Source organism: Pseudoalteromonas sp. TB64, from assembly GCF_000498095.1.
Classification (GTDB): Bacteria; Pseudomonadota; Gammaproteobacteria; order Enterobacterales; family Alteromonadaceae; genus Pseudoalteromonas.
In genome coordinates this window covers 1-42,872 of the sequence record NZ_AUTQ01000129.1, presented here as the reverse complement: position 1 = coordinate 42,872, position 42,872 = coordinate 1, and the positions used below count along the sequence as shown (strand labels likewise).

Below are 42,872 nucleotides of genomic sequence, written 5' to 3'. Positions count from 1 at the left end.
TCCATGCCGAACTCAGTAGTGAAACGAAACAGCGCCGATGATAGTGTAGCATTTGCTATGTGAAAGTAGGACATTACCAGGCTTCAAATTAAAGAAACCCGTTACAGCAATGTGACGGGTTTTTTGCTGTCTGGGATTTACTAAATAGCCAAAGCCCATACCAAGCCTCGACCGATGATAGTGTCGCATTTGCTATGTGACTTTCTACCGCTGTGGGCACCACGACATTCCCAGGCTTCAAATCATAGAAAGCCCGAATCTAACGATTCGGGCTTTTTTACGTCTGCAGAAAAGTGGGATGTGAGTTAATAATAAACAACTCGCACCATTTAACCATCAAATCTTCACATCAAACATCTTTATTAAATGCATTAGAAATACCTAGTTATAAATATTAGAGAACTTAAGTTATTAAATTTTCTTTTTATACCCTCGTAAGTTAATAGTAATTAAATGCGCGATTATTACTCATTAAATATTATCTTATAAAACGTATATTTTGTTACAAAATGTAATTCATTGACTATAATAGTTACATCAAATTGATAACTTTGTTTCATACATTTACGTTTTAAGTTTCTATTTAATAAATAATGCCAATAGGGCAATAAAATAATCAAATTTCAAGCAAGCTGTTCAATTAACCTTATTAGTATTGATCTTAACAAAGGATCCATTTTTTCTGATGCGACATAAAATACTTTATCTTTTATTCATTTCAATTATGTTTAGCCATTCAAGCGCCTTTTCCAATGATTTTGAGTTTTCTGGTTACGCTAGGGTTATAGGTGGGTACTTAGATGAGAAAGATGTTGAATATAAAGGATACGAGGACAGTATTAAGTTCTCCCCCTCTAGTTTAATTGGTCTACAAGGTGAGTATCAATTTAATAATAACTGGTCTGCAACAGCTCAAGTTTTACTAAGAAGCGATAACACAACCGCGTCTGATAACTCAGGGTTGGAGTGGTTATATTTAACATATACACCTACAGATAATATTCAAATTAAATTAGGCAAATTGCGTACTCCTTTTTTTACTCTAAGCGATTTTTCAGATGTTGGCTTTGCATATCCGTGGATTAATCCCCCTCAACAAGTTTACGATACTTATCTTTTTAAAACCTTTAACGGTATAGATGCAGTTTATAAATTTGGAGCAGAGAGTCTTGATGTCACATTAGAGGGGTATTATGGCGAAGAGTCGGGTGAGATTGGTATCGGTACATTAAAAACGGGTTTTGAAGTTGATAACCTTTTGGGCTTTATTGGTAAAATTAACATCGAAAATTTAGAGTTTAGGGTTTCTCGCTATAACGGCAATATTAAACTTGATATTGAAGAAATAAAGCAGTTAGAAAACGTTTTGAATGACCTCAATTTTACAAGAAGCGCTAACTCTGTTCAAACGCAAGGTAGAGCGCATGCAGAGCAGTTTGGTATAGTTTATGATAATTTAGATTATTTTTTTAGAGGTGAATGGGTTCGTATAAAAACAGATCTAGGAATAGTACCTATTATTCAGAGCTATTATTTAACCGCCGGTGTTAACTATGCTCCTTTTACTTATCATTTAACGTTTGCTGATAGTGACGTTGATATTCGCTCACCTGAAAATGAAATTCCACTAGGTATTGATGCTGACTTAGATAGATTAGCTTATGGATACAATAGTATTTTTGAAGACTCGACACCAGATTCCCTCAAAACATGGACTATTGGTGTGCGTTGGGATGTGTTACCAAACCTTGCATTAAAAGCTGAGTTTTCGGCACTTGAAGGTAATAATGTAAAAGACTCTTTTTTTGTAACTCCCGAAAATTCTAATTTTGATAAAAAAGCTAGCTTGTATCTTATCGGTTTGGATTGGGTGTTTTAATTATGTGCTTTAAATTAACTCATATTATTAAAAAAATGGTAATACACCTTTTATTTATTGCGACGTTTATCGTTTTTACACCTCCTGTCTATGCGCAGAATGAAAAAATCTTAGATATTGTGATTGTTGTTAATACGCTAGATAAAAACTTATCTTTAAGTAAACAACAAATCCGTCATATTTATATGGGAGGCGCTATCAGTAGACAATTTAAAGCTGTTAACTTACCCGCTGGTAATCCTCTTAGGGTTAATTTTAATACCCGGATGGTGGGTCTTACAGAGTCTAGAATACAGGCGTATTGGGCACAAATGCGCTTTACTGGTCGAAGTAAACCTCCGATTGAATTTGAATCTGCAAAAGAGATAATAGAGTATCTCCTAAAAGAGGAAGATTCCGTTGCCTATCTACCTGTGGATACAGCTATACCTGATGGACTAACTATTATCTCATTTAATTAAAAGGTAAGTTACGTTATGTGTATCGCTCGTAAGCTTTGTGTTTTTATTTATTATGACCATGTGGGTTTTGTATCGCTTTTAGTTAGCTCTTTAAATCGTGTTTTTGCCTTTATAATTGCTTGCGGTAACTGGGATATACACACTGGCTTAGCAAAGTAATATCCCTGCATTTCATGGCTACCATGTGATATTAAATAATTAGCTTGGTCTGCGGTCTCAATTCCTTCACTACACACTCTTAAATCAAGGCGCTGACCTAAATCAAGTATTGCTTGTAGTACAGCGGCATCTTTTCCTGAGCTTGCGTATTGATTAACAAACATCCGATCAATTTTTAAGGTGTCAATTTCAATTTTAGTAAGGTAGCTTAAAGAAGAATAACCAGTACCAAAATCATCCAATGCAATTGATCCCCCCATTTGTTTTATCTGATTAAAGAATTCGTTAGCGCTTTCAAAGTTTTCCAAATAGCTAGATTCAGTTATTTCAAATTGAATATTTGCTATATTGATCTCGTGACTAAGTAGTTTACTTTTTACTACATGTATAAAATTGTGATCTTTTAGATCGTGGCTAGAGAGATTCATTGAAACTAAAATATCATCGCTTATGAGTTTTTTTAGTATTTGCATGTCTTTAAAAACTTGTGTGATAACCCATTGAGTAATTGCTTTAATTTTTCCTGCTTGCTCTGCTATGGGTATAAACTCACCAGGCGAAACAAACCCCAATACTTCACTTTGCCATCTTATTAGGGCTTCTAAGCCTTTAACGTCTCCCTCGTTGGATATTTTTAATTGATAAAATACTTCAAATTCATTGTGTGCTATTGCATGGCTTATTAAGTTGGCTACCTGAACTTTGCGTTTATTGTCTTCGAGCATTTTGTGATGAAAAACGGTGTATGAACCTTTACCTTTATCTTTAGAGGCGTACATTGCGATATCGGCGTTGCTAATTAGTGTATTTATATTAAATTGCGCTTCTTTAGCACTGGCAATACCCATACTAATACCAGTGGATATATCCCATTCATGAATTGAAAATGGTTCTTGCATACCTCTAATTATATTCTCGGCAATATTAATAACGATAGATTGCTTGTCAATGCTAGGTAACATTATTAAAAATTCATCCCCTCCTAGGCGTGCAATTATGTCGTTATTGCGCAAGTAGCTACTTACTTTGTTTGAGACTGCTTGTAGAAGCATATCTCCAGCTTCGTGACCAAGAGTATCGTTAACACCTTTAAAGCTATCAACATCAAAGAAAATGACAGCAATATCTTGGTTTCTTTCTTTACTACGAGTTAACTCACTCTTGAGTAGCATCATAAAAAACATGCGGTTAGGTAGCCCAGTTAATATGTCGTAATTAGCTAGGCGCTCCATTGATTGGGTTTGCTCTAAAAGCTGTATAGTATTTTTTTTATTTTTTTGAATTTGAGAATTAATTGTTTGTAGCAACGTATTTATATCATTACCAAGCTGAGACACCTCATCATTACCTGAAACGCAATATTGGAGATTATAGTTAGTCGATTTTTCAACCCGTCTAGTGAAGTTTGATAGCTTTAGTAATGGACTCAATAAATGCTGATATATCCAGAATGAAATAATAATTGTTAGCACAATAATTAAAACAACAAAGGGGACCGCGCTATAAAATAGGCTTAGTTTGCTTTCATCTAATGGCTTTTTAAAATCTTGTACTATTAGCAAGTACCCGATAGGAAATTGTTCTTCTCCAATTGCTTTTAAAGCAACAAGACCTTCGTTAGTTGAGGTCACACCGAAAGGCAACTCTTTTACTTTTACATCAATGAGCTCAGGTTTGAAATTTTCAAGAGTTAAGTAGTTAGGGTGTACATAAGGTTGAATTAATTCCCAATTTGCATCAAACACATTCACAAATTTAATGTATTCATATCGCTCAAAACTTAAAAGTTCGGTAGTAATAGAGAATAAATCAATTTGATCAGACATTATTCTTAACAAGTTATCCGAAATATTAGCAGACATAGCATCAAGATTTTGCTGGACAGATTGCCTATATAAATTTTCGTGTTCATTAATTGCCAGGAAAAAAACTAAATTGGCACTCAGTATAATTAAAACCGTTGTTATTATAATAAATTTATATCGAATACTATGAAGCATCAAATTTAACCCTTAACCGAAATTTTATTTTTTAGTTTGTATTTATGTTTTCAAGAACTCACGAATTACACAATAATTACTTACTTTGTTGTTGTAGCATGAAATATACGATAAAGATTACTTTTAAATTTATATAGTAAATATAGCTGCTTATTTGATTTAAGTTGATTTACTTTGTTGTAATTTGATTCTTGGTTTAATAAGTGACCTGTGTAAAACTACCGTAGTTAATTTTGTAAATCAGGTGACATGAATGTCGAATATAAAAGCTTGGAAACTTATAAGCCTGTTTTGTTTGTTCGCAGTGCTTATGGGTTGCCAATCTAAAGAAGAGCAACTGCAGCAAACAATTCAAGAGTCTATTAAAAAAGCAGATACTGAGCTGTCAGAGCTTGGTGCCGCCCTTGAAAATGGAAGTGTACGTAATGCGGTATTACTAAGAGAATACGGTGAGCTTCTTAAGAAACAACAACCACAACTCACAAAAGTTGTGGATGTACTTACCCTTGATGCCACGCGTCAAGGTGCACTTTATAGTGGCTTAACACAGCGACTTAAAGATATTAAAGGAACTTACTTAATTCCTCCTTACGAAGATACGCTACATAGTATTGATTTATTACGTGAAGCGACTAAACCAACGTTGTTTTCAGATGCGTTAACCGATCCTATTAATATGTTAGCTGATATGTCGAAGGGCTCTTTAGCCAGAGTTGGCGCTATTAGCCAACAAGCAGAAGGCGCTGGTGTTGGTAATCAAATGGTAGGTAACCCTAATTACGGTAATTGGCAAACAAATAGTAGCGGTATTAGCTTTTGGCAATGGTACGGTATGTACCGTATTTTAGGTGATGTATTTGACCGTGTTGAATATGGAAGCTGGAGTAAGCGTCGAAAGTATAGTTACTACAATGACTACGGACGTTCGCGTTATTCAAGCCCTAAACAAATTAAAACTCAAAGTGCGTTAGAAACACGCACACGCCAAACATACCAACGCCAAGGCAAGCAGTTCACAAGCCCTTACGCGAGTAAAAAAACAGGTGCTACAGGCTTAAGCCGTAGTAGCTACACACCGCCTAAAACCAGCAGTTACTCCCGTTCTAGTAGTTACAGTAATAACTCTGGCTCGGTACGTAATAGCAGTAGCAGAACCTCTCGTGGCGTGAGCCGTGGTAAGTAAAAGAATAAAGTTGGAGTTAGAATAATATGTACGAATTTAATGGAATAACTATGTGGTCACTGCAAGCGCTGGCGATTGATTTTGCAATTATAGTGCTGTTATTTGTGAGCCTTAAATATATTAAAGGTTGGGTTTCAAATTTACATGCAAATGACGAGATAACAGAGCGTGATAACTTTGCTTTTGGTATTAGCTTTGCAGCGGGCTTAGCTGCGCTTGCGATTGTACTAACAGGTGTTAGCAGTGGTGCTTTTGCTGTATCTCTTCAGCAAGAAGCCTTGCAAGTGTTAGGCTATGGAGCATTAGCTATTGTGCTTATTAAGCTTGGTCACTTTTTTCAAGATAAAGTGGCGCTTCGTAAAGTAAGCTTACATGATGAAATTGTTAAAGGTAATGTTACAGCTGCTATTATTGATTTTGGGCATGTAGTGAGTGTTGCAATAGTTATTCGTTCAGCTCTTTTATGGGTTGCTACAGATGGTTGGCATGGTTTACCGATTGTAATTGCAGCCTTTATTATTGGCAGTGTTGTATTGTTGCTTGTTAGCCAATATAGAGTGCAGTTATTTAAACGCACAAATAAAAATGGCGACTGCCTACAGCAAGCAATTGTTGATGGGAATTTAGCGGTAGGTATACGTTATGCCGGATTTTTAGTTGGTAGCGCATTAGCCATTACTGCTGCGACAGGTATTGCTCCTTATGCTGCTGATAATATAAATGCAAGTTTACTCTACTGGGCTATTAGCGCTGTTGTGAGTTTAGTGACATTTATTATTTTGCACTTAGTAACTATTAAAGTAATTTTATCTGGCTGCGATATTTCAGATGAAGTTAATCGTCAAAAAAATGTAGGTGTGGCGACTATTTCTGCAGCAGTATCATTTGCTGTGGGTATCACTATGGCAACCTTACTAGGCGCATAATCAGTGTCATCAACTAATACTCCCCCAAGTAAGTCTCGCTTACTTGGGCACGATATATTACTTATTACTGTTATGGCTGTGCTTGCTGGGTGCGGTCTTATTTATGAATACCTACTTTCTCATTATGCAGGGCGCGTACTTGGCTCAGTAGAGAGTGCTATATACGCCATGATTGGTACTATGATTGTAGCAATGGGCCTCGGCGCTTTTTTAGCGCGATGGTTTAAAGATGCATTTACTGCTTTTGCCTGGCTAGAAAGTATTATTGCTTTGGTTGGTATGGGCTGTATTTTGGCGATAGCCAGTGTAATAGCGGTTAGTTATTCTCTTCCTCATTTATTTTCAAGTATTTTTAACTTACCCCCAGACGTTATTCTCAATGGTTACGTATTTCAAAAGCTACAAGAGTGGTCACGTTTTCTTCCTTATGTTTTTGGTTTAATACTGGGCTTATTTATTGGTATGGAAATACCGCTAATAGCGCGTATTCGTCAGCACGTTTATGGACGGTTTTTAGAAAACAACGCAGGTACTATTTATGGTGCTGATTATATTGGTGCCGGCATTGGTGCTGCTATTTGGGTAAGTATCATGCTCTCAATGCCTATAATGCAAGCTGCGGCGTGGACGGCATTATTTAATATACTCGCTGGGCTCGCGTTTTTATGGCGCTACCACACCCATGTGCGCTTTGCGAAGGCACTTTTAGTTTGTCATATAGTGTTGCTGGTATTATTTGGGTTTATTTTGGTGTTTGGTAGTAGCTGGATGAATAATTTAAGTAACGTTTTATACAAAGATAAAGTTATTTACTCGCAAGCAACTAAATACCAACACGTTGTTTTAACAGAAAGACTAAGTAAAAACCAAGCTCAGCCAATCACCGACTTATATTTAAATGGTCGTTTGCAGTTTTCAAGTATTGATGAGCAAATATACCACTCTATGTTGGTTTATCCTGCAATGCTTGCTTCTAATCGTCACGACCGCGTATTAATCATTGGTGGTGGTGACGGGCTGGCACTAAGAGATGTTTTAAAGTGGTCTGTAAATGAAGTGACTCTTATTGATCTTGATGGACAGTTACTTAATTTATTTGGTCATAAAGATGGTGACTTTACTCCACCAAGCGACATTAATAAGCGCTTACTTACTCTTAATAACGAGTCGATGAAAGACCCACGTGCAAATATAATAGTGGGTGATGCATTTTTAGAAGTTGAAAAACTGCTCGATCAAAGTAAGCAATTTGACACTATTTTAATTGATTTACCGGATCCTAATCATCCTGATCTAAATAAAATGTACAGTGACTATTTTTATAACCACGTACGTCAGTTATTAGCACCTGATGGGGCAATGGCGGTGCAATCAACCTCGCCTTATCATGCTAAAAAAGCGTTTTTGAGTATTGCTAAAACGGTTAAAGCTGCTGGGTTTGAATATGTTGAGCAGTATCAGCAAAACATACCTTCTTTTGGGCAATGGGGCTGGACTATAGCAACTAAAATGGGACAGTCGGCTAGTGGCCGGATTAATGACGTAACAGTTATGCCTGTTCCATCAAGGTGGATTAGTAAAAAATATTTATTAGCGAGTTTTGCATTTCCAAATAATTATTTTGAACAAGTTAAAGATATTGAAGTCAATAGGTTAGGTTCTGGTCAGCTATATGATTATTACCGAACTGCATGGGAAATAGAAAGCGAATTGTATAAAAACTAACAAAACACGGTTGACATAATATGTCGGACGTGAGAATCTTAACTCAGACATAATATGTCAAACGACAAAAGGCAGAGATATGGAATTAAATGAACTTTCAATAAAATTAGCCTCTTTTGAAACTGAAGGTGCTAACTTTGAGTCTTTCTTGATTGCCAATCCTGGCGAGCAAGATGTTTTACAAGTTATTGTTGATGGAAATGATGAACTTCCAATTTTTGTTACGCGAACACAAGAGCAATTGTTATGTATTAGCTACTTGTTTGATGAAGATGAAGTTAAAAGCGAACTATGCAATGAGTTAAACGAAACACTACTTCGTTTAAACGTGCCAATTCCACTGAGTGCATTTGCAAAAATCGATAATAAATATGCGATTTTTGGTGCTCTGTCGGTAAATTCATCATTAGATGACATTACCCACGAACTAGTAACATTAGCCGATAACGCTATAGATGCACTAGAAGCCGTGACCTTGTATTTAAACGATTAGTATACTAATCCAGGTAAGTTTTTGGAGTTAAGATTATGAGTATTTTAAAAAAATTATTTACAGCAATACGTGGTGGTGCTCGTGAAGCCGGCGAAGCAATTGTAGATGCTAATGGTATCCGTATTTTTGAGCAAGAAATTGCAGATGCACAAAATGCATTACACCGTGCAAAGAAAAGCCTTACAGAAGTAATGGCGAAAGAAATGCAAACTAAGCGTAAAATTAGCGCTGTAGATGCATCTATTGCAGAGCATGAAGCATATGCAGGTCAAGCGCTTGAAAAAGGTAACGAAGCGTTAGCACTAGAAATTGCAGAAAAAATTGGTGATTTTGAAACTGAAAAAGCAGAGAACGAACAAGTGTTATCTGGTTTTAGTAACCATATTGTAGCGCTTAAGCAGCAAGTTAAAGATGCTGAAAAGTCGATTAAAGAAAACCAACGTCAACTTACAATGGTTAAAACGACTGAAAGCGTACAGCAAGCAACTATGGCAGTTAACAGCACGCTTAATACAAACAGCTCGTCTATGACGTCTGCTCGTCAATCACTTGAGCGTATTAAACAGCGCCAACAAGATCGTCAAGATCAACTAGGTGCAGCAAAGCAGCTTGAATCAGATGTTAATGGCGATGATTTAAAAGCAAAAATGGCAGAAGCAGGCATTGGCGATACAAGCCCAAAAAGTGCCGATATTTTAGCTCGCATTAAAGCAAAGCAAAATAGCTAATACTTGCGTCCATATTTTAAAAAGGTAACCGAGCTTATGCTTTGTTACCTTTTTTGCTTAAAGGCAGTTTTCTATGTTTAATTTTTTCAAATCTAAAAAAGCACCAGAGCGTCAGCTTAACCATGTAAGCGAGCTTAAAAAAGGTGACATGTTTACCGTTATTGATTCGTTTGCTTATCCTGCGTGGTTAAAGGGCGAAACGTTACGAGTTACTGATATTCAAACCTATCAATATCAGCATAGTAGTGATACTGAGTTTGTGCTTGAGACAAACAGCGGACAAGTTGTATTTTTACAAATAGAACAAGGTGACGGCGAAGCATGGGCTAATTTTTCTATTAAAATTCAGCGTAATGAAGTTGAAGAAATTTTTGGTCTTGATGAGTTTGCACGTATTTTTGATGAAGAGTCATTAACACATATAACAGTGCAAAATACGCCAGAGCGCTTTACGCAGTTTTTAGCTAAAAGCTATAAACAAAGCGAATCACCTTACGTATGTTACTTCCATAATAAAGATTACCGCAGCCAAACTTTACCTCGTTATGAGCAAGAGGGTGGAGAGCCATGCGAAATGATTTGCTTAGTATCAGATGATGAAGGCTATGGTTTGAATATTGAAATTTGGGACGGTGGTGAAACTGAAGTATCACTAACATTAACACGCCCAATTACCGACATTGTAGACCTATTTCCTGGAGATGCTAAGTGAGTGACGCTAAAGAAAAATGGTTACGCCAAGAACAAGCCGTACGCGCAACACAAATGGCATTTGATTTAAGCAGTGAAGTTCAAAAGTTGATAAAAAAACAAGCAATCGATCAAGAGCTTACTCCATCTGATATGATCCGAAAAATACTCAACTTAGACGTAAAATCAAAAAAAACGCGACAGCGTTTATCGTTTAACTTAAATGATGATGAAATAGCGCAACTTGCGAGTCGTTTTGAGGTACACAGTGATGATAAGCGAGCGGTAAAGCAGCAAGTAGCTGAGCTTTTAATTGCCTATACTAAACAATCTAAGTAATTGAAATTATAATAATATGAATATAATTTTAATTGCCTATTTATTTATTTTTGCTTTGTTTGGTACTGCGGCAAGTTACTTTGTACGTTTTATTTATGCGTACTGGATGCTCAATAAAATGCCGATGAAACACATCATTAAAGCGGGTATTTGCGTAGTGATGGTAGTTTTAATTTCAGCGTTAATTCCGTATTTAGATTAACGCTGAAATAATAACCGAAATAGTCTATTTTATATCAAACGATTGGCATTGTTGATTAATGCACAGCGACTGTATTTCTAAAACAGGTAAGCAATCGGTTAAGCCTTGGGCTTTATTTTGAGCATTTTCTTGTTTTGTTATTTGTTGTGCAACGTTATCTGCTTTTTCTTGTGAAGTATTAAGCGTTGAATAAACAGCATATTTGCTTGGTCCACCACACGAACGAGCACCTACTTCAAGTACCTTGCATTGAAAGCTAGCAGTACAGCTATTATCACTAACAATCTTATTAAGCTCGTTATTTAAACTCGCTAGGTTATTTTCATGCCCATTACTTGATGTTGTACTAACGCAGCCACTCAGTAATAAAATACTGGTAGCAACACTAATCATTGATAGTTTTACTGCTGATGGCAAACAACTCATAACGTTATCCTTAAAATGCACTTACCGCTGAACTTTCAAGTTTAACACATTTATTTTCAACACACTGCGTGCTTGGTGTAGTTAAATGCTGACAAGTACTCATCATATCTTTTTGTGCATTGTAGTTACTTTCAAATGCAGTAATTTTCTTGCTGAGATTTGTTACTTCTTCTTCGGCGACTGTTTTCGTTGAATATACAATATAGCTACTTGGTCCGCCACATGCGCGGCTACCTACAGGACTAACCTTACACTGCGCTGTAGTATCACATTGCGTATCGGCAACTAGGGTATTTAATTTATTTTTTGCTGCTTTAATATTATCAATAGATACGTTTTTTAAATTAATTTTTGGCGAGTTTTCAGCTTCTGCATCACTTGGTATTTTTATATCTTCTGATGACTTTTGCAGTACTGGTTTTGGTGCTTCAGTTTTGGTAGTGATCACGGCTTCTTCTGTTTCAGTTGGTGTTTTATCTAAACACGCAGACAAAAAAAGTGGTAATAGTATTGCCAATAATGGGGTGCGCATAATGAGCCTTGATAGTGATGAAATATTCATCACTATCATACACGGTGCATTTTTTACGGCAATAAAAACTATATTATCAAGTAATTAAAGCCGCTAAAAATACCGTTTGTTAAAGCCCACCTTGCGTAAGCTTGGTTGGGTTAAGTAGTTTTTCGAGTTCACTGCGTGGTAAATCGGTTTCTTGTTCGGCTACATCAATAATAGGACGAGCTTCTTTATAGGCTTGCTTTGCTATTTTTGCCGCTTTTTCATAACCGATCACCGGATTAAGTGCGGTAACTAAAATTGGATTTTTAGCGAGCGCCTTATCAATATTTGGCTGGTTTACTTTAAAGCTGGCAATAGCTTTATCGCCTAACGCTTGTGCACTATTGGCAAGTAATTCTATGCTTTGTAAAATATTATAAGCAATGACTGGCAGCATTACGTTTAGCTCAAAATTCCCAGCCTGTCCGGCTACGGTAATAGTGGCGTCNGTTACCAATAACTTGAGCGCTTACCATGGCAGCCGCTTCTGGTATTACGGGATTTACCTTACCAGGCATAATAGATGAGCCTGGTTGCAATGCTTCAAGCTCTATTTCACCTAAGCCTGCAAGTGGTCCTGAGTTCATCCAACGTAAATCGTTCGCTATTTTCATTTGTGCTACAGCAAGTACTTTTAATTGCCCAGAAAGTGCAACAATAGCGTCTTGTGAGCCTATGTTATAAAAAAAGTTACTACTAGGCGTAAATCTAATACCTACATTAGCGCTAAGGTTTTCTGTAAACTTTGCTGCAAATTTAGGATCGGCATTAATACCAGTGCCAACGGCTGTGCCACCTTGTGCAAGTTCGCAAACACGCTCTAAACTATGTCGAATTCCCGCTGCTGCATGATTAACTTGTGATTGCCATGCGCTTAGAGTTTGATCAAACGTTACAGGCATTGCATCCATTAAATGAGTTCGACCAGTTTTAACAATATGGCCTACTTCAGCTTTTTTCAGCTCTAAGCTTTGCGATAAATTTTCTAGTGAAGGAAGTAGCTCATATACCACGTTTATCGCACTACTTAATGCAATTGCGGTAGGTACTACATCATTAGAGCTTTGCCCCATGTTTACATCATCATTAGGGTGAATGCTTTCACTGCCTATACGACTAGCAAGCGTTGCAATAACTTCATTGGCATTCATATTTGAGCTTGTGCCCGAACCGGTTTGAAAAATATCAACGGGAAAATGCTCAACATGCTCGCCATCAATAATTGTTTGGCAAGCTTGTTCAATTGCATCGGCTTTAGTTTTACTTAAATGCCCAAGCTCACAGTTACTTTGTGCAGCGGCTTGTTTTATATAAGCAAGTGCAGTTATAAATTGCTTTGGCATAGAAAGACCACTAATTGCAAAGTTATTAACCGCACGCTGTGTTTGTGCCTGATAGAGTGCATCTGCAGGTACTTGTAGTTCGCCCATGCTGTCTGATTCTGTTCTAAATTGGCTCATAAGTGTGCTCCTTAAAAAGGGTTGAATTCGTGACTAAGAATACGAGCTTCGCGCTCAAGTATTAAAAATTGTGCAATATTGTTATGAACTTTATAAAAACGTTTTAATGCCATGAGTGGTTTATATAGCTGGTCTAAGCATTGTTTACGAATAGCATTATGTATAAGAGGGTCGCACATTTTATTCATAATTTCATGGTGTGTGCGTCTAAGATAAAACTCTTGAAGCAAAGGGTTATTTTGTCGCTCAAAATTTTTGGCTACGTTAAGTGCGGTTTCTATGTAATCGGCAACCAGCATTGGAGCGTGTAAGCCGGGTCTTAAGCAATGGCAAGATAGTTCTTGATGGTAACGATGCAGTGCATGATCTGAGGACATAAAAAAACCGACTCAAGTTAACGATAATAGTTATCATTACATTTAATCGGTTTCAGTGTAAACAGTTATTATAAAAATTATTTGCGGTATTAATTTGAATTTTAATTATAGCCAAGAATAAATATCTGGTCTGTTTCATGTTTAGTCATCGCCTTTTGATTATGTTTAGGGTGCGAAAGTAAATCAATTACTGTAGCTCTCATATCAACGGCGTAACTATGATCGTCGGTGGTTTTTTCTGTTATGGCAACGGCTGCATCTACAGCGGTATAAGGGGGTATATGCATAATTTTATCCTCTGGCTCTTTAATATAAGTTAAACCCTTTATTGGGCTAGTTATGTAAAAGCATATTACATACCAACCATAATGAACTTATTTAACTTCATGATAGTTAGGATGTTTAATAATTATCTATTTTTTCAACACGACAAAATAAGTTAAATTTGCTTTACTGTTGTGCATTAATCCACAATTTTGGTGCACCGTAATGACAAAGCCATTTTCACAAGCCTGTGAAAACAATAAAACCCCTATTTTAGAGCAATTAAAAGACGTTTTAAAAAACACTAAAACAGTACTCGAAGTAGGTTCAGGAACCGGTCAGCACAGTGTGTTTTTTGCAGATAAATTAGCTCATTTACAATGGTATACAAGTGATCGAGCTGTAAATCACGAAGGCATTAATTTATGGCATAGCGAGGTTAATTTAACTAATTTACATGCTCCGCTTGAGCTTGATTTAAATAATGAGTGGCCAATAGATAAAGTTGACGCTATTTATACTGCAAACACATTTCATATAGTTAGTTGGCAATTAGTTGAACGTTTTTTTGACGGCGTTAAGCGCCATTTAAATAGTGAAGGTAAACTTTGTATTTATGGACCATTTAAATATCAAAGTAAATTTACTAGCCCGAGTAATGATGACTTCAATACGTTTTTAACAGATCGAGATCCGTTAAGTGGAATAAGAGATTTTGAAGCAGTAGAACAACTAGCAAAGCAAGCAGGGCTTTCGCTTATTAGCGATACAGCCATGCCTGCAAACAATCAGTTACTCGTTTTTAAACGGCAGTAATGAAGTACATTGCGCTTTATATATATCAATATGATGGCGTTCACGTTTTAAATAGTCACTTATTGCATTACTAAAGTCGCTATCAACAATATGGTGAGCTGAGTAGGTAAGTACGGGTTCAAATCCGCGCGCTATTTTATGCTCACCCTGTGCCCCAGAATGAAAGCAGCTGAGCTTGTGTTTTATAGCAAACTCAATACCTTGGTAATAGCACAATTCAAAGTGAAGCGAATCTACTTCTTCGCTTGCTCCCCAGTAACGTCCGTAAAGCGTATTTTCGCCTACTAAACTAAGTGTTGCAGCAATCACGTTGTCGTCTTTTTTTGCTAACATAATAACGAGGTTATTCGCCATTAATGCATGTAAAAGCGTAAAAAACTCCATGTTTAAATAGCCTAAATGACCAGAGCGCTTTAAATAGGTGCGCTGATAAAACTCACAAAATAACTGCATTATCTCTGGCGTAATTTGTGTGCCTTGCAGCCATTCAATATCAATATTTTGTTGCGCTATTTTAGCTCGCTCTTTTTTAAGTGACTTACGTTTACGCGAGCTAAGCATTTGCAAAAAGTCGTCAAAGGTTTCAAAGCCTTTGTTAAACCACTGAAACTGCACACCGACTCTTAACATGGCGTGCTGCTCAGTTAATGATGTGGCTTGAGTTTGGTCGCAAAAGTTTACATGCCAACCAGACCAACCTTGCTGGGCACTGTGTACGCTAAGTTGTTCTGTAATGTATTGGTACACAGCGTTAGGGTTAGCGTGTTCAATAGCAATACGCTTGCCTTCAATAGGGCTAAACGGAATGCCTGATAGCCACTTGGGATAATACTCTAAACCATGCTTTTCGAACGCTTCAGCCCATGCCCAGTCAAATACGTACTCGCCGTATGAATGACTTTTTAAATACCCGGGTGCAAGTGCAACGAGCGTATCACCTTCAAAAATAGCTAAGTGGTGTGGCTGCCAACCGCTTTGCTGTGTTACACATTGGCTTTGCTCAAGGGCATATAAAAATGCATGTTGAGTAAATGGCTCATCGCCGAATAAGCGTTGCCACTGCGCCTGATCAATTTCATTAATACTGCTAAACCATTGGTGCGAAAACGTTCCCATAACTACTTACCTTGTACGTGTTCTACGTTTTTAATAAACGTACTAATTTGCATTTTAAGCTCGGTAAAATGAGGATTATAAGTTAAGCGTTGTAAAGCTGGGTATTGCTTTAAGTTAGCGCTTGTACGCTCTCCTAGCTGTGGGTTTTTAGTTGTTTTACATGTTTTATACAGCGGCTCGNGCTGCCGCAATTACGATAGGATGCGTTAATTCCGTAATGTGGATTTTGTGGTGAGTTAACAACCGCTATATGCGACATACCATGAATTTTTTTACACTGTTGTGTAGTGCATTGCGGATTGCTTACTGTGTAGTCACTCGTAAAGCCCGTTGGTAAAATATCGCTGCTTCCATAAAGTACTAAAGTATCGAGCGGCTTATATTTGATTGAATTACCTTTGTGTAATGCACTCAATAATTTTAGCGTGGCACGCGTATCTATCGTGGTATCAATATCGCTAAGTACACTAAAAATAGGCAATTTAAGTGCAGGGCGTTTACTCAAACTATCAATACTAGCAAGTGACATTGCATCGTACGAAGCGGTAGCTGCATTTAACGGAAATGATTCATACTTAGCAAAGTCTACATCAGCATCTTTATCTATCCAATTAACAAACGGAATAGCATCAATCCATTTTGCCATCCAACCTTGCTTATTATGTGGTTCAGAGCCAGGTGAATAAAGCATAAGTGCTTTAACTTTAGATGAAAGAGGTTGTTTGGTTACGTAATCAATAAGTAACGCTGCACCGGTAGAGTAACCTGCGAGTATCACCTCATCAAAGTCTTGTACTGAGCGTTCAACTGCGTATTTTATTGCCTGTTGCCATTGGCTGATTTTTACGTTTAATAAAGCGCTTGCCGCGCTTCCGTGTCCAGGTAATAAAATAGTTCGTACAGTATAACCTTGTTGATAATACACTTGTGCTAAATCGTGATATGTAAACGGTGTATCGGTTAACCCGTGAATTAATAGCGCGACCTTATTACTGTTTGGGTATGTTAGTTCAAAAGGAGCAATAATATCTGCAATAGTAGGGTCTAATTTACGCTTTCCTTGTGCTATTAATTGTTGGTATGTTTTTGTAATTACAGGGCATGGTATATTTGCACGTGGATTAGCTTTATTAATATGCTGGTAGGCGTAACTTAAATAATCATCGAATGGTAAAGCAGCGTGGTAATTAAAAGGTTGGTGGCTGTGCTCATTTTCAAAACGTAATAAACCTTGTTGCTTACTTTTCGTTATAAATTTAAAGTCGCTCGCTTGTTCTATACAGTTTTGAGCGACAGCAATATGAGAGAAAAAACTTAAAACCACACCCCAAAATACACTTAAAACTAAACCGCTATTGTTCATTTACTTCTACATATTGTACTAAACATTCAGTTAGCTTAATGAGTTCAAGCGGTTTTGCAAGATGTTGATTAAATCCAACTGCTTGAGCGTGTGCTTTATCCTCTGGCATAACATCGGCGGTTAAAGCAATAATAGGGAGTTCTTGCTCTGTTTTAAATTGCCTAATAAGTGCAGTGGCTCTATAGCCATCCATAATAGGCATTTGGCAATCCATGAGTACTAAATCAAAATGTTGATTTTTAGCAATATCAACAGCAAGTTCACCATTTTCTACTACGTACGGCACAATACCTAACGAACCAAGCATTGCTTTAATCACCATTTGGTTTACTGGGTTATCTTCTGCTACCAAAATATTTAAAGATGCAATATTAGTATTTTCAAAGGTAACAAGAGGTTGTTCTTGTGGTTCAATTGTTTCTAATTGTATTGAGAATGAAAAAGTAGATCCTTTATCTAATTCACTTTGAACTGTTAATTTTGCACCCATAAGTTGGCTTAGTTCTTTTGCTATTGTTAAGCCTAGCCCGGTGCCCCCAAACTGTCTTGAAGTAGAGTTATCGGCTTGAGTAAATGCATTAAACAGTTTTTGATGTTGGTTTGCTTTAATTCCAATGCCTGTATCAGAAACAGCAATAGCAAGCTGAACTTTATTAGCCGAGACAAATTCAGCCTCTATATTTATTGTAACACCGCCTTTGCTCGTAAATTTAATGGCGTTACTACATAGATTAAGAAGTATTTGTTCTATTCGCATAGGGTCGCCAATAAACCAAGTATCTACGGGGAGTTTATTATTAATTTTCCAATCAATGTTTTTATTATTAGCGCTGTGTTCAAACATATTATCAATACGCTGTACAAGTGCATTTAAATCAAATGGAATGGACTCAAGAACTAAGCGTTGCGATTCTATTTTTGAAATATCGAGAATGTCGTTTATTAAGCTTAATAGGCTTTTAGATGAAGAGTTTATTTTGTCTAAATAACCAATTAATGTGCTGGCGCTATCCTCTTTGCGAGCAAGCGAAGAAAAACCAATAACAGCATTAAGTGGGGTCCGTATTTCATGACTCATATTGGCTAAAAATTGACTTTTAGCTTGATTGGCTAAATCAGACTGTTTTTTAGCTTTTACTAGAGAATGCGTACGCTCAGATACTTGGCGAGTAAGTGCAATTTGCTGCTGATTAAATAAGAGTAATACAATTAAAATTAATGAACATACAGCGACTTGTAATATGAGTAATAACAACGCAAGTTGATTATTATGCTGTGCTAAAAAGCTTTCTATTAAAGTTAGTTTTACAATCCACTTTTGCCCTGCAAAGTCGATTGTAAATGACATTAAACTGCTTCCTTTTGCTTGTTCGATATTTCCTGAGTAGTTACTATAAAATGGCGGTTTATCTATGTCCTCATAAATACCAATAGAAAACATATCAGACTGCTCTTTAGAAATTGCTTGTTCAATAATACTACGTACTAAAAATACACCAGTGGCATAGCCTTTAATCGTTTCTTTATTGTCTTGAGCATAAACAGGTGCAAATAATAAATAAGCCGGTTTTGGTTGTTTGGTTTGTATAAGCTGAATTATTTTAGTCCCTACAGGCATATATTTAATTGAAGGGTTGAGTAGTGAGGATTTTCTATCAGGGTTAGAAAATACATTAAAACCAATTGCTTTTTGGTTTCCGTTAAAGGGGGCTATGTATTTTACGATAACAAGTGGATCATCTTCTTCAAGTGGTTCCCCTACAATATCAATATCTAAATGATAAATGTTTGACATTTCTTGAGTGAACGCTTGGCGCTGATCTTGTGGTATTTTTACATTCCACGATAGAGCTTTAATAAATGATTCTTGTGTAAGTAATTGGTTGGCGTAAGAATAAAAATCTTGTTGGCTTAATATAGAAGACGACTGCATTTGGCTTGCTAAACTTTGCACCGCAATAATACTGCTATTGGTGTGTCTATAAAGACTGTTTTCTATGACGTGAACTTCGCGTTCAGCAATTTTAATTGTATTTCTACGGTTTTCTTGATCATATAGCTGAGTTGTAACCGCTACCGATACAAATAGAATAGAACATACTGCTATTGTGGGAAGTACAGAAACACTATGTTGATAAGATTTTTGTGGTAACAAAGAAAGTAAAAATGGAGTGGCAATTAATACTCCTAATGTATCGCCTAACCACCAGTAAACTACATTTTCCCAATGGTTATCTATGCTATAAACAGAGTTAAATTGACTCAGTGCAAATACACCAAAATTAGCTGAAATTAAACTAACTAAAATGGCGATAACCACAATAAAGTAAATAATATTCTTTCGCTTTTTAAAGCGTAGTGGGTGCCCTAACCAAAACTTTAAGAGCGCAGCACCTAGCATTGCTTGCATTACAACACCAAAGGCAATATACATTGCCTCATTAAATGAGTTACCTACAAGCACCATTTCATGAGCTGAGCTATCAAAAATATTTAAATTAAATGCGATTGCTGCTACAAACAAAGGCGGAATAAATCGCCACCACCATATATAACAACCAACTAAAGCAATACCTGCGGGTAGCCAAATGGGAATAATTTGCGAGTTAAAAGCGAGTTTAGTAAGTGTAATACCGACTAAAAAATAAGCCAAAGCAAAAAGTATGTAAAAAATAGCAGAATGATATTTTGAATTAAAATATTTCATATAAGTCCCAAGCAATTTTTATTCTTATTTTTAATAGCTATCAGTATAGCTAACAGTGAGTTGTTTGCGGTATTTTTTATAATGGTAACTGTTTTTTGCTAAATGACTGCTTTAATACTATCGTCGACTCTATATTAGCAATATAACTTAAGCTACCTAATTGATGTTTTACGAACCTCTCGTAGCTTTCGAGATCGTGGGCTACTATTTTTAGTAAATAATCGTAACTTCCAGATATTACACAGCACTCTAATACGTGGCAGAGTTTTTCTACGTGTTGCTCAAACTGATCTGCTGCACTTACTGAGTTTTGGCTTAACCGCACAAATGCATACACTAATACATTAAGATTAAGCGCCTTAGGGTTTATGGCTGCGTGGTAGCCGGTAATAACGTCTTCCTGCTCGAGTTTTTTAATACGTCTTAGGCAAGGCGTATCAGATAAATTAATACTATTAGCTAAGTCAGAAACCGACATGCGAGCTTGGCTTTGAAGTGCTATGAGTAATTGCTGATCTTTTTTATCTAACATGATTGTCGGCTTTTATTAATTATTTTTATATTTGTAGTGATTATTGCTAAGTATGCTGGTTTTTACTAACTTTTTTGGCGTTTTACCCTCATTGAACTCTGTTAGCATTTAGCTATAAAAATAATAGAGTACAACAATGAGCACACATACCGTTATTTTCGATCAATGGATACGAACAGAATTTGTTACTTTAAATAGTGAGCTGGAACGGCTTTATTGGCAGCAAAGCGATAAAGCAAATGTAGAAGGAATTGGTGAAGCCTTAAAGCAACAATTAGAAAAAGAAGGCAACGCATTAATTAGTAATTTATTAGCCGAAGGAAACACAGATCAAGGCTTTGATAGTGCCTTTGACTTACTCGGTAACGTAGGATTGTTTATGGCTGCATGTAGGCGTCATGAAATTACCGAACCAAGCAGAGAAACCACTTCACCGCTAATAGAAGCCTCTGCGCTTGCTATGCATATTGGTGCATCTATTGGTGTAACACCTCGTTTTGCTACCGCACACTTAACTACTCATAACAAAGCACTTAACGGTATTTATAAGCGTTTTACTAATTTACCCGATGAAAAGCTATTTATTGATTATAACACTCAAGGTATTTTGGCCTATAAACGGGCAAGTGACGCTTTACTAAAAATATTGCCGCTCGGTATCTCACACCCCTTGTGTGGTGAATTATTAAAAGTAGCCAAACAAGCGCTTATAGATGTAATTGAATCAAATAACACACTTTATTCTGAGCTCGATACAGATCGCTTTTTTAACTGCGTTCGCCCTTATTATAAACCGTATCGTGTAGGCAAAGAGGTTTACAGAGGCGCAAATGCAGGTGATTTTGCAGGCATTAACGTGATTGATATGCTGCTAGGGCTTTGTAGCGCAAATGAGCCAAGTTACTCGCAAATGCTGGTGGATAAATTTTTATATATGATGCCAGAGGATCAACAAATACTACGAGAAGCCATGCGTATGCAAAGCTTTATGGATAACTTTTTACAAGCCGAGCAATATAAAAATACAGATTGGTTTAAAAACCACGCAAAGTTATTTATACAAGTGTGCAAATTACATGGCGACACCGCAGTCGGTCATCATAATCAACTGGTTGAAAAGTTTATTGCTCAGCCCTCAAAAAATATGCAACAGCAGCATATGAGCAAGGTAACAGCAAGCGGTCCGCCGCTTCATGTGTTGCTTGATTCGCTCGAAAAATTAAGAGATAGGCGAGCCAGCGCAAAACGCGACGATATAAAAACACGTTTTGATGATCTAAATACACTTAAAGAATGGGTTAAATAGCATGCTTAAAAATGATTTTTGTATGGCTGATGGCTGTTATTTATTAAATCACTCGGTTGGGCGTCCACTTAAAAATACACAGCAATATTTAGCCCAGCATTACTTCTTGCCGTGGGAGAGTTCAAATAAAGAGCCATGGCAACAATGGCTGCCCGCAGTTGAGCAGTTTACTACCGCACTTGGTAAGTTATTTAATGTGTCTAGTTCGCAGTTTTGTCCTCAAGTTAATTTATCAAGTGGCTTAACAAAGTTGCTTATGTCGTATCCTCGATTACAGCAAAAAAATTGTAAAGTGCTAATGGCGCAAAGTGATTTTCCGAGCATGGGTTTTGCAATGCAAAAAGCATTACCAGAGTGCGCACAAATCATGTTTATACCTGAGCACGAAAACTTAACTGATATTAGTGTTTGGCAGCGCTATATAACTTGCGATATCGACTTGGTTTTTATAAGCCATGTATATTCAAATACAGGCGTACAGTCGCCTGTATACGATATTGTAGCTATGAGCAAATTAACCAATAGCTTATCAATAATTGATGTTGCTCAATCAGCTGGTGTTATACCGCTCGATTTAAGCGTACTCGATGCTGACTTTATGGTTGGCTCAAGCGTTAAATGGTTATGTGGAGGTCCAGGAGCCGCTTATTTATGGATTAACGAGAATCAAATAGAGTGCTGTGAACCTAAAGATGTGGGTTGGTTTTCACATCAAAATCCATTTGAGTTTGATATTAATCACTTTGCATATAACGCCAGTGCGCTTAAGTTTTGGGGGGGCACTCCTTCTGTAGCGCCTTACATTATTGCAGCGAATAGCATTGCTTACTTTGCCGCATTGGGAATCAATAAAGTCAGAGCGCATAATTTCGAGATGATCACGCTTATTCACCAGCACTTGAGTGAGTTTGTAGTATCACCTACTTTAAACGATGAATGCAGTGGAACAGTTATTTTAAACTTTAATAGGCAACAGAATGCTGTGCTACAAGCGCTTAATAAAGCTGAAGTTAGTGTTGATGCTCGCAAATATGGAATACGAGTATCGCCTCATGTGTATAACACCACTGACGAAATACACATGTTTATTTTAACTATAAAGCAGGCGCTTAAGGCTGTTTAAGTTGTAACTTTTGTTGTGTAAGCGACTCAATTTGCTGTTGTGCTTGTTTAATTGCAGGCTCATATGATTGTTTTAAAGATGCCGTTTTCATAGCAATAGCATCAGCAATAGAAGATGCCCCCAAGCGATTTGCTTTATCTTGAGTCATATAATTTATTTGCTGCTTTTTTTCTGCATATTCTTTTTGATGTTCTTTGATAGAAAGTTGCAGCCTTTTAATATCACGATCTATTTGTTGAATTTTTAAATAACTATCTACAGAAGTGTCTGGGGCTTTATTGCTTTGCAGCTTACTACTATACGCTTTTGTTACATTAATCGTTTTAAGTGTAATAATTTCAGCATCTTTAGCGCAGGGGGTTTGGCTAAATGTAGGTATATCTTTAATAATACACTTATAAATAGTTGTGTCTTCAGCTTTACTGATAAACGGTGCTGTTAAACAAAGTGAGAGTAATAAAAGTCGAATCATGGTTAAACCTAGTTTGGCTTAAAGTTAAGCTAATAATGCACTAAGTTATTGTTTTTCACAATTTGTTTGATTTTATATTTTAGGTACTAAAGCATTAAATATGAAGAGTTATGATTTCATTAAATTTATGATTAAAAGCTGGTGATAGAGCTATTTAATACCAATTGAATTAAACGTAAATTACCTTAGTGATAATTGGTAAATTATAGAGGCTCACTTACCGAATATCATTTATATGATTGACTGTAGTGCGAAGTGAAATTTGGGCATAAAAAAACCACAATTAAGTGGTTTAAATTTAGTATGGTGGAGAGGGAGGGATAGACTTGCTTACATCCATGTAATCAATCGCTGCGCGACGCTTGCAGCGACCTAAAATGTTCCGGACATTTTATCGAACCCTGTCGAGGGTCCTCACCCTCCCAATTTCGTATCGGTGTTGAAATTTGGGCATAAAAAAACCACAATTAAGTGGTTTAAATTTAGTATGGTGGAGAGGGAGGGATTCGAACCCTCGATAGAGCTACAAACTCTATACTCCCTTAGCAGGGGAGCTCCTTCGGCCACTCGGACACCTCTCCAACGCATAACCGTTTGTATTGGTAGTAGTAAAAAAGCCACCAATTAAAATATGGTGGAGAGATAGGGATTTGAACCCTAGATGGGCTATAAACCCATGCCGGTTTTCAAGACCGGTGCATTCGACCACTCTGCCATCTCTCCGTGACGCAGAATAATACTTAGGTGATACCGCTGTGTAAATAGCAAAATGACTGTTTGCCTAAAATTTATACATAAATGAGGTTTTTTTTGTAAATAATGAAGAATTTAGGCAATTTTTAATAAAATAAATAGGTTGCAGCAAACTTGAGGGAGCTAAATAAGAGACTTTATTTAGTGGTTGGGTGTTTGCTGCACCGTAAAAATAATCATGGTTGAGTGATTATTTATATTGAGCTGGGCTGCTAAGTGCTAGTTTTTTGCCAAAACGGTTAAGTTTAGCTAACATTTTTGCTTTACGGTTAGTTGGTTTAACGCCAACGTGAGTTGCTGCTGTTTGATTTAAAGTATTAATTGGATTCATTATCTTGCTCCTGGTTGTGTCTGTTGAAAACGCGTGCATTTTGCACGTTAGTTGATTAAAAATAAAACGATAAAAGTTATAGGTGAAGCATTAGTTATTTTAATGTGAGGTATGTTTATTAATGCGTTGTTAAGTTTGGTTTTTTGATTTGTTTGCATACTTATTAAAAGCAAAAAAATTAAGTTATTAGTGTTAATAGTGGTTTTAAGAGGTTTTTTATTTATTCTTTATTAAAGTTTTATGTTTTTTGAATAAATATTCAGATTAAATAAATTTATTTAAAGTGTATTTTTAAGTTTTTTGGTAATGCGTAAAGGTGATCGAATTTGTCGTTATTAATAATTATTAAGCCAAACGCTAAAAAGCGAGCTGAAAAATTACTTGAGTGGCTCAAAAATGCGTGTGAAAAACGTGATTTATCGTATTCTATATTTGAAACAACAGGTGAGTTTGCTAATGACCTAGCAAAAATTAAAGTAATGTTAAGTCAATTTAGTAAAGCAGTGACATTAGGCGGTGACGGTACTTTGCATTTAACGGTAAATGCTCTAATGGGGAGTACTTGTACTCTAGCATTATTACCATGTGGTACAGGTAACGATTTTTCGAGAGGGTTTAGTTGTAACATAGCTGACTGGCAGCATGCTGTATTTAATAACCCTACAGAAGTTGATATTGGCCAAATTAATGAGCGATACTTTATTAACATTGCAGGTGTTGGCTTTGATGCTCATGTTGTAAATACATTGAATAATAAAACAAGAGGTTTTGCGTTTAGCTATAGCTGGACCAGCTTTAAAGAATTATTTTATTATAAACCTAAACAACTCAATGGTGTCTTTACTCAAGGCGCAGAACAATACCCTAATTTAATGACGGTGTTTGCTAATCATAAGCACTTTGGTGGCGGCTTAAAAATTGCGCCTAATGCATCGCTTACTGATGGGATGGTTGATTGTTATCAAGTGCGATCTGGTCGTGTTTTATGTAATGTAATAAGTTTTATTAAATTGTTTTTTAACCGTCATCAACACATAAAAAATCTGACTTATAGTCACTTAAGCAGCGCGGTTATAAATACGAATGGATTATTAATTGAAGCAGATGGTGAGCTGGTCGGTAAAACACCAGCGGTTGTAAGCGTGCATGCGCAAGCTTTACTTTTTCATATACCAATAAAAAAAGCGTCTACTGTAAAGTAGACGCTTTTGCGTTAGTTGCGTTAATAACGCCTCTAACTGGGGGCGGAGCCACTTTTAGCAATTGCTCTGTTAGCTAAAAAGGCATTAATTTTTTTAGTTGGAGTAAGCACAATAGCGTTACCCAATAATACTAAGCTAAATCCGGTAAAAGTATTCGCATGCCATTCAAAATTTTCAAAAAAGCTACTAAGTGTTACTGCAACCAGCGGAAATAATACAATCACGTAGCTGGCTTTTTCTGGGCCGATATTTTTTAGTAGCGCAAAATAACAGCCAAAAGCGATTACGGTGCCAAATACCGATAAATAAAGTAATGATAACCAGTAGCTAGTTGGAGCGCTTAAACTAAATTGCACGTCGTTTATTAATACATATAACGCTAAGCCAATAGCGCTATATAACATGCCCCATGCATTGCCTTGCAATACACCAATTTGTTTACGAGAATTGCGAACGCTTACCATGTTTCCTAATGAAGCCACAAAGGTGCCGCCAAGGGCAAGTAGTAACCCGACCAATGCACCATTACTTAAGTCGAATTGTTGTAACTGTGGCCAGAACAGACATGTAATACCTAATACCGCGAGTACTGCGCCTGTATAAATTCGTTTTGAAATAGGTTTACCAAAGAACAACCGAGTGTTGACGATATTCATAACAAGTAGCATCGAAAAGGCAATTGAGGCCATTGCTGAGGTTAGGTAATTTTGTGCCCAGTAAAGCATGAGGTAATTTAAGCCAAAGTTACAAATAGCTAATAAAATAAAAAAACCATGATCAGTTAAATTAAAGCGCATATCGGGTTTTTTGTAAGCCACATATAACCACATTAAAAGTGCTGCAATCGCAAAGCGGTAAAATAATGATAGCTCAACAGCAATATCGCCTAATTGAAACCCGATAGCTAGCCACGTTGACCCCCAAATTAAAACAGTTGTAATGTATAGCGCCGCACTTTTCATGGTTGATCTCCAAAACCCGATTTAATGGTTATTCTAAGACCTATCTGTATACTTACCATATACAGAAAAGTAAAAATGTAACCTATACAGATTTGGTGTGTAATGATCAGACAAAAAAATAGCCAAGGGCATGAGTTTTTATATCAACAAGTTATTCAGTTGATAAGAGATATGAGCGCCCAACAAGTTTTACTCCCGGGTGAAAAACTGCCATCACTGCGTAAAATGGCTGATAATTTAAAGGTAAGTATTCCAACCGTAAAACAAGCTTACCAGTCACTTGAAGATCAAGGCTTAATAGAGGCTCGTGCAAAATCTGGTTACTTTTTAAAAGCCGTAAATTTGGCACAAAACCTACCTAAACGAGTTAAATTAAGTCGCGAACCTGTGGTGGTAAATAAACAGGCGTTAATAGAGCAAGTATATAGCGCGATTCATCAAGCTAACGTAGTCCCTTTTGGTATCGCTAATCCAATTGCCGCAGCACCAACCGACAAAGCACTTGCCAGAAACATGCGCCGAGTAATGACTATCGCAGGCAGTAAAGCGATTAACTATGGGCCAACAGACGGTTTTGTTCCTTTGAAAAAACAGTTGGTGCATCGTTATTTAGATTTTGGCATTGGTATTAATATGGACGAGTTGGTGATCACCAATGGCGCACAAGAAGCGATGGCTATTGCGCTTAAATGCGTGACAAAGCCTGGCGATGTAGTTGCTATAGAAACGCCGTGCTATCACGGTATTATAGAGTTAATAGAAAGCCTAGGGCTTAAAGCGCTCGAAATACCATTGTGCCCAGATAATGGTATTTGGTTAAACGATTTGGAACGAGCTTTAAGTGAGCATGATATAAAAGCTTGTTTATTTTCGACTGCTATTAGTAACCCTGTAGGCAGTTTTATGCCAGATACAAATAGACAGCAGCTAGTGGAGTTACTCGAAAGCCATGACGTGGTGTTAATTGAGGATGATGTATACGGCGATTTATATTTTACGGCAAACCGAGGTACGCCTGCTCTAGCATATTCCAAAAAAGGGTTGGTAATTAGCTGCTCATCTTTTTCTAAAACCGCAGCGCCTAGCTATCGTGTGGGTTGGGTGGTTGCGGGTAAGTTTGCAACACAAGCGCGGCGATACAAAAGAGCACTGAGCTGTTCTGCTTCACTAATAAACCAATGGGCGCTATCTGAATTTATTGCTAGCGGAGAATACGATCGAAACTTAAAGGTGCTCAGGCAGCGCCTACGCGATAATAAAGAGCGTATGCGGTGGTGTTTACAGCAAGCAATGCCAAAAAACACACGTATAAGCGATCCAAAAGGGGGTTGCGTAATGTGGCTAGATTTAGGAAGCGAGTACGATAGCCAAAAGTTATTTTTACTCGCACTTGAGGTTGGTATTAGCATTACACCTGGGCTTATTTTTTCAGCCTCTAATAAATATAAAAGCTGCGTAAGGTTAAGTTACGGCGTGCAGTGGAGCGAGCAGATAGAACAAGCAATAATAACACTTGGCAAGCTTACCTTATTAGCTAAAAAATAGTATTTAGAACATAAAAAAGCAGCATTTAAGTAAACTTAAATGCTGCCAAAGGGATATTAAATAAAAAGAACTACATTAGTTTTGAGTATTCTGTTTAAAACTAAATAACTGATAACCTTTAAGCTGCGGAATTTGTACTACTAATTGCTCTTCTTGTTTTGCAATGTCTGCAAAGCTACCGCATAAAGAATTAGCGCGTTCTTCAAGTGCACTGGCGTGTAGCCCTACTTTTTCTTCTATTTGTGCACCCATATTTTCCATGCGTTGTTTAAATGCATCCATGTCGCCTCCAGAGCCTAGCAACTCTGAACCTAAAGCCATTAAAATACTGCCCATAGACTGCATTACTGCTGATTCAACTGCTGTTTCTATTTGCTCTTCAAACTGTTGTTCAAAGCTCTCACCAAATTGATTAAAACTTTGTTGACCCATTACAAATGTACCTTGCTGGTAAAAGGTATTTTCTACTTCAATTCTAATATCGTCCATAAGTGAAGACATATCTTCAAGACCGTCGATGTTAAAAGCATTACTCACTTCTTCTAATGCAACACCGGCAATTTTCACACCATCAAGCGCTATGTTAGCTACCTCAGGGAGTTTCGTACGCAGGCTATCAGAATACTTAGTTAATGCACCACGTTGTGAGCTATCAAGCGTTACTAATTCGCCATTTACGGTTAAGTCACCATCGGTATTAAATAGCATGGTTTGATTGTTTGCCGTAAAAATTTCTAATTCGTTTGGCTTAATGCGTACGTCATTTTTAAATTCAACATCACATTGCTCACCGCTAAATGAAACAGCTGAATTGTTATCGTTATGAGCCATGGCTGCTGGCGTACAAATTAATGCGCTAACTAATAGTAATTTTTTCATGTTTTTTCTCTACTTATTGTTGATGACTATTAATATATAACAAGTTTAATGCCATTATTTTTTTATTATAATAAACAACAAATTAGTTTGTTTTAGGTGTTTTTTTGCGACTCTGTATAGTTATTAATTAACTATTTTTTAGTCAAATTAACTAAGTTATACAAGGCTATAAAAAATATTTATCGATACGATAAAAAACTCTCACTTTCCTCAATTGAAATTTAGCGCTATTTATTCACATTACTGACATGAAGACTATTTAATATAGCTACGTGACTTTATTTTGACGTGAATTTTTATAATGTTTTTGCGTTAAACATTTTAATTTACCAATTATTGCGGTTAAAAAACCCTTGGTTGGTCTCAAACACTTTATGGAGTGGGTTGTGGGTAAGACATTTAGTTACGATGCGCTAGATGACGATTTTGTTGAAGACGAGTATGAAATGCTCGGGCGTAATCAACACGATAAGAACAAGCAAAAGGTTAAGAAGAAGTTGGAAGACTACCTTGAGCAAAAACGCTTACGTAAAAACCTAGGCGAAGACGATTTAAGCGATTACACAGATTAAATCGTACTAGTATAAATAAAGGACCAATTAATATTGGAGTCTTAAATGTGCAGTTATACGTACGTTTAAGGCTTGATAGTATTGGCAATAAAGAGGCCTTGCGCCTCTTTATTACTTTTAAAGCGGATTTTTAGTTTGTGTTAATGCTTTTTGAATTGTGAGTTCTAATTTTTCGGGCTTAGTGAAAGGCGCATAACGCTTAATTGGTGTACCGTCTGCTGCAATTAAAAATTTAGTGAAATTCCATTTAATTTTTCGTGTTAAAAAGCCCGGTAAAGCTGACTTCAAATAACGAAATACAGAGTGTGCATGCTCACCGTTTACATCTACTTTAGCCGACATTAAAAAACTAACCCCATAGTTAATTAAACATCCTTGCTCTATTTGTGTTGCATCACCGGGTTCTTGTTGACCAAATTGATTGCACGGAAACCCTAAAATAACTAAACCTTGGCTGGCATACTTATTATGCAAGGCTTGCAATGACTCATATTGGTGGGTAAATCCACATTTGCTTGCGGTATTAACAATAAGCACAACTTTACCTTCAAAATCGTTAAAGTTGATAGGGTGACCTTGCAAGCTTGTTGCGCTTAGTTGATGAAATTTGTGCATATTGGTGTCTTTTTTATTATTGTTAGCAGCATTTTAACCCCAGATTAGTATTTCATAAAGTATAAAGGTTAGATAACTGCTTTAGTTTAATCTGCCTTAGTTTAATATTAAAAATAGCCCCATGCCCGCAAGGGTAGTGTAATAAATGTTATGTGTTTTATAGGCAACTATAATGGCGACAATAGCTGCGCTAAGGTAGGGGTTTTGCCAATTTAAATTAATACCATCTTCGTTTAAAAATACGATAGGTACCCAAATAGCTGTTAGTACTGCAGGGGCACTAAAGCTTAAAAATTGCTGCATTTTAGGGCCGACCTTAAACGGTAAATTACGGTGTAAAAACAAATAACGCGTAAAAAATGTAATGCACGCCATGAGTAAAATAGTCGTCATCATACGTTAACGTCCTTTTTAGCTGTTAGCCTTGCAGTGATGTAACCCGCGCTCATTGCAATTAGCGCTGAGCAAACAAGCCACAGCTCAAATCCTGTACTTTTTAAAAGTGTCGCGCTAACACCTGCCACAATAACGGTAATGAGTGAGGCTAAGTTTTTAATGCCCGGAACAACCAAAGCTATAAACGTAGCCGCTATGGCAAAGTCGAGCCCTAAATTAGTTAAATCGGGTAGCATTGTGCCCGCTACAATGCCAATTAATGTCCAAATGTTCCATGCAATATAAAAGCTAAACCCTGCGCTAAGTGCGTATGTTAAACGTATTTTTGTTCTATACGCTTTACGATGATGAGAAAATGCAAATAGCTCGTCAGTTAAAACAAAGCTAACCGGTAAGCGCCAGCGCATAGGTTGATCAATCACTTTGTGTCTTACAGCTAAACCATATAAAAAGTGGCGTGAACTAATAATAAAAGTAGTAAATAAAATAGTTAACAGCGGGGTATTACCAGCCANACTAATAAAGACATGGCTTGCGTTTCTAATGCGCTAAAGCCATTTTGAATAGCTAAAGAACCGCATAAAATACCCCAAGGGATAACGGCTAAGCACAGAGGTAACATGTCTAAAAAGCCCTTTAAAATAGCTTTTTTAACTGGTTGCATGGTATTTACTCTCACGGCTTGTAGAATGGCTAATAAGGATACCTTAATATTATGATGTTAAAGTAGTTAACATTTTCAATAATACTGTTTTTTTTAAGGATTAGTAAAATGACGACGTTAAAAGTGTGGGATGGCTTTGTCCGAAGCTTTCATTGGTTATTAGTAATAAGTATTGCAGTACTTTATTTTAGTATTGATGAGGGCATGATTGAGCTGCATTTTGTTGCTGGTTTTTTTACTTTGGCGTTGATCGCAACACGTTTAATTTGGGGTTTTATTGGCAGTAAAACGGCTAAATTAAGTGCACTTATTCACTCACCAAAAGCTGTATTTAAGAGCTTTAAAAAGCCGACTGATATAATAGGTCACTCTGCCCCTGGCAGTTACATGGTACTTGCATTTTTTGCTTTGATAATTACGCAACTTACTACGGGCTTGATGAGCAGTGATGGTATTTTAACTGATGGTCCGCTTGCGCAGTATGTATCGAGCGATACGGTTGATTTTGCAAATTGGCTGCACCGCCTTAATTTTGACATACTACTTTATGCCATCGGCTTCCATGTGCTGGCTATTATTATTTATCGAATTAAAGGCAAACCGTTAGTAAAAGCGATGATCACCGGTTCAAAAGATTTAACAGCGGGGGAGTCGCAAACCGTAGTAACAAAAGCACCTTGGTTAGCGTGGTTAATATTTGCAGCTTTATTGTTACTACTTATATTTACTTGGGCAAAAGAGCCTCTAAGTTATTTATTTAGCTAAAAGAACGCTAAAACCAATCGTTAATGATTGGTTTTTTATTTAGGTTACATTCTTTTGTTTGATTGTTGTATGCTGGCAAATTATAATCGCCGAATTGTTGGTGAACCAATCTAAAAATTAGAATGTAAAGCATCTAATCTAAGGTTTTAGACTATTAAAGCTGTTATCGTAGGATTAGCGCATAATCTATTATTATGTATTACTTGCCCTCAATGTGTTTTTTATGTATCCATATAATATGGGTACGATTTTGTAACTCTTAAGGTGTTGCTGTGTTTATGCATACGTCGTTGGCCTGTGGAAAATGGTCAGCTATAGGTTGCTTAAATCACCATACTCAATTATTTATTGGTGATGTGGTGAGTGTAACCTTTTACGACATGCAAGGAGAGCTAGTCAGTTTATCGTTTGATTATAAAATCACCTCGCTTGAGCAAGGTGAACCTCATGCATGGCTGCGTTTAGTGGCTGAGTATATTAATGTGCATATTCCTCTTGTAAGCGCAGGTAAAATGACCGATGAAGGTTTAGTTTTAGCTTATAGAAAAAACGAAATTTTTGCTTTACAAAGTAGCGGTATTTATAAAGTTCACATTGGCTTTCATTGCATAGCGAAATGCGATGATTGTATTGATACAAAAAATAACGCATACGATTATATATACCCTGAGAATAGCGATATCTACAATGCAGGAACGAAAGTACTGCAACCTAAAACTGGGGAAGTTTACGAATGCAGACCTTGGCCTTTTAATGAATTTTGCCGAGCGAGTGAAGATAAGAAAAAAATGTTTGAACCTGGCGTTGGTAAAAGTTGGGCAATGGCTTGGTTACAAATATCAGGCTAGGCATAGCTTTCATTAAAAATTAAACCCTCTGTAAGTGTTGTTATTTTTAACAAAAAAACCGCTACATCTGAGCCTACTCAATATTGAGTGGGCTTTTTGCTTTTATGATAAACTGTAAATATTATTGTTTTTTAATTGGCTTCATTTGTGTCTCGTCCTGATTTTTCTTTAAATTTATTGCCTGATTTTCCTATTGCTCAAAAGCAACCTCATAAGCTTACTACTCATAGCAAAGCATGCACTGATAATTATTATTGGATGCGCGATGATGAGCGTCAAAATGAGGACGTATTAGCCCATTTACAAGCTGAAAATACTTATTGTGATGAGCAATTAGTCGCTATGAAGCCGCTACAAAATACATTATTTGAAGAGCTAAAAGCACGTATTGTAAAAGACGACAATACGGTGCCGGTTAAGGACGGAAAATACTGGTACCACAGTGAAGTACGTGGAGATGATGAATACTCTCGGCATTATCGAAGTACAAGCATGAGTGCAGATGACAAACAACTTCTATTAGATGTAAATGAAATAGCTGATGGATACGAGTTTTTTGAATTAGGAGAGGTTGCTTTAAGTTCGTGTGAGCAACTTATGGCGTATTCAGAAGATACTGAAGGTCGTCGTATTTATACCGTGCACTTTAAAAATATTGAAACAGGCAAAATGCTGTCAGATGTACTTGAAAACACGGAAGGGCAAATTGTTTGGGCAAACGATAATAAAACTGTTTTTTACGTTAAAAAAGACTTACAAACATTACTTGGCTATCAAGTGTTTAGGCATGAATTAGGGAGTAAGCAAAGCCAAGACGTAATGGTGTATGAAGAGCAAGACAGTAGCTTTTTTATGGGGCTTGGTAAAAGCCGTGACGAGAGTTTAATTATAATTGATTTAGCCTCAACGGAAACAAACGACACATGGGTGCTTGATGCAAATAACCCTAATGGCGAATTTAAAGCGCTAATGCCGCGCGAAGAAGGTCATGAGTTTGACGTAGATAAACTGGGTGACACATTTTATATTGTGACCAATTGGCACGCTAAAAACTTTAGATTAATGACAGCAACAACCGAAACTATTTCTGATAAAACACAATGGTTAGAGCATACACCCCATAGGCGTAATGTATTGCTTGAAGGCGTAGAGTTATTTAATAACTTTTTAGTATTGAGTGAACGTGAACAGGGGCAAGCTCGATTTGTAGTTGTTGATCAGCAAAATAAACGAATGGCGTTAGAGTTTGTAGATCCTTGTTATTATGCCGCAATTGCGATGAACCCAGAGCCTGATGCACAAACAGCACGTATTTATTATTCAAGCTTAACGACACCAGGTTCTTTGTACGATGTTGATTTAACAACTGGTGTAAAAACGTTACTTAAGCAGCAAAAAGTATTAGGTAGTTTTTGTGCTGATGACTATCAATCTGAGCGATTAATGGTTATTGCACGAGATGGTATTAAAGTACCTGTTTCGGTTGTGTATCGTAAAGATAGCTTTAAAAAAGACGGTACCAATCCGTTATTTCAATATGGTTACGGTGCTTATGGTTACACTATCGATCCAAGCTTTTCTAGTACGTCATTAAGCTTACTTGACCGTGGTTTTGTTTATGTAATAGCGCACGTGCGTGGCTCTGAAATGTTAGGGCGTGAATGGTATGAGCAAGGTAAGAAAGAATTTAAGCAAAATAGCTTTAACGATTTTATCGATGTAACAAAAGCACTTATTGAGCAAGGTTATTGTGATAGCAATAAAGTATTTGCATCAGGTGGTAGTGCCGGTGGTTTGCTTATGGGAGCCGTTGTTAACCAGGCTCCTCAATTGTACTGTGGCGTTGGTTGTCATGTGCCATTTTTGGACGTGTTGACAACTATGCTTGATGAGAGCATACCACTAACAACAAATGAGTACGACGAGTGGGGGAATCCAAATGAGCCACAATTTTATGATGTAATTGAAGCTTACTCGCCGTATGACAATATTAGTGCGCAGGCTTATCCTAATATACTGGTGACTACTGGGTTACACGACTCGCAAGTACAGTATTGGGAGCCTATGAAGTGGGTTGCAAAAATGCGTGAGCTTAAAACGGACAGTAATATTTTAGTCTTTAAAACTGATATGGATGCTGGTCACGGTGGCGCATCAGGTCGCTTTAAAAGCTTAGAAGAAAAAGCGCTCGAAATGGCTTTTTTTATCGCATTGTTAAATTAACTGCAAAATCGATAAATTGTATTATTCTATATAATAGAACTTAATATATAAGGTAATTTATGTTTGGAGCACATGGCGAATTCCAGATTTGTTCACAGCCCCCTAATATGTATTTAAAATTAAAGGGTAGCTTTAACAATGAAGGCATTACATCGTTAACTAACGGTGTTATTCAAGAGTTAAGTACTCACCCCAAAAATACGATTAAGTATGTAATTGTTAATCTTGGGGAGTTTGAGCTTTTAACTTTAGATAGCCTTGATTCGCTAGAAGCTTATTTTGCTGGTGTAAAGGAGCGTGGCTATCAACGAGTTGACTATTTAAATATTAATATCGTAGCTAAAAATATGTTCGAAAGAATATGGAAAAATAGCGATGTAGAAGTAAACTTTTATAAAGATAACGAAAGCTATTTATTAGTGCACCCAAACGATAATTACATTAAGCAAAATTGGTAACTAAAATGAGTATTACAAGCCGCTACTGAAGAGGGCTTATAATACTCTCTAAACAACTTTTGTAACGTCTTGAAAGGTTCAAACACATATCATTTTTAAGCCTTACTTTATAGTCGCCGCTGTCGGTTGGCATTAGTTCGCAAATTGCTTGTTTTCTAACTAAAGTTGAGCGATGAATACGAATAAAGCCTTCAGGTACTAATTGTTGCTCAATATTTTTCATGGTTTCACGATGTAAAATTGGTGTTCCACCTTGCGTAAAATGTAGCTCTACATAATTGCCCGCACCATTTATCCAAATAATATCTTGTATATCAATTAACCTTACTTTACCTACATCTTTAACCACAATATGTGATGACGATGGCTTATCTTGTTGGGTGTTTTCTTGATATTGGCGCTCTGCTGCACTAGCAGTAGGACACAGATGTATGAGCTTATCAAAGCACTTTTCTACTCTTGGCGTTGTTGAATCTAAAGTTAAAAAATCAACTGCACCTACTTCAAAAGCAAAACTCGCAAAGTGACCAGACTGAGCAATAATTACCAATTTCATTTTTTTTGCAAGTTCAGTTAGATGCACAATTTGAGTGGGATCGGATAAATCCGTTAACTCATAAAAAAGTACGTTATATTTGGTAGTATCAATTTGATCTAATCGCTGTGTTGAAACAAGCGATTGAGACTCAAAATGTCTATGATCTTGCACGCGTTTTGTTAAAAATGTTGCAAAGTCAGTATTAGCAACAAAAGTTAGTGCATGAAAAGAAGCGTTCATTATTGTCTATCCCCTACTATGTATACTTATAAAGACCGTGCTTAGAGAAAAAAATGTTATAAAAATACCAAATATTTTCAATAATGAATGTGATGTATATTTTTATCCCATCAAACAAGCATTTCATACCTGTTACAGAGCCTATTAAAGAACATATATAGAGACTTGATTTTAATCCCCTTAATGTAACTCGCGAAGTAACCATTTAGTTACAAAAATAACAATTCAGGGGAAATAAATGAAATTAACTAACAAAGGTAATGATCGATTATTTAAAAAATCATCATTAACAGTCGCATTAAGTAGTGTATTACTTGCAGGTTTTTCGTTCCAAGGTGTTGCAGCTGAGGATGAAGAAATTGAAAAAATAGAACGAGTGCAAGTAACTGGTTCACGTATTCGCTCAGCAGAAGCTATGTCATCTGCACCAATTCAAGTTGTAGATAGCGCCGCTATCGATGCTTCTGGTTCACTAAATATTCAAGATTTACTACTTGATAACCCAGCATTTGGTTCACCGGCTATTAGCCGTACTAACTCAAATTTTAATACAGCCAGTGCGGGTGTTGCTACAGTTGATTTACGTAACCTAGGTTCTAACCGTACATTGGTATTAGTTAACGGTCGTCGTTATGTATCAGGTGTACCAGGTAGTTCTGCTGTTGATTTAAATACTATCCCAAGCCAATTTATCGAACGTGTTGAAATTATGACTGGTGGTGCTTCATCTGTTTATGGCTCTGACGCTGTTGCTGGTGTAGTTAACTTTGTTTTAAAAGATGACTTTGAAGGCGTTGAGTTTGATGGCCAATATGGTGAGTCAAGTGAAGGTGATGACGAGTCGCGTCAATTTAACTTTACCTCAGGTTTATCAAGTTCAGATGGCAAAGGGCATGCAATGTTTCACCTTGGTTACTCTGATCAAGGTGCTGTTTTCTCACGTGACCGTGATCGTTCAGCAGTAGACCAATTTTCAGGTATTTTCTTTGAAGATGATCCAGTAGCAAACCCTGGCTCTGTATTTGATGCCGTAAGCCCGTTCTTATCTTCATTCCCACCACAAGGTCGTTTTAGCGCTGGAGATGAAACATTTACGTTTGATGGTTCTAATAATCTACAAAATTCGTTTAGCACTAACGGCGGCGATGGCGTAGAGGCAAATGGTTTTAACCGAAGTGGTGTACGTACAATCGCAATACCTACAGAGCGTTACTTATTTGCGTCAAATGGTAGTTATGAATTAAGCGATAAGCATAGCTTCTTTTATGAAGGGACTTACGCTGCAACGACAACAGAGTCTGAATTAGAGCCGTTCCCGTTCGCTTCTGACGATATTTATGCAAATGGTCAAGTACCTATTGAATTTAATGTAAACGGTGAAATATTACGTAGTGCATTCGTACCAGATGATATATATAACGCAGCAACTGACACCGATGGTGATGGTATGCGTGATATCTTTTTTGCAAAACGTTTGAGTGATATCGGTAACCGTGGAGCACGAGCCGAGCGTGATACATTCCGCTTAGCACTTGGTTTTCAAGGTGAAATAGCAGATGGTTGGTTTTACGATACTTACTATGTATATGGTAAAACAAAAGAGCAACAAGTTTCAGGCGGCTTAGTTAATGTACAAAGCTTTCGTCAAGGTTTAGAGTCTGTTATCGATAGCCAAGATTTAGATGGCGACGGTATTACTGATGAAGCTATTTGTATCGATGCTACAGCACGTGGTTTTAACTGTGCACCAGTAGATATTTTTGGTTTTAATTCGTTATCACAAGGTGCTATTGATTTTGTAAGTGCACCTAGCTCACTTTCAACGTCGGTTGAGCAAGAGATTATTGGTGGTAATATTTCAGGTGATTTATTTGAACTACCAGCGGGTGTAGTGGGTATTGCTGCTGGTTTTGAATACCGTGAAGAGTTCTCTCGTAGTGAATTTGATGCACTACAGCAAGCCGGTCTTAATGCGGGTAATGCAATCCCAGCAACAGAAGGCTCGTTTGACGTAACAGAGTTTTATGTAGAAGCTAATATTCCAGTGCTTGATACTGTAACAATGAACGCAGCTGTTCGCTTATCTGATTATTCAACAGTCGGTAACACCGAAAGTTGGAATGTGGGTGTTGATTGGGAAGTAATGGATAGCTTACGTTTACGTGCTACTCGTGCTCGCTCAACACGTGCTCCAAATATCGATGAGTTATTTTCTCCACCTTCGCAAACGTTCCCAAGTGGTTTAAATGATCCATGTTTAGGTGTTAGCAATAGTGGTGGCGGTGCTGCAGGTGATGCTTGTCGTGCAGATGTTGGTGTTACATCTAACATTGCATCAAATGGTGAGTTTGCACTTAACCAGTCTGACCTACAAGGCATTAGTGGCTTTAACCGTGGTAACGAAGACTTAAAAGAAGAGGTTGGTGATTCTGTAACAGTAGGTTTGGTGTTTACCCCAGAAAACTTAATATCTGGACTAGATATCACGCTTGATTACTTCGACATTGAAATTACTGATGCAATTGTATCAACGCCTCGTCAGTTTATTCTTGACCAGTGTTATGGTGGTGGCGATACAAGCTTTTGTGACTTTGTAACTCGTCGTAGCGTTTCTTCAGGTAACAATAGTGCCGGTTCGCTAGAGTTTATCGACAGTGGTGTAACTAACAGTGGTGGCTTAGGTACAGAAGGTGTTGATTTAACACTAACGTACGCTACTGATATTGGTCCGGGTGCGTTTAGAACTCGCCTTGCTTACACTTACTTAATCGATGGTTACAGCATTCCACTTCCTGGTGCTGATAAAGATGAGTTTGCTGGAGAAATTGGTGCATCAGAGCATAAAGCTAACTGGAACTTTGGTTATAAACTTAATGACTTTGATTTTAACTGGAGCTTAACTTACATTGGCTCTGCAGACTTTGATGATCAATTCTTAAGTGGCTTTGGTATTGCACCAGGCGGAATTGGAATTGGTTCGGTAACGTACCATGATGTTCAAGCAAGCTACCATATCAGTGATTCAATGGAATTATATGCAGGTGCAAGTAACTTATTTGATAAAGAGCCACCGCGCATTCTATCGGGTGTGAGCGGTTCAAGTACTGGTACTGAAACTGATGCAGGTACGTATGATCCAATTGGTCAATCATTCTACGTAGGTTTTAGAAGTAAGTTTTAATAAATAACGGTATTAATATCGTTATTTAACGAGTTATGTTTACAAAGCCTCAGTAATTACTGAGGCTTTTTTTTGTAAAAAAAACAATACAGATTTTTAAGCAACATAGCGCTACTTGCCCCTGTATATAAGGGCTAAATCCATTTAAACCAAAAAAAACGCCACTGGTAACAGGTGCGTTGTTTAGTTTGAGTAAAGGTCTAATATGATAATCGAACCGTTTGATTATTTAACGATTTATCCCTACTTAAGCCCTCTTTGAGGGCTTTTATCTTTTTAGCTCAAAATTAATCTAAATATGCTTTTAGCATCCATACAAGTTTTTCTTGCTCAGAAATGTATTCACTCATAAGTGCTGCTGTACCTTCATCATTAGCGTCGCTAGCTTGGTTTAAAATATCACGCTGCATATGAATTAATGTACTGTAACCAGCAAGTAGGTTTTCTACTGCCGTAACGCCATCACTAATGCCTTTAGCTTCTTTAATCTCGCTTACCTTTAAGTAATCAGAGAATGCATGTAGTGGTGCGCCATCTAACGTTAAGATACGCTCAGCTACTTCGTCTACTTTTAAAAGTAATAGGTTATAAATTTCTTCAAACTTAACGTGTAGTTCAAAAAAGTTACGGCCTTTAATATTCCAGTGAAAACCACGCGCATTCATGTATTGAATTTGGTAGCTGCTTAATAGCGTATTGAGTGATTTTACAATGTCATCACTTTTTGCACTATTTAGACCAATTGCGTTTACCTGTGACATAACTTGCTCCTTAAATAACCGTTAATTTGTGAACTGCTAATGAGTATTATACATTAGCCTTAATTAGTAAAATCGTTTAATTTTATCAATGTAATAGCTTTAAACTATCAACTGTTAATGACGTTACTTTTAAATTAAGTTTATGGACTATTAATATAGATGGGTCTGATGAATTAAAATACTACCCCTCAAAAAAAATAAAAATTTGAGCTGCACAAATTATGATCTAAAACAAACTATTAGCAAGGCAATCTCATTGCCATTTTATTTATTGATGCAGGTCAAAAATCAATCACTCTAACGGCGCATAATAATGTTATCGAAATAATTAGGAGAGATAGCATGCATGCAAAAACAGCAAAACAAAATAAAGCAGAATTAATAGTCGTTGGTATAGCGCTGTTGGCATTTGTATTGGGGTTAGTTGCTCACTTGGCAGGTGCTAGTTTTGCTAACTCTGATTTTTTTGGTTACATCGCAGCACCAATCCCATTGATACTGGGTGTTATATTTTTAATTAGCTATAAAATTGCAGAGGCTGCTGAAGATTAGTCTTCACTCAAGCACTTTAAAATATAATTAACCACTTCGCGTGAGTAAATCATACTGGTATGGCTTAAATGGAACACCTTATGTTCTGCCATGCCCTTGAGCTTAGTTTCATCAAGTAACACAGTACCGTCCGAACGACTGCCTTTAACTATAAGTGGCATTAACCCGATAGGTAAGTCACCCGCAATACTGTAGAGCTTAGCTTTAAATGGCCAATTACCATTTTGCGTAAGTAAAAACTCAACACTGTTTTTTAAAAAAGACTCAAAACCTTTTTGCTTCATTTTATGGGCAATATGGCTACCTTGGTGAGGAGTGCCTAAAGTAACTACCTTTGTAACATGCTGGCTTGCTTGAGAGTTAGCTTCTAAATACGCACGAGCAATTAGGCCACCTAATGAATGGCATACAAGTGCAGAAGGTTCATTTGCAATGCATTCATCAATTTGAGCAAAAATAGTATCGCGATTAGGATCGAGAGTATTGTAGGTAATATTGAGGACTTTTACACCAGACTCTTCTAAACGAGAGCACAGTGGGCGCATAACAAAGCCAGACATATATAAGCCATGTAAAACAATAACGTGTTTAACTTTCATACGCCCTCAAAGTATCAGCAATTACATTAACTGCTGTGGTTTTATTTCAATATTAGTATGATCTGTATTAACCCACACTTCACCATCTTGAATAGTAATAGCACATAGGTTGGATCTTAAGGAATAAAACTTGAAAACATGCTCTGAATTTGATCTGATAGTAATCGCCAAACCACTATCTATCCCAAAAGCAGAGCATGAATAAATATAATACTGAGTTAAACAAAATAACGAAAGTGCTTAACGATTTTAATATTAACGAAATAGGTAAAACAAGCCGTTTTTGTAGCCGTAAACGAATAATAAAACCTTTCGAATTAGTCATGTCGTTAATAACGGCTCTAGGCGATAAATCGGTAAACACCGTGACAGATTTACATCGTTATTTTGTGAAGTTGACGGAAACTGATGTTCAATATAAACCGTTTCACAATCAACTGAGTAAGCCTGAATTCAGCCAATTGATGAAATCACTGGTCGATGTGGCGTTAAATGAATGGCAGCAACAAATACTCGGCACAGAAGTCACACTGTCAGATTTCAAACGCATCATATTGCAAGACGGAAGTTCGTTCGCAGTGCACGATAGTTTAAAAGATACCTTTAAAGGTCGCTTTACTAAAATAAGTCCTGCGGCAATAGAGGTTCATGTGAGTTGGGATGTGCTTCAAGGTTATCCCGAAGAAATCTCAGTGAGTCCTGATAGCCAAGCTGAATATGATTTTTTACCTGATGCTAAATCGTTAGTCGACACCTTGTTTTTAGCGGATAGAGGTTATTTTAAGTTATCGTATCTTGAATCAATTGATACAGCAGGAGGCTTTTATGTTGTCAGGGCTAAAACCACGGTTAATCCAACCGTAGTAGCTGCTTTTAATCGTCACGGTAACGCGTTAAAACGGTTTTCACAGAAGAAGCAAAAGGACGTTAAAAAGCATATTCGTCGTAGTGTTATTGTCGATATGGATGTGGAAGGTAAAACTAATTATCGATTGATTGCGAGCTGGCCTAGAGGAAAAAGTGAGCCTACTTATTGGGCAACGAACTTAAATCGAGAAAAATTTAGCGCTGAAGCGGTAATAAAGCTCTACAGTCTCAGGTGGCAAATAGAGTTACTGTTTAAAGAATGGAAGTCTTATTGCAACCTGCAAAAATTTAACACCAGAAAAGCGAGCATGATGGAAGGCTTGGTGTGGGCAAGTTTATTGACGTTGTTAGTAAAGAGGCGAATAGGCATGAGTGTTCAACAACTTGCCGGTATTGAGCTATCAACATTTATGGTAGCAAAAAACACCCAAGGTTGGTTTTATCAATTAATGGAGTCGATAACACAAGGCGTGATATCGACACTGAATAAAGCATGGCAAAAAACTATCAGTTTTTTGTCAAAATATGCACGAAGAGCGAACCCAAAAAGAGATAAAGAAAAAGGACGATTAAAATGCGGCCTGAATCCAATTATCTCTTAATGTCTAACCTATG

40 protein-coding genes, 2 tRNA genes and 3 pseudogenes are annotated in these 42,872 nt (G+C 37.0%); 23 read left to right on the top strand and 22 right to left on the bottom strand.

All coding sequences use genetic code 11. The features are described from left to right. Positions 1 to 685: 685 nt before the first annotated feature. Both L647_RS0110275 and L647_RS0110270 read left to right on the top strand, forming a co-directional pair. On the top strand, positions 686 to 1,879 hold the full coding sequence (locus L647_RS0110275) for a hypothetical protein (RefSeq protein WP_024611044.1): 1,194 nt from the start codon (positions 686 to 688) through the stop codon (positions 1,877 to 1,879). A gap of 2 nt (positions 1,880 to 1,881) precedes the next feature. Next, complete coding sequence (locus L647_RS0110270) at positions 1,882 to 2,340, top strand: hypothetical protein (RefSeq protein ID WP_029880433.1); 459 nt, start codon at positions 1,882 to 1,884, stop codon at positions 2,338 to 2,340. Positions 2,341 to 2,390: 50 nt separating this feature from the next. Here the strand turns inward: L647_RS0110270 and L647_RS0110265 are convergent, their stop codons facing one another. Then, positions 2,391 to 4,325: an EAL domain-containing protein gene (locus L647_RS0110265; RefSeq protein ID WP_253948855.1), complete on the bottom strand. Its 1,935-nt coding sequence runs from the start codon at positions 4,323 to 4,325 to the stop codon at positions 2,391 to 2,393. 427 nt (positions 4,326 to 4,752) lie between these two features. On the opposite strand from L647_RS0110265, the gene L647_RS0110260 reads away from it, so the two are divergent. The 8 genes from L647_RS0110260 to L647_RS0110225 all read left to right on the top strand — a co-directional run bounded on the left by L647_RS0110260 (position 4,753) and on the right by L647_RS0110225 (position 10,785). Further along, positions 4,753 to 5,682 carry a hypothetical protein gene (locus L647_RS0110260; RefSeq protein WP_024611041.1) on the top strand — a complete coding sequence of 310 codons (930 nt, stop codon included), beginning with the start codon at positions 4,753 to 4,755 and terminating at the stop codon, positions 5,680 to 5,682. Between the two features lie 26 nt (positions 5,683 to 5,708). After that, complete coding sequence (locus L647_RS0110255) at positions 5,709 to 6,608, top strand: DUF350 domain-containing protein (protein WP_024611040.1); 900 nt, start codon at positions 5,709 to 5,711, stop codon at positions 6,606 to 6,608. 3 nt (positions 6,609 to 6,611) lie between these two features. Further along, positions 6,612 to 8,333, top strand: a complete 1,722-nt coding sequence (locus L647_RS0110250) for a polyamine aminopropyltransferase (protein ID WP_024611039.1) — start codon at positions 6,612 to 6,614, stop codon at positions 8,331 to 8,333. 79 nt (positions 8,334 to 8,412) lie between these two features. Continuing rightward, the gene (locus tag L647_RS0110245) at positions 8,413 to 8,826 is read left to right on the top strand and encodes a DUF2170 family protein (protein ID WP_024611038.1); all 414 of its coding nucleotides are present in this window, start codon (positions 8,413 to 8,415) and stop codon (positions 8,824 to 8,826) included. Between the two features lie 35 nt (positions 8,827 to 8,861). Continuing rightward, positions 8,862 to 9,554 (top strand): PspA/IM30 family protein, encoded by a 693-nt coding sequence (locus tag L647_RS0110240; protein WP_024611037.1) that lies wholly within the window; start codon positions 8,862 to 8,864, stop codon positions 9,552 to 9,554. Positions 9,555 to 9,627: 73 nt separating this feature from the next. Then, positions 9,628 to 10,266 (top strand): DUF4178 domain-containing protein, encoded by a 639-nt coding sequence (locus tag L647_RS0110235; RefSeq protein ID WP_024611036.1) that lies wholly within the window; start codon positions 9,628 to 9,630, stop codon positions 10,264 to 10,266. Next, positions 10,263 to 10,583, top strand: coding sequence for a hypothetical protein (locus tag L647_RS0110230; protein WP_024611035.1), 321 nt, complete (start codon positions 10,263 to 10,265; stop codon positions 10,581 to 10,583). Before L647_RS0110235 ends, L647_RS0110230 begins: the two co-directional genes overlap by 4 nt. A 16-nt stretch (positions 10,584 to 10,599) precedes the next feature. Further along, positions 10,600 to 10,785, top strand: coding sequence for a hypothetical protein (locus tag L647_RS0110225; RefSeq protein ID WP_024611034.1), 186 nt, complete (start codon positions 10,600 to 10,602; stop codon positions 10,783 to 10,785). Between the two features lie 24 nt (positions 10,786 to 10,809). On the opposite strand, the gene L647_RS0110220 is transcribed toward L647_RS0110225, so the two are convergent. From L647_RS0110220 to L647_RS0110200, 5 genes and pseudogenes are all read right to left on the bottom strand, one after another. Next, positions 10,810 to 11,211 carry a hypothetical protein gene (locus L647_RS0110220; protein WP_024611033.1) on the bottom strand — a complete coding sequence of 134 codons (402 nt, stop codon included), beginning with the start codon at positions 11,209 to 11,211 and terminating at the stop codon, positions 10,810 to 10,812. Between the two features lie 10 nt (positions 11,212 to 11,221). After that, a complete protein-coding gene (locus L647_RS0110215) occupies positions 11,222 to 11,743 on the bottom strand; it encodes a hypothetical protein (protein WP_024611032.1) in 522 nt (173 codons plus the stop codon). 109 nt (positions 11,744 to 11,852) lie between these two features. Next, positions 11,853 to 13,230, bottom strand: a pseudogene (locus L647_RS01000000124015) (class II fumarate hydratase). A gap of 11 nt (positions 13,231 to 13,241) precedes the next feature. Then, on the bottom strand, positions 13,242 to 13,607 hold the full coding sequence (locus tag L647_RS0110205) for a hypothetical protein (protein ID WP_231613191.1): 366 nt from the start codon (positions 13,605 to 13,607) through the stop codon (positions 13,242 to 13,244). A gap of 101 nt (positions 13,608 to 13,708) precedes the next feature. Beyond that, on the bottom strand, positions 13,709 to 13,894 hold the full coding sequence (locus tag L647_RS0110200; RefSeq protein WP_024611030.1) for a hypothetical protein: 186 nt from the start codon (positions 13,892 to 13,894) through the stop codon (positions 13,709 to 13,711). 202 nt (positions 13,895 to 14,096) lie between these two features. Between L647_RS0110200 and L647_RS0110195 the strand changes: the two genes are divergently transcribed. Next, complete coding sequence (locus L647_RS0110195) at positions 14,097 to 14,687, top strand: DUF938 domain-containing protein (protein ID WP_024611029.1); 591 nt, start codon at positions 14,097 to 14,099, stop codon at positions 14,685 to 14,687. Here L647_RS0110195 and L647_RS0110190 read toward each other — a convergent pair. The 4 genes and pseudogenes from L647_RS0110190 to L647_RS0110175 form a co-directional block, all read right to left on the bottom strand. After that, positions 14,664 to 15,803, bottom strand: a complete 1,140-nt coding sequence (locus tag L647_RS0110190) for a GNAT family N-acetyltransferase (RefSeq protein ID WP_024611028.1) — start codon at positions 15,801 to 15,803, stop codon at positions 14,664 to 14,666. The genes L647_RS0110195 and L647_RS0110190 overlap by 24 nt on opposite strands. Before the next feature lie 2 nt (positions 15,804 to 15,805). Then, positions 15,806 to 17,166 (bottom strand): annotated as a pseudogene (locus L647_RS01000000124010) (alpha/beta fold hydrolase). Then, positions 17,156 to 19,873 carry an ATP-binding protein gene (locus tag L647_RS0110180; RefSeq protein ID WP_024611027.1) on the bottom strand — a complete coding sequence of 906 codons (2,718 nt, stop codon included), beginning with the start codon at positions 19,871 to 19,873 and terminating at the stop codon, positions 17,156 to 17,158. The pseudogene L647_RS01000000124010 and the gene L647_RS0110180 overlap by 11 nt, the downstream one beginning before the upstream one ends. A 76-nt stretch (positions 19,874 to 19,949) precedes the next feature. Beyond that, positions 19,950 to 20,405, bottom strand: a complete 456-nt coding sequence (locus L647_RS0110175; RefSeq protein WP_024611026.1) for an Lrp/AsnC family transcriptional regulator — start codon at positions 20,403 to 20,405, stop codon at positions 19,950 to 19,952. Positions 20,406 to 20,541: 136 nt separating this feature from the next. Here L647_RS0110175 and L647_RS0110170 point away from each other — a divergent pair, with 136 nt between their 5' ends. Both L647_RS0110170 and L647_RS0110165 read left to right on the top strand, forming a co-directional pair. Continuing rightward, positions 20,542 to 21,711: a monodechloroaminopyrrolnitrin synthase PrnB family protein gene (locus L647_RS0110170; RefSeq protein ID WP_024611025.1), complete on the top strand. Its 1,170-nt coding sequence runs from the start codon at positions 20,542 to 20,544 to the stop codon at positions 21,709 to 21,711. A 1-nt stretch (position 21,712) separates the two neighbouring features. Beyond that, a complete protein-coding gene (locus tag L647_RS0110165) occupies positions 21,713 to 22,834 on the top strand; it encodes an aminotransferase class V-fold PLP-dependent enzyme (protein ID WP_024611024.1) in 1,122 nt (373 codons plus the stop codon). Here L647_RS0110165 and L647_RS0110160 read toward each other — a convergent pair. The 4 genes from L647_RS0110160 to L647_RS1000000126110 all read right to left on the bottom strand — a co-directional run bounded on the left by L647_RS0110160 (position 22,821) and on the right by L647_RS1000000126110 (position 24,390). Further along, the gene (locus L647_RS0110160) at positions 22,821 to 23,306 is read right to left on the bottom strand and encodes a hypothetical protein (protein ID WP_024611023.1); all 486 of its coding nucleotides are present in this window, start codon (positions 23,304 to 23,306) and stop codon (positions 22,821 to 22,823) included. The genes L647_RS0110165 and L647_RS0110160 overlap by 14 nt on opposite strands. Before the next feature lie 488 nt (positions 23,307 to 23,794). After that, positions 23,795 to 23,887: transfer RNA gene (locus tag L647_RS0110155), tRNA-Ser, on the bottom strand. Between the two features lie 51 nt (positions 23,888 to 23,938). Beyond that, positions 23,939 to 24,029, bottom strand: a tRNA-Ser gene (locus L647_RS0110150). 220 nt (positions 24,030 to 24,249) lie between these two features. Continuing rightward, positions 24,250 to 24,390 carry a hypothetical protein gene (locus L647_RS1000000126110; RefSeq protein ID WP_166110097.1) on the bottom strand — a complete coding sequence of 47 codons (141 nt, stop codon included), beginning with the start codon at positions 24,388 to 24,390 and terminating at the stop codon, positions 24,250 to 24,252. Positions 24,391 to 24,716: 326 nt separating this feature from the next. Between L647_RS1000000126110 and L647_RS0110140 the strand changes: the two genes are divergently transcribed. Then, positions 24,717 to 25,592: a YegS/Rv2252/BmrU family lipid kinase gene (locus L647_RS0110140; protein ID WP_024611022.1), complete on the top strand. Its 876-nt coding sequence runs from the start codon at positions 24,717 to 24,719 to the stop codon at positions 25,590 to 25,592. Between the two features lie 32 nt (positions 25,593 to 25,624). Here the strand turns inward: L647_RS0110140 and L647_RS0110135 are convergent, their stop codons facing one another. Then, positions 25,625 to 26,554 carry an EamA family transporter gene (locus L647_RS0110135; protein ID WP_024611021.1) on the bottom strand — a complete coding sequence of 310 codons (930 nt, stop codon included), beginning with the start codon at positions 26,552 to 26,554 and terminating at the stop codon, positions 25,625 to 25,627. A gap of 102 nt (positions 26,555 to 26,656) precedes the next feature. On the opposite strand from L647_RS0110135, the gene L647_RS0110130 reads away from it, so the two are divergent. Then, the gene (locus L647_RS0110130; RefSeq protein ID WP_024611020.1) at positions 26,657 to 28,099 is read left to right on the top strand and encodes a PLP-dependent aminotransferase family protein; all 1,443 of its coding nucleotides are present in this window, start codon (positions 26,657 to 26,659) and stop codon (positions 28,097 to 28,099) included. Between the two features lie 75 nt (positions 28,100 to 28,174). Here L647_RS0110130 and L647_RS0110125 read toward each other — a convergent pair whose 3' ends face one another. Further along, positions 28,175 to 28,978 carry a YggN family protein gene (locus tag L647_RS0110125; protein WP_024611019.1) on the bottom strand — a complete coding sequence of 268 codons (804 nt, stop codon included), beginning with the start codon at positions 28,976 to 28,978 and terminating at the stop codon, positions 28,175 to 28,177. A 386-nt stretch (positions 28,979 to 29,364) separates the two neighbouring features. On the opposite strand from L647_RS0110125, the gene L647_RS0110120 reads away from it, so the two are divergent. Then, positions 29,365 to 29,550 (top strand): hypothetical protein, encoded by a 186-nt coding sequence (locus L647_RS0110120; protein WP_007579801.1) that lies wholly within the window; start codon positions 29,365 to 29,367, stop codon positions 29,548 to 29,550. Positions 29,551 to 29,667: 117 nt separating this feature from the next. Here the strand turns inward: L647_RS0110120 and L647_RS0110115 are convergent, their stop codons facing one another. The 3 genes and pseudogenes from L647_RS0110115 to L647_RS01000000124005 all read right to left on the bottom strand — a co-directional run bounded on the left by L647_RS0110115 (position 29,668) and on the right by L647_RS01000000124005 (position 31,225). Further along, positions 29,668 to 30,165 (bottom strand): glutathione peroxidase, encoded by a 498-nt coding sequence (locus L647_RS0110115; RefSeq protein WP_024611018.1) that lies wholly within the window; start codon positions 30,163 to 30,165, stop codon positions 29,668 to 29,670. 96 nt (positions 30,166 to 30,261) lie between these two features. Continuing rightward, a complete protein-coding gene (locus tag L647_RS0110110) occupies positions 30,262 to 30,561 on the bottom strand; it encodes an AzlD domain-containing protein (RefSeq protein ID WP_024611017.1) in 300 nt (99 codons plus the stop codon). After that, a pseudogene (locus tag L647_RS01000000124005) lies at positions 30,558 to 31,225 on the bottom strand (AzlC family ABC transporter permease). Before L647_RS01000000124005 ends, L647_RS0110110 begins: the two are co-directional and overlap by 4 nt. A 108-nt stretch (positions 31,226 to 31,333) precedes the next feature. Between L647_RS01000000124005 and L647_RS0110100 the strand changes: the two are divergent. The 4 genes from L647_RS0110100 (at position 31,334) to L647_RS0110085 (ending at position 35,519) form a co-directional block, all read left to right on the top strand. Beyond that, complete coding sequence (locus L647_RS0110100) at positions 31,334 to 31,990, top strand: cytochrome b/b6 domain-containing protein (RefSeq protein WP_024611016.1); 657 nt, start codon at positions 31,334 to 31,336, stop codon at positions 31,988 to 31,990. Positions 31,991 to 32,268: 278 nt separating this feature from the next. Continuing rightward, on the top strand, positions 32,269 to 32,838 hold the full coding sequence (locus tag L647_RS0110095) for a hypothetical protein (RefSeq protein WP_024611015.1): 570 nt from the start codon (positions 32,269 to 32,271) through the stop codon (positions 32,836 to 32,838). A 147-nt stretch (positions 32,839 to 32,985) separates the two neighbouring features. Then, positions 32,986 to 35,061 carry an oligopeptidase B gene (locus tag L647_RS0110090; protein ID WP_024611014.1) on the top strand — a complete coding sequence of 692 codons (2,076 nt, stop codon included), beginning with the start codon at positions 32,986 to 32,988 and terminating at the stop codon, positions 35,059 to 35,061. Between the two features lie 107 nt (positions 35,062 to 35,168). Beyond that, positions 35,169 to 35,519, top strand: coding sequence for a hypothetical protein (locus L647_RS0110085; RefSeq protein WP_253948854.1), 351 nt, complete (start codon positions 35,169 to 35,171; stop codon positions 35,517 to 35,519). A 22-nt stretch (positions 35,520 to 35,541) separates the two neighbouring features. Here the strand turns inward: L647_RS0110085 and L647_RS0110080 are convergent, their stop codons facing one another. Further along, a complete protein-coding gene (locus L647_RS0110080) occupies positions 35,542 to 36,297 on the bottom strand; it encodes a response regulator transcription factor (protein ID WP_024611012.1) in 756 nt (251 codons plus the stop codon). Positions 36,298 to 36,535: 238 nt separating this feature from the next. Here L647_RS0110080 and L647_RS0110075 point away from each other — a divergent pair, with 238 nt between their 5' ends. Beyond that, positions 36,536 to 39,478: a TonB-dependent receptor gene (locus L647_RS0110075; protein WP_024611011.1), complete on the top strand. Its 2,943-nt coding sequence runs from the start codon at positions 36,536 to 36,538 to the stop codon at positions 39,476 to 39,478. A 287-nt stretch (positions 39,479 to 39,765) separates the two neighbouring features. Here the strand turns inward: L647_RS0110075 and L647_RS0110070 are convergent, their stop codons facing one another. Next, a complete protein-coding gene (locus tag L647_RS0110070) occupies positions 39,766 to 40,239 on the bottom strand; it encodes a Dps family protein (protein ID WP_024611010.1) in 474 nt (157 codons plus the stop codon). Positions 40,240 to 40,581: 342 nt separating this feature from the next. Between L647_RS0110070 and L647_RS0110065 the strand changes: the two genes are divergently transcribed. Then, a complete protein-coding gene (locus L647_RS0110065) occupies positions 40,582 to 40,791 on the top strand; it encodes a hypothetical protein (RefSeq protein ID WP_024611009.1) in 210 nt (69 codons plus the stop codon). On the opposite strand, the gene L647_RS0110060 is transcribed toward L647_RS0110065, so the two are convergent. Next, positions 40,788 to 41,390 (bottom strand): alpha/beta hydrolase, encoded by a 603-nt coding sequence (locus L647_RS0110060; RefSeq protein ID WP_024611008.1) that lies wholly within the window; start codon positions 41,388 to 41,390, stop codon positions 40,788 to 40,790. The genes L647_RS0110065 and L647_RS0110060 overlap by 4 nt on opposite strands. Positions 41,391 to 41,587: 197 nt before the next feature. Here L647_RS0110060 and L647_RS0110055 point away from each other — a divergent pair, with 197 nt between their 5' ends. After that, positions 41,588 to 42,859: an IS4 family transposase gene (locus tag L647_RS0110055; protein ID WP_024610808.1), complete on the top strand. Its 1,272-nt coding sequence runs from the start codon at positions 41,588 to 41,590 to the stop codon at positions 42,857 to 42,859. The last annotated feature ends 13 nt before the right edge of the window (positions 42,860 to 42,872 follow it).

Coding starts and splice junctions, on each gene's coding strand:
- L647_RS0110240 (WP_024611037.1), top strand. CDS start 8,862: ATGAGTATTTTAAAAAAATTATTTACAGCAATACGTGGTGGTGCTCGT.
- L647_RS0110190 (WP_024611028.1), bottom strand. CDS start 15,803: ATGGGAACGTTTTCGCACCAATGGTTTAGCAGTATTAATGAAATTGAT.
- L647_RS0110055 (WP_024610808.1), top strand. CDS start 41,588: ATGAATAAATATAATACTGAGTTAAACAAAATAACGAAAGTGCTTAAC.
- L647_RS0110225 (WP_024611034.1), top strand. CDS start 10,600: ATGAATATAATTTTAATTGCCTATTTATTTATTTTTGCTTTGTTTGGT.
- L647_RS0110130 (WP_024611020.1), top strand. CDS start 26,657: ATGATCAGACAAAAAAATAGCCAAGGGCATGAGTTTTTATATCAACAA.
- L647_RS0110170 (WP_024611025.1), top strand. CDS start 20,542: ATGAGCACACATACCGTTATTTTCGATCAATGGATACGAACAGAATTT.
- L647_RS0110220 (WP_024611033.1), bottom strand. CDS start 11,211: ATGAGTTGTTTGCCATCAGCAGTAAAACTATCAATGATTAGTGTTGCT.
- L647_RS0110255 (WP_024611040.1), top strand. CDS start 5,709: ATGTACGAATTTAATGGAATAACTATGTGGTCACTGCAAGCGCTGGCG.
- L647_RS0110125 (WP_024611019.1), bottom strand. CDS start 28,978: ATGAAAAAATTACTATTAGTTAGCGCATTAATTTGTACGCCAGCAGCC.
- L647_RS0110080 (WP_024611012.1), bottom strand. CDS start 36,297: ATGAACGCTTCTTTTCATGCACTAACTTTTGTTGCTAATACTGACTTT.
- L647_RS0110075 (WP_024611011.1), top strand. CDS start 36,536: ATGAAATTAACTAACAAAGGTAATGATCGATTATTTAAAAAATCATCA.
- L647_RS0110235 (WP_024611036.1), top strand. CDS start 9,628: ATGTTTAATTTTTTCAAATCTAAAAAAGCACCAGAGCGTCAGCTTAAC.
- L647_RS0110205 (WP_231613191.1), bottom strand. CDS start 13,607: ATGTCCTCAGATCATGCACTGCATCGTTACCATCAAGAACTATCTTGC.
- L647_RS0110070 (WP_024611010.1), bottom strand. CDS start 40,239: ATGTCACAGGTAAACGCAATTGGTCTAAATAGTGCAAAAAGTGATGAC.
- L647_RS0110275 (WP_024611044.1), top strand. CDS start 686: ATGCGACATAAAATACTTTATCTTTTATTCATTTCAATTATGTTTAGC.
- L647_RS0110060 (WP_024611008.1), bottom strand. CDS start 41,390: ATGAAAGTTAAACACGTTATTGTTTTACATGGCTTATATATGTCTGGC.
- L647_RS0110175 (WP_024611026.1), bottom strand. CDS start 20,405: ATGTTAGATAAAAAAGATCAGCAATTACTCATAGCACTTCAAAGCCAA.
- L647_RS0110065 (WP_024611009.1), top strand. CDS start 40,582: ATGCATGCAAAAACAGCAAAACAAAATAAAGCAGAATTAATAGTCGTT.
- L647_RS0110165 (WP_024611024.1), top strand. CDS start 21,713: ATGCTTAAAAATGATTTTTGTATGGCTGATGGCTGTTATTTATTAAAT.
- L647_RS0110100 (WP_024611016.1), top strand. CDS start 31,334: ATGACGACGTTAAAAGTGTGGGATGGCTTTGTCCGAAGCTTTCATTGG.
- L647_RS0110265 (WP_253948855.1), bottom strand. CDS start 4,325: ATGTCTGATCAAATTGATTTATTCTCTATTACTACCGAACTTTTAAGT.
- L647_RS0110095 (WP_024611015.1), top strand. CDS start 32,269: ATGCATACGTCGTTGGCCTGTGGAAAATGGTCAGCTATAGGTTGCTTA.
- L647_RS0110110 (WP_024611017.1), bottom strand. CDS start 30,561: ATGATGACGACTATTTTACTCATGGCGTGCATTACATTTTTTACGCGT.
- L647_RS0110245 (WP_024611038.1), top strand. CDS start 8,413: ATGGAATTAAATGAACTTTCAATAAAATTAGCCTCTTTTGAAACTGAA.
- L647_RS0110260 (WP_024611041.1), top strand. CDS start 4,753: ATGTCGAATATAAAAGCTTGGAAACTTATAAGCCTGTTTTGTTTGTTC.
- L647_RS0110215 (WP_024611032.1), bottom strand. CDS start 11,743: ATGCGCACCCCATTATTGGCAATACTATTACCACTTTTTTTGTCTGCG.
- L647_RS0110135 (WP_024611021.1), bottom strand. CDS start 26,554: ATGAAAAGTGCGGCGCTATACATTACAACTGTTTTAATTTGGGGGTCA.
- L647_RS0110115 (WP_024611018.1), bottom strand. CDS start 30,165: ATGCACAAATTTCATCAACTAAGCGCAACAAGCTTGCAAGGTCACCCT.
- L647_RS0110180 (WP_024611027.1), bottom strand. CDS start 19,873: ATGAAATATTTTAATTCAAAATATCATTCTGCTATTTTTTACATACTT.
- L647_RS0110200 (WP_024611030.1), bottom strand. CDS start 13,894: ATGCATATACCCCCTTATACCGCTGTAGATGCAGCCGTTGCCATAACA.
- L647_RS1000000126110 (WP_166110097.1), bottom strand. CDS start 24,390: ATGAATCCAATTAATACTTTAAATCAAACAGCAGCAACTCACGTTGGC.
- L647_RS0110195 (WP_024611029.1), top strand. CDS start 14,097: ATGACAAAGCCATTTTCACAAGCCTGTGAAAACAATAAAACCCCTATT.
- L647_RS0110270 (WP_029880433.1), top strand. CDS start 1,882: ATGTGCTTTAAATTAACTCATATTATTAAAAAAATGGTAATACACCTT.
- L647_RS0110085 (WP_253948854.1), top strand. CDS start 35,169: ATGTATTTAAAATTAAAGGGTAGCTTTAACAATGAAGGCATTACATCG.
- L647_RS0110160 (WP_024611023.1), bottom strand. CDS start 23,306: ATGATTCGACTTTTATTACTCTCACTTTGTTTAACAGCACCGTTTATC.